The sequence below is a fragment of the Microbacterium sp. CFSPD4_SD4 genome (assembly GCF_057364585.1).
The window spans coordinates 1-56306 of the sequence record NZ_JBNFOC010000008.1 but is presented as its reverse complement, the minus strand read 5'-3'; the positions used below and the strand labels follow the sequence as shown (position 1 = coordinate 56306).

The 56306-nt window shown below is 71.7% G+C and carries 53 protein-coding genes (1 of these 53 running past the window's edge); 27 read left to right on the top strand and 26 right to left on the bottom strand.

All coding sequences use genetic code 11. The annotated features are described in order from the left end of the window. Positions 1 to 841: the 5' portion of a uroporphyrinogen decarboxylase gene (gene hemE, locus AC2W7E_RS12450; protein WP_315106504.1), read on the bottom strand. Its footprint begins 182 nt before the window's first position; 841 of the gene's 1023 nt are visible here — the first part of the coding sequence; the start codon lies at positions 839 to 841; its stop codon lies beyond the left edge, outside the window. Positions 842 to 913: 72 nt separating this feature from the next. Here hemE and AC2W7E_RS12445 point away from each other — a divergent pair, with 72 nt between their 5' ends. Genes AC2W7E_RS12445 through AC2W7E_RS12435 form a run of 3 tightly spaced genes read left to right on the top strand, consistent with a single transcriptional unit; the run spans position 914 to position 3289 of the window. Then, a complete protein-coding gene (locus tag AC2W7E_RS12445; protein WP_366215678.1) occupies positions 914 to 2230 on the top strand; it encodes a glutamyl-tRNA reductase in 1317 nt (438 codons plus the stop codon). 25 nt (positions 2231 to 2255) lie between these two features. Beyond that, positions 2256 to 2864, top strand: coding sequence for an HhH-GPD-type base excision DNA repair protein (locus AC2W7E_RS12440; RefSeq protein WP_485989243.1), 609 nt, complete (start codon positions 2256 to 2258; stop codon positions 2862 to 2864). Then, positions 2864 to 3289 (top strand): DUF1801 domain-containing protein, encoded by a 426-nt coding sequence (locus AC2W7E_RS12435; protein ID WP_303709909.1) that lies wholly within the window; start codon positions 2864 to 2866, stop codon positions 3287 to 3289. The genes AC2W7E_RS12440 and AC2W7E_RS12435 overlap by 1 nt, the downstream gene beginning before the upstream one ends. A gap of 93 nt (positions 3290 to 3382) precedes the next feature. Here the strand turns inward: AC2W7E_RS12435 and AC2W7E_RS12430 are convergent, their stop codons facing one another. The 3 genes from AC2W7E_RS12430 to AC2W7E_RS12420 form a co-directional block, all read right to left on the bottom strand. Next, entirely contained in the window at positions 3383 to 5062 is a 1680-nt protein-coding gene (locus AC2W7E_RS12430) for an ABC-F family ATP-binding cassette domain-containing protein (RefSeq protein WP_485989242.1), read from the bottom strand. A gap of 278 nt (positions 5063 to 5340) precedes the next feature. Beyond that, positions 5341 to 6024 (bottom strand): hypothetical protein, encoded by a 684-nt coding sequence (locus AC2W7E_RS12425; RefSeq protein WP_025104882.1) that lies wholly within the window; start codon positions 6022 to 6024, stop codon positions 5341 to 5343. Between the two features lie 46 nt (positions 6025 to 6070). Next, positions 6071 to 7456, bottom strand: a complete 1386-nt coding sequence (locus AC2W7E_RS12420; protein WP_025104883.1) for a glycine--tRNA ligase — start codon at positions 7454 to 7456, stop codon at positions 6071 to 6073. Positions 7457 to 7572: 116 nt separating this feature from the next. Between AC2W7E_RS12420 and AC2W7E_RS12415 the strand changes: the two genes are divergently transcribed. Continuing rightward, positions 7573 to 9042: a peptide MFS transporter gene (locus AC2W7E_RS12415; RefSeq protein WP_025104884.1), complete on the top strand. Its 1470-nt coding sequence runs from the start codon at positions 7573 to 7575 to the stop codon at positions 9040 to 9042. 12 nt (positions 9043 to 9054) lie between these two features. Here AC2W7E_RS12415 and AC2W7E_RS12410 read toward each other — a convergent pair whose 3' ends face one another. Next, the gene (locus AC2W7E_RS12410) at positions 9055 to 9744 is read right to left on the bottom strand and encodes a GNAT family N-acetyltransferase (RefSeq protein WP_025104885.1); all 690 of its coding nucleotides are present in this window, start codon (positions 9742 to 9744) and stop codon (positions 9055 to 9057) included. 48 nt (positions 9745 to 9792) lie between these two features. Next, positions 9793 to 10413 (bottom strand): hypothetical protein, encoded by a 621-nt coding sequence (locus tag AC2W7E_RS12405; RefSeq protein ID WP_126894237.1) that lies wholly within the window; start codon positions 10411 to 10413, stop codon positions 9793 to 9795. A 56-nt stretch (positions 10414 to 10469) separates the two neighbouring features. Here AC2W7E_RS12405 and AC2W7E_RS12400 point away from each other — a divergent pair, with 56 nt between their 5' ends. Then, positions 10470 to 11909 carry an MFS transporter gene (locus AC2W7E_RS12400; protein ID WP_485989241.1) on the top strand — a complete coding sequence of 480 codons (1440 nt, stop codon included), beginning with the start codon at positions 10470 to 10472 and terminating at the stop codon, positions 11907 to 11909. 90 nt (positions 11910 to 11999) lie between these two features. Here the strand turns inward: AC2W7E_RS12400 and AC2W7E_RS12395 are convergent, their stop codons facing one another. From AC2W7E_RS12395 to AC2W7E_RS12380, 4 genes are all read right to left on the bottom strand, one after another. Beyond that, positions 12000 to 12398, bottom strand: a complete 399-nt coding sequence (locus tag AC2W7E_RS12395) for a hypothetical protein (protein ID WP_485989240.1) — start codon at positions 12396 to 12398, stop codon at positions 12000 to 12002. Positions 12399 to 12628: 230 nt separating this feature from the next. Continuing rightward, positions 12629 to 13594: a serine hydrolase gene (locus tag AC2W7E_RS12390; protein ID WP_303709183.1), complete on the bottom strand. Its 966-nt coding sequence runs from the start codon at positions 13592 to 13594 to the stop codon at positions 12629 to 12631. A gap of 111 nt (positions 13595 to 13705) precedes the next feature. Continuing rightward, positions 13706 to 15691: a M13 family metallopeptidase gene (locus AC2W7E_RS12385; RefSeq protein ID WP_485989239.1), complete on the bottom strand. Its 1986-nt coding sequence runs from the start codon at positions 15689 to 15691 to the stop codon at positions 13706 to 13708. A 45-nt stretch (positions 15692 to 15736) separates the two neighbouring features. Beyond that, entirely contained in the window at positions 15737 to 16282 is a 546-nt protein-coding gene (locus tag AC2W7E_RS12380) for a DnaJ family domain-containing protein (RefSeq protein WP_485989238.1), read from the bottom strand. Between the two features lie 94 nt (positions 16283 to 16376). On the opposite strand from AC2W7E_RS12380, the gene AC2W7E_RS12375 reads away from it, so the two are divergent. After that, positions 16377 to 17699 carry an MATE family efflux transporter gene (locus tag AC2W7E_RS12375; RefSeq protein WP_485989237.1) on the top strand — a complete coding sequence of 441 codons (1323 nt, stop codon included), beginning with the start codon at positions 16377 to 16379 and terminating at the stop codon, positions 17697 to 17699. A gap of 119 nt (positions 17700 to 17818) precedes the next feature. Further along, a complete protein-coding gene (locus AC2W7E_RS12370; protein WP_485989236.1) occupies positions 17819 to 18136 on the top strand; it encodes a hypothetical protein in 318 nt (105 codons plus the stop codon). Positions 18137 to 18163: 27 nt separating this feature from the next. Here the strand turns inward: AC2W7E_RS12370 and AC2W7E_RS12365 are convergent, their stop codons facing one another. Beyond that, positions 18164 to 18829: a TrmH family RNA methyltransferase gene (locus AC2W7E_RS12365; RefSeq protein ID WP_085605620.1), complete on the bottom strand. Its 666-nt coding sequence runs from the start codon at positions 18827 to 18829 to the stop codon at positions 18164 to 18166. 128 nt (positions 18830 to 18957) lie between these two features. On the opposite strand from AC2W7E_RS12365, the gene AC2W7E_RS12360 reads away from it, so the two are divergent. The 6 genes from AC2W7E_RS12360 (at position 18958) to AC2W7E_RS12335 (ending at position 22875) form a co-directional block, all read left to right on the top strand. Continuing rightward, on the top strand, positions 18958 to 20241 hold the full coding sequence (locus AC2W7E_RS12360; RefSeq protein ID WP_485989235.1) for an Nramp family divalent metal transporter: 1284 nt from the start codon (positions 18958 to 18960) through the stop codon (positions 20239 to 20241). A 20-nt stretch (positions 20242 to 20261) separates the two neighbouring features. Then, entirely contained in the window at positions 20262 to 20561 is a 300-nt protein-coding gene (locus tag AC2W7E_RS12355) for a hypothetical protein (RefSeq protein WP_371513437.1), read from the top strand. A gap of 44 nt (positions 20562 to 20605) precedes the next feature. Next, the gene (locus tag AC2W7E_RS12350) at positions 20606 to 21238 is read left to right on the top strand and encodes a metal-dependent transcriptional regulator (RefSeq protein ID WP_485989234.1); all 633 of its coding nucleotides are present in this window, start codon (positions 20606 to 20608) and stop codon (positions 21236 to 21238) included. A 95-nt stretch (positions 21239 to 21333) separates the two neighbouring features. Continuing rightward, the gene (locus tag AC2W7E_RS12345) at positions 21334 to 22143 is read left to right on the top strand and encodes an HAD-IIA family hydrolase (RefSeq protein WP_025104898.1); all 810 of its coding nucleotides are present in this window, start codon (positions 21334 to 21336) and stop codon (positions 22141 to 22143) included. A gap of 1 nt (position 22144) precedes the next feature. Then, entirely contained in the window at positions 22145 to 22714 is a 570-nt protein-coding gene (locus tag AC2W7E_RS12340) for a YdeI/OmpD-associated family protein (protein ID WP_126894244.1), read from the top strand. Further along, a complete protein-coding gene (locus AC2W7E_RS12335; RefSeq protein WP_164498178.1) occupies positions 22711 to 22875 on the top strand; it encodes a hypothetical protein in 165 nt (54 codons plus the stop codon). Before AC2W7E_RS12340 ends, AC2W7E_RS12335 begins: the two co-directional genes overlap by 4 nt. A 24-nt stretch (positions 22876 to 22899) precedes the next feature. On the opposite strand, the gene AC2W7E_RS12330 is transcribed toward AC2W7E_RS12335, so the two are convergent. From AC2W7E_RS12330 to AC2W7E_RS12295, 8 genes are all read right to left on the bottom strand, one after another. Further along, positions 22900 to 24531 carry an ABC transporter ATP-binding protein gene (locus AC2W7E_RS12330; RefSeq protein WP_485989233.1) on the bottom strand — a complete coding sequence of 544 codons (1632 nt, stop codon included), beginning with the start codon at positions 24529 to 24531 and terminating at the stop codon, positions 22900 to 22902. Further along, positions 24528 to 25610: a serine hydrolase domain-containing protein gene (locus AC2W7E_RS12325; RefSeq protein ID WP_485989232.1), complete on the bottom strand. Its 1083-nt coding sequence runs from the start codon at positions 25608 to 25610 to the stop codon at positions 24528 to 24530. Before AC2W7E_RS12325 ends, AC2W7E_RS12330 begins: the two co-directional genes overlap by 4 nt. Then, positions 25607 to 26734, bottom strand: a complete 1128-nt coding sequence (locus AC2W7E_RS12320) for an enolase C-terminal domain-like protein (RefSeq protein ID WP_485989231.1) — start codon at positions 26732 to 26734, stop codon at positions 25607 to 25609. Before AC2W7E_RS12320 ends, AC2W7E_RS12325 begins: the two co-directional genes overlap by 4 nt. Next, positions 26731 to 27921 carry an anhydro-N-acetylmuramic acid kinase gene (locus AC2W7E_RS12315; RefSeq protein WP_485989230.1) on the bottom strand — a complete coding sequence of 397 codons (1191 nt, stop codon included), beginning with the start codon at positions 27919 to 27921 and terminating at the stop codon, positions 26731 to 26733. The genes AC2W7E_RS12320 and AC2W7E_RS12315 overlap by 4 nt, the downstream gene beginning before the upstream one ends. After that, a complete protein-coding gene (gene murQ, locus AC2W7E_RS12310) occupies positions 27921 to 28826 on the bottom strand; it encodes an N-acetylmuramic acid 6-phosphate etherase (protein ID WP_485989229.1) in 906 nt (301 codons plus the stop codon). The genes AC2W7E_RS12315 and murQ overlap by 1 nt, the downstream gene beginning before the upstream one ends. Then, positions 28823 to 29710 (bottom strand): ABC transporter permease, encoded by an 888-nt coding sequence (locus AC2W7E_RS12305; protein WP_085605636.1) that lies wholly within the window; start codon positions 29708 to 29710, stop codon positions 28823 to 28825. Before AC2W7E_RS12305 ends, murQ begins: the two co-directional genes overlap by 4 nt. Next, complete coding sequence (locus AC2W7E_RS12300) at positions 29707 to 30678, bottom strand: ABC transporter permease (protein ID WP_085605638.1); 972 nt, start codon at positions 30676 to 30678, stop codon at positions 29707 to 29709. Before AC2W7E_RS12300 ends, AC2W7E_RS12305 begins: the two co-directional genes overlap by 4 nt. A 67-nt stretch (positions 30679 to 30745) precedes the next feature. Then, positions 30746 to 32296, bottom strand: a complete 1551-nt coding sequence (locus AC2W7E_RS12295) for an ABC transporter substrate-binding protein (protein WP_025104907.1) — start codon at positions 32294 to 32296, stop codon at positions 30746 to 30748. Between the two features lie 165 nt (positions 32297 to 32461). Between AC2W7E_RS12295 and AC2W7E_RS12290 the strand changes: the two genes are divergently transcribed. The 3 genes from AC2W7E_RS12290 (at position 32462) to AC2W7E_RS12280 (ending at position 34999) form a co-directional block, all read left to right on the top strand. Continuing rightward, on the top strand, positions 32462 to 33364 hold the full coding sequence (locus tag AC2W7E_RS12290; RefSeq protein ID WP_485989228.1) for a MurR/RpiR family transcriptional regulator: 903 nt from the start codon (positions 32462 to 32464) through the stop codon (positions 33362 to 33364). A gap of 1 nt (position 33365) precedes the next feature. Beyond that, positions 33366 to 34508 carry an MFS transporter gene (locus tag AC2W7E_RS12285; protein ID WP_366215694.1) on the top strand — a complete coding sequence of 381 codons (1143 nt, stop codon included), beginning with the start codon at positions 33366 to 33368 and terminating at the stop codon, positions 34506 to 34508. 122 nt (positions 34509 to 34630) lie between these two features. After that, positions 34631 to 34999 (top strand): hypothetical protein, encoded by a 369-nt coding sequence (locus AC2W7E_RS12280; protein ID WP_085605644.1) that lies wholly within the window; start codon positions 34631 to 34633, stop codon positions 34997 to 34999. An 8-nt stretch (positions 35000 to 35007) separates the two neighbouring features. Here AC2W7E_RS12280 and AC2W7E_RS12275 read toward each other — a convergent pair whose 3' ends face one another. Both AC2W7E_RS12275 and pyrE read right to left on the bottom strand, forming a co-directional pair. Beyond that, positions 35008 to 35910 carry an ROK family protein gene (locus tag AC2W7E_RS12275; protein WP_485989227.1) on the bottom strand — a complete coding sequence of 301 codons (903 nt, stop codon included), beginning with the start codon at positions 35908 to 35910 and terminating at the stop codon, positions 35008 to 35010. Next, on the bottom strand, positions 35907 to 36467 hold the full coding sequence (gene pyrE, locus AC2W7E_RS12270) for an orotate phosphoribosyltransferase (protein ID WP_025104912.1): 561 nt from the start codon (positions 36465 to 36467) through the stop codon (positions 35907 to 35909). The genes AC2W7E_RS12275 and pyrE overlap by 4 nt, the downstream gene beginning before the upstream one ends. Before the next feature lie 37 nt (positions 36468 to 36504). On the opposite strand from pyrE, the gene AC2W7E_RS12265 reads away from it, so the two are divergent. Together AC2W7E_RS12265 and AC2W7E_RS12260 are read left to right on the top strand one after the other, a co-directional pair. Then, a complete protein-coding gene (locus tag AC2W7E_RS12265; protein ID WP_085605648.1) occupies positions 36505 to 37350 on the top strand; it encodes an exodeoxyribonuclease III in 846 nt (281 codons plus the stop codon). Between the two features lie 28 nt (positions 37351 to 37378). Further along, on the top strand, positions 37379 to 38185 hold the full coding sequence (locus AC2W7E_RS12260; RefSeq protein ID WP_126894465.1) for a Cof-type HAD-IIB family hydrolase: 807 nt from the start codon (positions 37379 to 37381) through the stop codon (positions 38183 to 38185). 15 nt (positions 38186 to 38200) lie between these two features. Here AC2W7E_RS12260 and AC2W7E_RS12255 read toward each other — a convergent pair whose 3' ends face one another. Beyond that, positions 38201 to 39388: an MFS transporter gene (locus tag AC2W7E_RS12255; RefSeq protein WP_485989226.1), complete on the bottom strand. Its 1188-nt coding sequence runs from the start codon at positions 39386 to 39388 to the stop codon at positions 38201 to 38203. 78 nt (positions 39389 to 39466) lie between these two features. Between AC2W7E_RS12255 and AC2W7E_RS12250 the strand changes: the two genes are divergently transcribed. The 5 genes from AC2W7E_RS12250 to AC2W7E_RS12230 all read left to right on the top strand — a co-directional run bounded on the left by AC2W7E_RS12250 (position 39467) and on the right by AC2W7E_RS12230 (position 44696). Next, positions 39467 to 40720 (top strand): sensor histidine kinase, encoded by a 1254-nt coding sequence (locus AC2W7E_RS12250; protein ID WP_126894462.1) that lies wholly within the window; start codon positions 39467 to 39469, stop codon positions 40718 to 40720. Further along, positions 40717 to 41406: a response regulator gene (locus tag AC2W7E_RS12245; protein WP_485989225.1), complete on the top strand. Its 690-nt coding sequence runs from the start codon at positions 40717 to 40719 to the stop codon at positions 41404 to 41406. Before AC2W7E_RS12250 ends, AC2W7E_RS12245 begins: the two co-directional genes overlap by 4 nt. A 38-nt stretch (positions 41407 to 41444) precedes the next feature. After that, positions 41445 to 42626, top strand: a complete 1182-nt coding sequence (locus tag AC2W7E_RS12240; protein WP_485989224.1) for a benzoate/H(+) symporter BenE family transporter — start codon at positions 41445 to 41447, stop codon at positions 42624 to 42626. 106 nt (positions 42627 to 42732) lie between these two features. Continuing rightward, positions 42733 to 43617 carry an ABC transporter ATP-binding protein gene (locus tag AC2W7E_RS12235; protein ID WP_485989272.1) on the top strand — a complete coding sequence of 295 codons (885 nt, stop codon included), beginning with the start codon at positions 42733 to 42735 and terminating at the stop codon, positions 43615 to 43617. Next, a complete protein-coding gene (locus tag AC2W7E_RS12230; RefSeq protein ID WP_366215700.1) occupies positions 43614 to 44696 on the top strand; it encodes an ABC transporter permease in 1083 nt (360 codons plus the stop codon). Before AC2W7E_RS12235 ends, AC2W7E_RS12230 begins: the two co-directional genes overlap by 4 nt. A gap of 84 nt (positions 44697 to 44780) precedes the next feature. Here AC2W7E_RS12230 and AC2W7E_RS12225 read toward each other — a convergent pair whose 3' ends face one another. Further along, positions 44781 to 48299, bottom strand: a complete 3519-nt coding sequence (locus AC2W7E_RS12225) for a bifunctional proline dehydrogenase/L-glutamate gamma-semialdehyde dehydrogenase (RefSeq protein ID WP_485989222.1) — start codon at positions 48297 to 48299, stop codon at positions 44781 to 44783. Positions 48300 to 48436: 137 nt separating this feature from the next. On the opposite strand from AC2W7E_RS12225, the gene AC2W7E_RS12220 reads away from it, so the two are divergent. Continuing rightward, positions 48437 to 49345 carry a LysR substrate-binding domain-containing protein gene (locus AC2W7E_RS12220; RefSeq protein WP_315108432.1) on the top strand — a complete coding sequence of 303 codons (909 nt, stop codon included), beginning with the start codon at positions 48437 to 48439 and terminating at the stop codon, positions 49343 to 49345. A 102-nt stretch (positions 49346 to 49447) separates the two neighbouring features. Further along, a complete protein-coding gene (locus AC2W7E_RS12215) occupies positions 49448 to 50035 on the top strand; it encodes a nitroreductase family protein (RefSeq protein WP_085605667.1) in 588 nt (195 codons plus the stop codon). 67 nt (positions 50036 to 50102) lie between these two features. Here the strand turns inward: AC2W7E_RS12215 and AC2W7E_RS12210 are convergent, their stop codons facing one another. After that, on the bottom strand, positions 50103 to 52313 hold the full coding sequence (locus tag AC2W7E_RS12210; RefSeq protein WP_315108429.1) for an ATP-dependent Clp protease ATP-binding subunit: 2211 nt from the start codon (positions 52311 to 52313) through the stop codon (positions 50103 to 50105). A gap of 85 nt (positions 52314 to 52398) precedes the next feature. Further along, on the bottom strand, positions 52399 to 53595 hold the full coding sequence (gene coaBC / locus AC2W7E_RS12205) for a bifunctional phosphopantothenoylcysteine decarboxylase/phosphopantothenate--cysteine ligase CoaBC (RefSeq protein WP_485989221.1): 1197 nt from the start codon (positions 53593 to 53595) through the stop codon (positions 52399 to 52401). Positions 53596 to 53682: 87 nt separating this feature from the next. Between coaBC and AC2W7E_RS12200 the strand changes: the two genes are divergently transcribed. Then, positions 53683 to 54381, top strand: a complete 699-nt coding sequence (locus AC2W7E_RS12200; RefSeq protein ID WP_485989220.1) for an NRDE family protein — start codon at positions 53683 to 53685, stop codon at positions 54379 to 54381. 612 nt (positions 54382 to 54993) lie between these two features. Here the strand turns inward: AC2W7E_RS12200 and AC2W7E_RS12195 are convergent. Further along, positions 54994 to 55962: a GlxA family transcriptional regulator gene (locus AC2W7E_RS12195; RefSeq protein WP_062636112.1), complete on the bottom strand. Its 969-nt coding sequence runs from the start codon at positions 55960 to 55962 to the stop codon at positions 54994 to 54996. Between the two features lie 86 nt (positions 55963 to 56048). Here AC2W7E_RS12195 and AC2W7E_RS12190 point away from each other — a divergent pair, with 86 nt between their 5' ends. Next, a complete protein-coding gene (locus AC2W7E_RS12190) occupies positions 56049 to 56210 on the top strand; it encodes a hypothetical protein (protein WP_249520702.1) in 162 nt (53 codons plus the stop codon). Positions 56211 to 56306 lie beyond the last annotated feature (96 nt).

The window sequence follows — 56306 nt, the reverse complement described above, 5'->3', positions numbered from 1 at the left end:
GCACCGACACGTCGGGACCGAGGATCGCGGCGGCCTCGTCGAGGGGCAGCCGCCAGTCGACCCCCACGCCGTCCGCGACGCCGTCGAGCCGCATATCGCCGAGGAAGGGCCCGGTGCCGACGCCGAAGTGGATGGTCGGGACGCCGATGCCGTCCAGAGCCGTGCGGGAGTGCGGTGCCACGAAGGTGCGGTAGTCGGCGGGGCTGAGGGAGCCCGCCCAACTGTCGAAGAGCTGCACGACCGCGGCGCCGGCATCGCGCTGCGTCTCCAGGAACCGCCGCGAGATCTGCGCCAGCCAGCCCGCGAGACGGTGCCAGGCCTCGGGCTCCGCGTGCATCATGCCGCGGGCGCGCAGGTGCTCCTTGGACGGACCGCCCTCGACGAGGTACGCGGCGAGGGTGAAGGGCGCCCCCGCGAAGCCGATGACCGGAGTGTCGCCGAGCTCCGCGACGACGATGCCGACGGCCTCCGCGATGGCGCTGCCGTCCAGGCTCTCCGGGTCGATGGCCGTGATGCGGTCGACGTCCGCGACCGTCCGCACCGGGTTCGCGAAGACGGGGCCACGGCCGGGCTCGATCTCGACCTCCACGCCGGCGAGACGCAGCGGGATGACGATGTCGCTGAAGAACACCGCCGCGTCGACGCCGTGCCGTCGCACCGGCTGGAGGGTGATCTCGGCGGCGAGGTCGGGGGTGAGGCAGGCGTCGAGCATCCTCGTGCCGACCCGCAGCTCCCGGTACTCGGGCAGGGAGCGGCCGGCCTGGCGCATGAACCAGACCGGAGCGGTGGCGGGGCGGTCGCCGGTGAGGGCGCGCAGCAGCGGGGCGTCGGAGAGTGCCATGCCCCCATCCTCCCATCCGGCGTATAGGGAGCAGCCGAGTCCCGGGTTCGGATGCTCGGGTACAATCGAAGGGTGCTGCTGTGTGTGACGGCGAGTCACAAGACCGCCTCCTTCGAACTGCTCGAACGCCTGAGCCGCACCCCCGACGACGTCGCTCCCACCATCGTGGGCATGGCGCCGTGCGTGCAGGGTGCCGTGGTCCTGGCGACGTGCAACCGCTTCGAGGCGTACGTGGAGATGGACGAGCCGGTGACCGCGGCCGGCGCCATCGGCGTGGAAGCCGTCATCGAGGCGGTCGAGTCCGCGACCGGAATCCCCGCTGCCGATCTCGACGGCGCCTACGCCGTGCACTCCGGTCGCCGCGTTGCCGAGCACCTCTTCTCCGTCGCCTCCGGCCTCGAGTCGGTCGTCTCCGGTGAGGGCGAGATCGCCGGCCAGGTGCGCCGCGCCCTCAAGTCCGCCCGGAAGGACGGCACCACCTCCCCCGAGCTCGAGCGGCTGTTCCAGCGCGCGAGCCAGGCGCAGCGCAAGGTCAAGAACGTCACCGCTCTGGGCCGCGCCGGTCGCTCGCTCGTGCGTCTCGCACTGGAGCTCGCTGATAGCCGCATCGCCGACTGGTCCGCCGAGCGCGTGCTGCTGGTCGGCACGGGCGCCTACGCGGCCGTCACCCTCGCGACCCTGCGCGAGCGCGGCGCCGTCGACATCTCCGTCTACTCTCCCTCCGGCCGCGCCGAGATCTTCGCAGCCAAGCACGACATCCGCCCGGTGCCGGCCGAGGAGTACGCGCGCACGGCGGCGCACTCCACGTTGCTGATCACCTGCACCACCGCGACCGAGCCCGTGCTCGGCCCGGAGCACCTGCAGCTGCCGGTCGGCCTCGCCGCCGCGGGCTGCCCCGTCGCCGCGACCAGCGGCACCACCGGGGTCCCGAGCCGGCTGGTGGTCGACCTCGGCATGCCGCGGAACGTCGACCCGGCCGTGGCTGCGCTGGAGGGCGTCGCGCTGCTCGACCTGGAGACCATCCGCCTGCACGCCCCGCTGGAGGAGCTGCAGGCGACGGATGCCGCCCGGAGCGTCGTCCGCGAAGCCGCGGAGACCTTCCACGTGGTCGGTGCCCGCCAGAGCGTGACCCCGTCGGTCGTCGCCTTCCGCTCGCACATCTTCGAGCTGCTGGAGCGCGAGATCGACCGCGCCCGTGCCCGTGGCGACGAGGACGGCAAGGTCGAGCAGGCGCTGCGGCACCTCTCGGGCGTGCTGCTGCACACGCCGACCGTGCGGGCTCATGAGCTCGCCGCCGCCGGTCGCGCGGACGAGTTCGCCGCCGCGCTCGCGACGCTGTACGGGATCACCCCTGCCGCGGACGCGGTCGAGGACGCCGCCACAGCCTGATCCGGCGGGGTGGGAGACTGGAGGCATGGCCCTTCACATCACCGGAGACACCGCCGCCGACGCCCTGCTGACCGAGAACCCGACGGCTCTGCTGATCGGCATGCTGCTGGACCAGCAGATCCCCATGGAGACCGCGTTCACCGGCCCGCTCAAGATCGAGCAGCGGACGGGAGCCGCGGATGCTGCGGCGATCGCGGGCATGGCACCCGAGGAGTTCCTGGAGGCCTTCCGCCAGACCCCCGCAGTGCACCGGTTCCCCGGCTCCATGGCGACGCGGGTGCAGACCCTGTGCCAGGCGCTCGTCGACGACTGGGACGGGGATGCCGCCTCCATCTGGACGCGCCCGTCGACCGACTCGAGCCCTTCGACAGGCTCAGGGGCCCCGCCGAGCGGCGCCGAGGTACTCAAGCGGCTCAAGGCCCTTCCCGGCTTCGGCGAGCAGAAGGCGAAGATCTTCCTCGCCCTCCTCGGCAAGCAGTACGGGTTCACCGGCGAGGGCTGGCGGGAGGCTTCGGCGCCCTACGGCGAGGACGGGTCGTACCGCAGCGTCGCCGACATCGTGTCGCCGGAGTCGCTGACGAAGGTGCGCGAGTACAAGAAGGCGATGAAGGCCGCGGCGAAGGCGGCGAAGTAGTGCAGCCGACCGGGGACGACGTCGCGGGGCTGATCGCCCGCTCCTCCCCGGCCGTGCGTCGCCGTGATGCGGAGACCCTGACCGCTCTCCTGCAGGACATCACCGGGCGCGAGCCGCAGACCTGGGGGTCGATCATCGGGTTCGGCTCCTGCCACTACCGCTACCCCACCGGGACGGAGGGCGACAGCGGCATTCTGAGCTTCGCCCCCCGGAAGGCCGCGACCACGATCTACCTCCTCGACGGGGTGGACGCCCACGCGGAGGCTCTCGGCGCGCTCGGCCCGCACACGACGGGGGTGGGCTGCCTCTACCTCAAGGACCTCGACGAGGTCGACCTCGTCGTGCTGCGCGGAATCCTCGAGCGTTCGCGCGCCTGGGTGGAGTCCGGCGGCGATGCGCACATGCAGCTGACCGTCACGTCGTAGCTCCCCCTCTCCTGCCGCCGAGACCCCGGGTTCCCGCCGAAACCCCGACGTGCGGACGTGCGGAGTCCGGGGTCTCGGCGGGAAGGCGGGGCCTCAGGTGGTGGCCACCCCCTCTTCAACCTGCACGCGCCGTGCGTCCGCCGCGTGACGACGCCACCGCCGGTCGTGCGTCACCGTGACGACGGCGGCGGGGTGGCCCGCGAGAGCGTGCTCGAGCTGCTCCACGAGCTCAGGATCGAGATGGTTCGTCGGCTCATCGAGCAGCAGCAGATCGAACGGCGACGACAGGGCGACCGCGAGATCCAGCCGCCGACGCTGCCCGACGGAGAGAGCCCGCACGTCGCGGTCCACCTCCGACCCGCGGAAGAGCTCATGAGCCAGGAGAGCGTCGTGCGCATCCGCCGGCGGCGTCCCGGTCCGAGCCGCGAAGACCTCGACAGCGGAACCCCGCGGGCGCGTGTCGACCTCCTGCCGGAGGAACGCGATCCGCAGCCCGTCCCCGCGGACGAGCGTCCCGGATGCGGGGAGGAGCTCGCCGGCGAGGAGACGGAGGAGTGTCGTCTTCCCGGCTCCGTTCGGCCCGGTCACGAGCCACCGCGAACCGGCCTCGATCGTCCACTGCGACACGGCGAGCCGTCGTCCCGGTTCGCGGAGGGAGACGGCATCGAGCGTCAGGAGCGGGTCGTCGAGCGGTGCGCGATCCTCTGCCGCGACCGTGAACCGCAGGGGCTCGGGCGGCGCCGGGCACGGGTTCTCCCGCAGCCGCGACAATCTCTCCTTCGCCATGCGGATGCGCCCGACGGCACCGTGGTCGCGGCTCCGCGCCCGGAACGCGCCGTGACCGAAGCCGTCGAGCTCGAGCTTGCGCGGGATCGCCTGCAGCCGGAACGCGTTGGCGGCGAGCAGGGCCTCGGTGCGGGCGACCTCGGCCTTCCACTCCTCGTGGCGCGCGACCGCCGCCCGGCGTTCGGCCTCGCGCGCCCGCAGGAACCCGGCGTAACCATCGCCGTAGCGCCGGATCCGACCGTCCTCCACCTGCACGACAGCGGTCGCGAAACGGTCCAGGAAGTCACGGTCGTGCGTCACGACCACCAGCGCTCCCCGATGCGCCGCGAGACGGTCCTCGAGCCAGGTCAGCGCCCGGTCATCGAGGTCGTTCGTGGGCTCGTCGAGGAGCAGCAGCTCGGCTCCGGAAGAGAGCGCAACCGCGAGAGCGAGCCGCGCCCGCTCTCCGCCCGATAGCGTGGCCACCGATCGCCCGCGGTCCAGCCCGCCCAGCCCGAGCTGTTCGAGGGCGGTGTCGATGCGACGGTCGACCTCGTATCCGCCGCGGGACTCGAAACGGTCCTGCAACAGGGCCACGGCGGCCATCTGCTGCGCACGCTCGGAAGGGGTCGCGGCGGCGAGGAGGTCGTACGCACGGGCGAGGTCGTGCTCCAGCGCGCGGAGGTCGCCGAGGAGCTCGTCGATGGCGTCGGCCACCGTCGCTCCGTCCGCGAACACCGGGTTCTGCCGAGCATGCGCGATCCCGCCGGGAAGGTCGAGCCGCACCTCCCCGGACGTCGGCGCGAGAACACCGGCGAGCAGATCGAGCAGCGTCGACTTCCCGGCGCCGTTGTCGCCGATGACGGCGAGGCGGTCGGCGGGGCCGACGACGAGGTCGATCCGGTCCAGCACGAGTCGGTCGGCGAATCGGACGGAGGCGGCCTGTAGCGCGCACTCGCGATGAGCGCGGGCCGAGGAGTCGGAAGGGGTCGAGAGTACAGGGAACATGAGGGATCCTCTCCAGTGGCGCACGCGCACCGCCGGGATCTGCGTCGATGACGCGGGGAACAGGAACCTCGACCGCACCCGGAGTCGGGCGCGTTCGCTCAGGACCCACCGCGGAGAAGAGCTCTCGACGCGGCGTCCCGATCTAGCGAATCAGAGTACCCACGAGGAGCGACCATAGCAGGGTCACTCCACGCCCGCCAGACCCCGCCTTCCCGGCGAGACCCCGACGTACCCCCGCCCGCGTCCCGGGGTCTCGGCGAGAACCCGGGGTCTCGGCGTCAACGGCGAGGGCGGGAGGAGAGGCGGGAGTGGGCGGCGGGGAGGGCGAAGAGGAGGACGATCGCGAGGACGATGCCGCGGACGATCCAGAGGCCGGGCTCCCAGATCACCTCGTAGTTCCCGGGGAGGCCGAGGAACGCGGCGATGATCGATCCCCACGACGCGCGGCCGCTGCTGTCGGTGTCGATCGAGAGTCCGCCCACGATGCTCAGCACGCCGAGGCTCAGCAGCACGATCGGCATGATGAGGGCGCCGGGCTTCGCCTCCCCGCGCGCGATCAGTCGGATCACCGTCACGAGCGAGACGAGCGGGAACACGAAGAAGAACCAGACGAGGGCGCCGAGCAGCAGCCCCACGACGATGAAGACCGGCACCCAGAGGAGCATCCAGGGGCCTTCGTCGGCGACGAAGTAGTCCGGGTCGCGGAGGATCGCGACGACGAAGCCCGCCAGGGTCCCCAGCGGGAGCACCGCCAGCACCCACCAGAACACGGCCTTCGGGACGCGTTTCCGGTCCCCCAGCCGCGTCATCACGATCTGGATGATGACCGCGGCGGCGAGCGCCGGGAGGCCGAACATCGCGATGATGGGCCCGGCGCCGTCGTTCTCCCGCAGGTCGAGCACCGTGAGGATCATCCACGACACGGCGAGCGCCCCGAGCACGATGGCCGCGACCGGACGCACGGGCGAGGCTTCTCCCCGTGCGCCGGCTCCCCCCGGTGCCGTCACGTCAGGCGCCGCGGAGGCGCTCCGCCAGGTAGGCGTGCAGCTCGTCGATGGGGACGCGCTCCTGCGCCATCGTGTCGCGGTCGCGCACGGTCACGGCACGGTCGTCGAGCGAGTCGAAGTCGACCGTGACGCAGAACGGCGTGCCGATCTCGTCCTGGCGGCGGTAGCGACGACCGATCGCACCGGCGTCGTCGAAGTCGACGGCCCACGAACCGCGGAGTGTGTCGGCCACCTCGCGGGCGAGCGGCGACAGGTTCTCGTTGCGCGACAGCGGGAGCACCGCCGCCTTGACCGGGGCCAGGCGCGGGTCGAGCTTGAGCACGGTGCGGGTGTCGGTGCCGCCCTTGGCGTTGGGCACCTGCTCCTCGACGTACGCGTCGACGAGGAAGGCCATCATCGCGCGGGTGAGTCCGAACGACGGCTCGATCACGTACGGCGTGTAGCGCTCGCCCGTGGCCTGGTCGAAGTACGTCAGGCTCTGGCCGGAGGCCTCGCTGTGGCTGGAGAGGTCGTAGTCGGTGCGGTTGGCGACGCCCATGAGCTCGCCCCACTCCTTTCCCGCGAAGCCGAAGCGGTACTCGACGTCGATGGTGCCGGCCGAGTAGTGCGCGCGGTCCTCCTCCGGCACGTCGAACTGCCGCATGTTCTCCGGGTCGATGCCGAGGTCGATGAACCAGTTCCAGCACGCCTCGACCCAGTGGTCGAACCACTGCGGCGCCTCGGCGGGCGGCGTGAAGAACTCGATCTCCATCTGCTCGAACTCGCGGGTGCGGAAGATGAAGTTGCCGGGGGTGATCTCGTTGCGGAACGCCTTGCCGACCTGGCCGATGCCGAACGGCGGCTTCTTGCGGCTCGCGGTGAGCACGTTCGAGAAGTTCACGAAGATGCCCTGTGCGGTCTCGGGGCGCAGGTAGTAGAGGCCGGACTCGTCGTCGACGACGCCGAGGTAGGTCTTCACCAGACCGGAGAAGGCCTTCGGCTCGGTGTACTGCCCCTTGGTGCCGCAGTTCGGGCAGGGGATGTCGGCGAGACCGTTCTCGGCCTTGCGACCCTTGCGCGCCTCGAAGTCCTCGATGAGGTTGTCGGCACGGAAGCGCTTGTGACACTGCAGGCACTCGACGAGCGGGTCGGTGAAGGTCGCGACGTGACCCGAGGCCTCCCACACGCGCTTCGGCAGGATGATGCTGGAGTCGAGACCGACCATGTCGCCGCGGCCGCGCACGAAGGTCTGCCACCACTGCCGCCGGATGTTCTCCTTCAGCTCGGTGCCGAGGGGTCCGTAGTCCCAGGCCGACCGGGAACCGCCGTAGATCTCACCCGCCTGGAACACGAAACCGCGGTGGCGGGCGAGGGCGATGACCTTATCGAGGCGGGACTGTTCGGCCACGGTGGCTCCAATGGTCGGATGCGGAGAATGCCCGTGAGCACGGGCACCCCCATTCTATCCGGGGCGGGAGCGCAACCCCTGGCTGCGGGACCCGCGGGAGGAGTACCGTCCCACGCATGAGCACCACCGCGCAGCCGCCCGCCTCCCGCGACGAGGACACCCGCTTCTTCGGACAGCCGTGGTCGCTCGTGCACATCTTCGGCGTGGAGATGTGGGAGCGCTTCAGCTTCTACGGCATGCAGGGCATCCTGCTCATCTACCTGTACTTCTCGGTGGCCGATGGCGGTCTCGGCCTTCCGGAGGCGGTGGCGGGCGGGATCGTCGGCGCGTACGGCGGCTCGGTGTACCTGTCCACCATCCTCGGGGCCTGGCTCGCCGATCGGCTGTTCGGCTCCGAGCGGGTGCTGTTCGTCAGCGCCATCGTCATCGTCTCGGGCCACCTCGCCCTCGCCCTCCTGCCGGGATTCGTCGGCGTGGGGGTCGGACTCGTGCTCGTGGCCCTCGGCTCGGGAGGCCTGAAGGCGAACGCGACGTCGGTCGTGGGGACGCTGTACCGTCCGGACGACGTGCGGCGCGACGCCGGGTTCTCGCTGTTCTACCTCGGCATCAACCTGGGCGCGTTCCTCGGTCCGATCCTCACCGGGCTGCTGCAGTCGACCCTGGGCTTCCACTGGGGATTCGGCCTCGCCGCCCTCGGCATGACCCTGGGTCTCGTGCAGTACTCGTTCGGCCGCCGCGGCCTGCCCGCCTCCGCGCGCGCGGTGCCGAACCCGCTCCCCCGCTCGCGCTATCCGCTGGTCGCCGGCATCGCCGTCGGCGCGGTCGTCGTCATCGCGGTGCTCGTGCTGACCGGGGTCATCCAGGCCGACAACCTCGCCACCATCGTGATCGTGGTCACGGTGGTCGCCGCCGTCGCCTACTTCGCGGTGATCCTCGGCAGTCGCCGTATCGACGCCACCGAGCGCTCGCGTGTCTGGGGCTTCCTGCCGCTGTTCCTCACCAGCGTCGCGTTCTGGTCGCTGTACCAGCAGCAGTTCACGGTGCTGACGATCTACTCCGACAAGCGCCTCGACCGCGATCTGTTCGGGTGGGAGATGCCGGTGTCGTGGGTGCAGTCGATCAACCCGGTGTTCATCATCATCCTGTCCGGGGTCTTCGCGGCCATCTGGACGAAGCTGGGGACGCGTCAGCCGTCGACCCCCGTCAAGTTCGGGCTGGCCGCGATCATCATGGGCTCCGCGTTCCTGCTGTTCCTGCCGTTCTCCGGCGGCGGTGCGAACTCGACGCCGCTGCTCGCGATCGTCGGCATCCTCTTCGTGTTCACGGTCGCCGAGCTGTTGCTCTCGCCCGTGGGGCTGTCGGTGACGACGAAGCTCGCCCCGGCCGTGTTCCACACGCAGATGGTCGCGCTGTTCTTCCTGTCGATCGCCCTCGGCACCGCCATCTCGGGCGAGCTCGTGAAGTTCTACGATCCGGAGAACGAGGTGCCGTACTTCTCGATCCTCGGCGGCATCGCGATCCTCGTCGGCATCGGACTGCTGCTGAGCGTGAAGCCGGTGCTGCGGCTCATGCGGGGCGTGCGGTGACGGCCCCGGCGATCACGCGGTGAAGAGGTAGCCCCGGCCGGTCTCGAAGCCCGCGATGTGGAGGCCGCTGCCGAGCAGCCCCTCCATCTGCGCGCGCAGCCGCAGCCGCCACTCGTGCGCGGCCGCCGGGTCGGACTCCCGCATGCCCTCGATGTCGTCCGGGATCTCCAGCGTCTCGACGACGGCGTCCTCCGCCGGGGGCTTGGCGATGTCCGCGAGCGCCCATTCGACGTCGAGGCGGTCGCTCTCGTCGCCCGCGTCGCCGCCGCCGAAGATGCCGTACCGGTTCACCGAGTAGCCCGTGGCGCGCGCGCCGAGGACGGTGAGGAAGAAGTGCGCGTTCCGGGCGACCAGCGGGTCGAAGGTCCAGGTGATGCGGCCGACGTCGCGGGAGAACGCCCACTGCCGCTGGTGCTCCTTGAGCTCACGGCCCCATCCGCGCCCCCGGTACTCGGGCAGCAGAGCCGTGATGTGCGAGTGCATGGCGCGACGGGCCGGTTCGCCGAAGAAGGCGATCGAGGCGCCGACCATGCGCTCCTCGTCGCCCTCGCCGTCGAAGAAGCCGACGACGTAGTTGCCCGACTGCTGCAGGGCACGGAGGGTCCCGGCGTCCACCACGCGCTGCGGGCCCCGGATGGAGTCGAGCAGGCTCTGGGCGTCGAGGATGAGTTCAACGGTGTCGAGATCGCGGATGGTTCGCACGATCCCAGTCTGCCCCTCCTCCGCCCGTTCGCGGAAACCGACTCCGGCTCACCGGTACGGGAAGGCCTCGCCCCCACCCGCGGCGAGCGCCTCCGCGACGATGCGGAGGTGTTCCTCGGCCATGTCCGCCGGCAGCGGCGGCAGGATCCCGTCCCAGAACGCGAGCACCGCGCCGCGGCCCTGCATCATCCCGGCCGGACGACCCAGCGCCCACAAGTGCATGTGCGCGGAGCCGTCGTTCCAGCGCCCGAAGTGACAGCGGGCGACGCCGGGGATGCTCTTCACCGCCTCGGACACGCGCTGCATCAGCGGCCCGAGGGCGGCGAGCACGTCCTGCGGCGCGTTCTCCAGGAGCCAGTGCTCGCGCGGTGCGACGCCGCCGATGAAGGGCAGACCGCCGACGTCCCACCCGGCGCGCACCTGCCAGAGGTCGTCGTGCCAGATGGTGTGCACGCTCGGACCGCAGTGGCCGCACGCGGCCGGATCGTGCTCGCCGGCGCGGGGCTTCTCCGGCACGAGCATCGGCTCGAGCGGCCGCATCGTGACGCTCTCGAACGCCCAGGGCAGCCCCTCCGCGAGCGCCGAGGCGTCGAGCACCTCGCCGATCGGGAGCCGGCGGTGGTACGCGGAGTCGGCGGGGTGCTGCGCGGGCGCGGAGTCGTCGGTCATCCGGCCATGCAACCACATCGGCCCCTCCCCTCCGGGAACGCCGATAGCCTGAGCCGGTGGGTGCGAACGACGACAGAGCCAGGAAACGCCTCTCCCGTACCCCTCCGCGGTGGGCGATCATCGCGGTGCTGGCGTTCGCGGGCCTGTGCTCCTCGTTCATGTTCACCCTCGTCGTGCCGCTGCAGGCCGAGCTGCCGCAGCTGCTGAACTCCTCGCGCGAGGACACCACCTGGGTGGTGACGATCACCCTGCTCGTGGCCGCCGTCGCGACCCCGATCTCCGGCCGTCTCGGCGACATGTACGGCAAACGCCGGGTGGTCATCGCGCTCCTCGCGATCCTCATCGTGGGATCGGTCATCGCCGCGCTCTCCGGATCGATCGTCGGCGTCATCATCGGCCGCGCCCTCCAGGGGGCCGTGACCGGCGTCGTGCCCCTCGGCATCGCCATCATGCGCGACGTGCTGCCGCCCGAGCGCCTCGGCACCGCGGTGGCCCTGATGAGCGCCACCATGGGCGTCGGCGGGGCGATCGGCATGCCCGTCGCCGCGCTGCTCGCCGAGAACGCCGACTGGCACATGCTGTTCTGGCTCGCCGCCGCCCTCGGAGTCCTCGGGCTGCTGCTGGTGCTCGCCGTGGTGCCGGAGGACGTGCTCCGCTCCCCCGGGCGCCTCGACGTGCTCGGGGCCATCGGACTCGCCATCGGCCTCACCGGTCTGCTGCTGTTCGTATCGCGCGGCGCCGAGTGGGGCTGGACGGCGCCGCTCACCCTCGTCTGCGTGATCGGCGGCGTGGCGGTGCTGCTGCTGTGGGGCTGGTACCAGCTGCGCACGGACGATCCGCTGCTCGACCTCCGGGTCGCGGCCCGGCCCGCCGTGCTCTTCACGAACATCGCCGCCATCGGCATGGGCTTCGCCCTGTTCGCCTCGAACGTCACATTCCCGCAGATGCTGGAGATGCCGACGGTGGGCGGCGCCGGCTTCGGGCTCGACATGGTGGCCGCGTCGCTCGTGATCATGCCGGCGGGTCTGGTCATGATGGTGATCTCGCCGCTGTCCGGGTGGCTGGAGCGCACCGTGGGGCCGCGCCCGCTCTTCACCGTCGGGGCCGTCGCGATCGTGCTCGCCTACGTCTTCGTGCTGCTGTGGTCGACCGAGGTGTGGCACATCTTCGTCGCCAACATCTTCATCGGCGTCGGCATCGGGTTCACCTTCGCCGCGATGCCCATGATCATCATGCGCTCCGTGCCCGCGAACGAGACCGGGGCGTCGAACGGCCTCAACGCGCTGTTCCGCTCCGTGGGCACCTCGACGGCCTCGGCCGTGATGGGCGGGGTGCTCGCGGCGATGAGCGTGGACGTCGGCGGGGTGGCCGTGCCGACGCGGGCCGCGTTCGAGGTCTGCTTCTGGCTCGCGATCGCCGCCGGCATCCTGGCCGTGGTCCTGTCCCTGTTCATTCCGCGACGGCGCGCCGAGGAGCCGCACCCCTCCCTGCGCTGACCCGTTCGGCGGTCGTGGATTTGCATCGAGATCGCAGAGATTCCCGCAGAACGTGCGACCTACGGCGGATCTGCGACCTGCGGCGGAGGGTCAGCGGGAGATCGTGCGCGGATCCGGGTCGTCGGCGCGCGGTGGCCGCAGCCGGGCGGGAAGCGGCCACCGCAGGATGAACTGTGCGGTCGCGGGACGGGTCATGTCCCCGAAGTCGTCGACCTTCACGACGATGCGCCCCGGCGTGCCCTCTTCGTCCGGCGTCACTTCGAGGATGCGCACCCGCAGCGGGCGCTCGTCCGCTCCCTCGAGCATCCACGGATCGGCGAGCCAGGCGATGCCGTGGTCCTCCAGCGCGGCCTCCGCGTCGAGCCACTCGCCAGGGCCGGAGACTCTCCGCCCGAGGACATCGACGGCGATCCAGTCCTCGCCCTCCGGATGGATCCAGCCCAGCAGCTCGCCGTCGTCGCGGCGGTGCGGGGTCCAGGCATGAGGCATGCCCCGATGCTAGCCGCCCGTGGCCTCGACCAGGCGCTCGCGCGACATCAGGCCGGGTGCGCCCCCGTCGCCTGACGCCACGCGGATGCCTGCGTTCGCGCGTGGGATTCCGGGGACGTGGGAACAGGAGCACACGCGAGGTCAGGCGACCGCGGGAGGTCAGGCTCATTGCCACCCTGGACGCCTGATGCCACGCGGAGGCCTGCGTTCACGCGCGGGGTCAGGCGGGGTCAGTGCGTGTACTCCATGAGCTCGACGCCGAGCACGCGGAAGGCGTCGTGCGCGCGGAGACGGTGGCTGATCGACAGGTCGTCGAAGCACACGATCATCGAGTAGGCGACACCGGCCCGCGGCCCCGCGAGAACCCCCGCCTCGGCGCGCACTCCCCGGTCGCGGCCGGTCTTGTTCACGAACAGCAGGCCGTGCGCGTCGTGCTCGTGCGCGAAGGGGTCGAGCCCGGTCGAGGCGGCCACGAGGCTGAGGTCCTGGTTGAGGCTGAGCCACTCCGACACCTGGGCGCTGACGGCGGCATCCACGACCTGGGAGTTCACGAGCGCGGAGAACAGCCCGGCCAGCTCGCGCGCCGACCCCACCGCGACCTGCGGGGCGTCGTCCGGACCGCGGCGGTCGCGGAAGCGGTCGAGCAGGGCGGTGCGACGCAGCCCCAGCCCCTCGATGCGCTCCCGCACCCGGTCGTGCCCCACCTTCTCCAGCAGGATGTTCACGGCGATCGGGTCGCCGGCCGTCGCGGCGAGCACGGCGAGGTCTTCCAGCGGCAGCGCCGGGGCCCGCAGGTGCCGCCACAGCCCGGAGCTCTCCACGGCCTCGACGCTCGTGCGCTCCACGATCTCGAGCGGGTCGAGGGCACCGGACTCGAACGCCGCGGCCACCTCGATGAGCAGCGGGACCACCCCGAGGCCGGCGACGGGCATGGTCACGTGGTCGTCTCCCGCCAGCACGTGCACATGGGAGTCGAGGTCGACCACATGCACCGACACCTGCGCCCCGGAGCTCGCGAGGCCTTCGAGGGCCTTCAGCGTCGACGTGAACGACCGCCGGCCGACGGCCACGCGGCGCGGCAGCCGACGGGCTCCCGGCCGCTGCGAACGGCGACCGCTGGACGACTCGGGCGCGCTCCCGGACGCTCCGGGAGCCGAGGGGTTCCGGAACGCGTCACCAGGGTCGGTCGCGCCCACGCGTGGTCCTTCAGGAGGGGGAGGGATACTGCACATCCGGGAAGGGGCGCCCGGCGGCAGGGCTATCGTAACCCCACCGCCGGAGCGTGCCTCACAGAGTCCGGAGGTTCGTCACCAGATGGTCACACGGGACGACTCCGGCAGCCAGAGGGCATCCTTCTCGGTGACGCCGAAGGCGTCGTAGAACGCATCGATGTTGCGGACGATCTGGTTGCACCGGAACTCGTTGGGCGAGTGCGGGTCGATCGTCAGCAGGCGCAGCGTCTCGGCCTCGCGGCTCTTCTGCTGCCAGACCTGTGCCCAGGACAGGAGCAGCCGCTGCACACCGGTGTAGCCGTCGATGACCGGCCCTTCGACGGGCTCCGGCACCGACGGATCGGCCCGCAGCGACAGCTCGTACGCCTTCAGCGCGATCCCGAGGCCGCCCAGATCGCCGATGTTCTCACCGATGGTGAGGGCGCCGTTCACGTGATGCTCGGCGTCCAGTCCCTCCGGCACGAGGGCGTCGTACTGCGCGATGAGCGCCTTCGTGCGCTCCTCGAAGGCCGCGCGATCGGCGTCGGTCCACCAGTCCTGCAGGCGCCCCTCGCCGTCGTATCGGCTGCCCTGGTCGTCGAAGCCATGGCCGATCTCATGCCCGATGACCGCGCCGATCCCGCCGTAGTTCGCGGCCGCGTCCCGCCCGGCGTCGAAGAACGGGTACTGGAGGATGGCCGCCGGGAAGACGATCTCGTTCATCGAGGGGTTGTAGTACGCGTTCACCATCTGCGGCGGCATGTGCCACTCGGTGCGGTCGATCGGCTTCCCGACCTTGTCGATGTTGCGGTCGTGCTCGAAGATCGCCGCGCGGCGCACGTTGCCGAGGAGATCGGCCCGGTCGATCACGAGGGCCGAGTAGTCACGCCACACCTCGGGGTGCCCGATCTTCGGGGTGAACGCGTCCAGCTTCGCCAGCGCCCGCTGCCGGGTCTCCGCGGTCATCCACTCCAGGGTCTCGATGCTCTGCCGATAGGCCTCGACGAGGTTCGCGACAAGCTCGTCCATGGCCGCCTCCGCCGTCGGCGGGTAGTGCCGCTCGACGTAGACCTTGCCGATCGCCTCGCCCAGGGCCCCTTCGGCGACGGAGACGCCGCGCTTCCAGCGCTCGCGGATCGTGGGGACGCCGGTGAGCTGGGTGCCGTAGAACGAGAAGTTCTCCTGCACGAGTTCGTCGGTGAGGTAGGGCGCCGCCGCGTGCACGACCTTCGCACGCAGCCAGGCTTTCCAGTCGTCCAGCCGCTCGGGAGTGAGCAGAGCGCCCAGCCCCTCGAAGAAGCTCGGCTGCGCGACGACGACCTCGTCGAACGCCTGCGGGTTCGTCGGCGTCACGGCTTCGCGCCACGGAGTGAGGTCGACGCCGGCGAGCTCCTGCAGCTCGTCCCACGTCCTGAGGTTGTAGGTCGCCACCGCGTCACGGCTGCGCACGTTGTCCCAGTGGTGCCCGGCGAGCTCGGTCTCCAGCGCGATGGAGCGCTCGGCCTGCGCCGCGGCGTCGGCGACGCCGGCGAGAGTGAGCAGGCGCTCGAGGTGCTCCCGGTACGCCGCGCGGGTGTCCGCGAAGGTGTCGAGACGGAAGTAGCTCTCGTCCGGCAGCGAGAGCCCGGCCTGCACGAGCACCGGCAGGTAGCGCTCCGGGTTCCCGGGGTCGCCGTCGACGTAGAGGCCGATCACCGCCGCCCGGCCCTCCCGGTCGTAGGTGCCCACGGTGCGCAGGAAGGCCGGGATGCCGTCGATCGCGTCGATCTCGGCGAACGTCTCGGCCAGCGGGGTCACGCCGGCGGCGGCGATGCGGTCGGTGTCCATGAAGCTCGCGAAGAGGTCGCCGATCTTGCGGGCGAGGGTGCCCTCCTCCGCCTCCTGCGACTCCTCGACGATCGCGCGGACGTCCTTCTCGGCCTGTTCGGCCAGCAGATGGAAGGAGCCCCAGCGCGCCTTGTCTCCGGGGATCTCGGTGCGAGCGATCCAGGCGCCGTTCACGTGACGATACAGATCGTCCTGCGGGCGGATGTCGGGGCTGAGGTCGTCGAGCGCGAGGCCCGCGGGAAGCACGTCGGTCATGCGCTCCAGCCTATGGCCGGGGTCCCCCACGGTGTCCAGAAGACCTCAGTCCCGGCGTCGGCGCCCGAAGCGTCGGCGCCGGGGCGACGTCTCGGGCAGCGGTGTCCGCGCGGCCCGGCGTTCCGCCCACGCGACGACCTCGGCGTCGACATCGCGCAGCGGGGTCACGACGGGAGGTCCACCCTGGAGCTGGCGTCGGGCCTCGCGCACACGCCGGTTGAAGTCCTCGAGCACCTCGCGCACGTCGGACTCGCGACCGAGGAGGTCGAGCTGCCCGTCGAGCTCGCGGTCCTCCGTGCGCAGGAGGATGGCGGGAGGGCCGAGCCCGGTCAGGCCCTCGGTCTCGATCTTGCGACGGATCCACCAGTCCGGGTCGTGGTGGTCGCCGAGCCCTTCGAGCGGCTTCCCGGCTCCCGGCAGATCGTCGAAGTCGCCGCGACGGATGGCGACCTGGATGGCGGATTCGACGAAGGCGGCTCCATCGACCGCCGCCGCCGCGGACGGGGTGCCGGTTTCGCTGTCGTCTTCAACACTGCCGCCCTGCTGCTGCCGCGCTCGATAGCGCGCGGCCGCCTCCCGGGGATCCGTCATGGTGCGCCTCCGTCCGCTCGGAGCTCCTCCTTCACCCTACGTCCGGTCGAGGCCGGCGGTCTCGGGCGTCGACGACAGGTCATAGGCTCGGAGGATGGCCGCCCGCACCTCCCTGAACCGCGAGATCCTGCGCCTGGCGGTCCCCGCGCTCGGTGCGCTCATCGCGGAGCCGGCCTTCCTCATCGTCGACGCCGCCCTCGTCGGCCATCTCGGCACCGTCCCCCTCGCCGGGCTCGGCATCGCCGGAGCCGTGCTGCAGACGATCGTCGGCCTCATGGTGTTCCTCGCGTACTCCACGACCCCCGCGGTCGCGCGTCGGTTCGGGGCCGGGCGTCCGGGAGAGGCGGTCTCGGTCGGGATCAACGGCATGTGGCTCGCGCTCGGCCTTGGTGCCGTGCTCGCCGTCGTCGGCGCCGTCTCGTCGCCCTGGCTCGTCTCCCTGTTCGGCGCGAGCGCGGAGGTCGCGGCACAGGCGAACGAGTACCTCGTGATCTCAATGTGGGGGCTCCCGGCGATGCTCATCGTGTTCGCCGCCACCGGGCTGCTGCGCGGGATGCAGGACACCATGACCCCACTGTGGATCGCGGGGCTCGGCTTCGCGGCGAACGCCCTGCTGAACTGGCTCTTCATCTACGGCCTCGGCTGGGGCATCGCCGGCTCCGCGGCAGGTACGGTGACGGCGCAATGGGGCATGGTCGCGGCGTACGCGCTCGTGGTCCGGCGGCTGGCGACCCGGCACAGCGCCTCGTTGCGCGCCCAGCGGGAGGGCCTGCGCCACACCGCGACGTCGGGCGGCTGGCTGTTCCTCCGCACCGTGAGCCTGCGCGTCGCCCTGCTCGCGACCGTGGCCGTGGCGACCGGGATCGGCACCGAGGAGCTCGCCGGCTGGCAGATCGTGTTCACCATCTTCTCGGCGGCGGCCTTCGCCCTCGACGCGCTCGCGATCGCCGCGCAGGCGCTGATCGGCAAGGAGCTGGGTGCCGGTGACGAGGAGCAGGTGCGCCGAGTGCTGGCGCGGACGGTCGCGTGGGGAGCGTGGTTCGGCGTCGTGGTCGGCGCCGTCATCGCCGCCCTCTCCGGGGTGCTCGGCATCGTCTTCACCGGCGATCAGGGCGTGGCAGAGGCGGTGCAGCCGGCCCTGATCGTGCTCGCGGTGGCGCAGCCGATCGCGGGCGTGGTGTTCGTGCTCGACGGAGTGCTCATGGGAGCGAACGACGCCCGGTACCTGGCGATCGCGGGCGGTCTGAACCTCGTGCCGTTCCTGCCCACCCTGGCGATCATCGCCGCGACGGGGGTCGACGGCACCGCCGGCCTCGTGTGGCTCGCCGTCGCGTTCTTCGGGGTGTACCTGCTCGCACGGCTGGGGACGCTGGGGTGGCGAGTGCGCTCCGGGCGATGGCTCGCCGCGCCGGCGTAGCTCCTCCACAGGCGACCCGAAGAACGACTTATCCCCCGCCGCCGGGCACAGCGGAATACAGCGCCCCGCCACTCTGTCGCTCCGGTCCAGCATGGAGCGACACTGAAGGGATGCTGGGGATGAACGACGCACAGGTATGGACGACGATCGGGGTTCTCGCCTCGGGCATGTACGCCACGATCACGCTCATGGCGACGATGTTCGTGAGGATCATCAAGACGGAGATCGGCACGGTCCGCACGGAGATCGGCGGGATCCACACCGAGATCGGTGGGATCAAGGGCGAGATCGGCGGGATCAAGGGCGAGATCGTCGGCGTGAAAGCCGAGATCGGGGATCTCCGGAAGGAGGTGCACGGTCTGAGCCGGCGCATGGACGGCCTCGACCGCGACGTCAGCGCGATCTCGCGGCACCTCTTCGGCATCGATCCGGCCTGACGGAGCACGTACGACCGCTCCTCGTGCTCACTCCGCGTGGCGACGACACCACTCGTACATGATGACGGCGGCGGCGGCACTCGCGTTGATCGAGCGGGTCGAGCCGTACTGCGTGATCTCGATGTGACCGGAGGCGGCAGCCAGTGCCTCCGGCGACAGGCCCGGCCCCTCCTGACCGAAGAGGAGCACGCACGAGCGCGGCAGGTCGGCGCGGTCCACCGGCACGGCCCCGTCGACGTTGTCGATCGCGATGACGGGCAGACCCTCTGCGGCCGCCCAGGCGGCGAAGGTCGCGATGTCCTCGTGGTGCACGACGTGCTGGTAGCGGTCGGTCACCATGGCGCCGCGCTTGTTCCAGCGACGGCGGCCGATGATGTGCACCGTATCGGCGAGGAACGCGTTGGCGCTGCGCACGATGGAACCGATGTTCATGTCGTGCTGCCAGTTCTCGATCGCGACGTGGAACGGATGACGCCGCGTATCGAGATCAGCGACGATCGCCTCCATGCGCCAGTAGCGATAGCGGTCGATGACGTTTCGCGTGTCGCCGTGCGCGAGGAGCTCGGGATCGTACTGCTCTCCCTCGGGCCAGGCCGACGGCCCTCCGGGCCAGGGGCCGACGCCGTATCCGGGCTGCGCCGAGGACCCCCCGGGGGCGGTCGGTTCCGTGCTCTCGGGGCGCTGCGCTTCCATCCCGCCAGGCTATCGCCGCCTCCGCCTGGTCGCCGTCGGGCGGAGGAGCCGGCACCCCGTCGTCGAAGGGGCCCCGGCCATCGCGACACGATATTTAGGTGCGCCGAAAAATACGCTACGGTTTCGGTGTGCCTAAAAGTCCCGCCGCCTCCGTGATCCCCGCCCGCACCGCTTCGCCGCGCCTGCTGTGGCTGCTGGGACCGGCGCTGGTGGCGGGTGTGGCCTATCTCGACCCGGGCAACGTCGCCAGCAACATGACGGCGGGGGCGCAGTACGGCTATCTGCTCGTGTGGGTGGTCGTCGCCGGCAACGTGATGGCCTGGCTGATCCAGTACCTGTCCGCGAAGCTCGGCGTCGTCACCGGCCAGAGCCTCCCGGAGGTGCTGGGCCAGCGGCTGCGCCGGCCCTGGGCCCGCCGCGCCTACTGGCTGCAGGCGGAGCTGGTCGCGATGGCGACGGACCTCGCCGAGGTCATCGGCGGCGCCGTCGCCCTGAACCTGCTCTTCGGCGTGCCGTTGCTGTGGGGCGGCCTCATCACCGGGGCCGTGTCCATGGTCCTGCTCGCGGTGCAGAACCGTCGCGGCGCCCGACCGTTCGAGTTCGTGATCATCGGCCTCATGTTCGTGATCACGATCGGCTTCATGGCCGGCCTGTTCCTCGCGCCACCCGACTCGGGCGGCGTCGTGAGCGGCCTCGTGCCGCGCTTCGAGGACACGGGGTCCGTGCTCCTCGCCGCCTCGATCCTCGGCGCGACGATCATGCCGCACGCGATCTACGCGCACTCCTCCCTGGCCCGCGACCGGTTCGGGGCGACGAGTGCCGAGACGACCGAGGAGGCGGCCCGGATCGAGACCTCGCGGATCCGCCGCCTGCTCACGGCGACGCGCTGGGATGTGACGATCGCGATGGTCATCGCGGGCTCCGTGAACCTCGGCATCCTCCTGCTCGCGGCGGCGAACCTCGCGGGCGTCGCGGGCACCGACTCGCTGGAGGGGGCGCACGCCGCCCTGGCCGCAGGCCTCGGCCCGGTCGTGGCGACCTTCTTCGCCGTGGGACTGCTCGCCTCGGGTCTCGCCTCGACCTCCGTCGGCGCGTACGCGGGCGCCGAGATCATGCACGGCCTCCTGCACGTGCGCATCCCCCTGCTGGCCCGCCGGCTGGTGACGCTCATCCCCGCGCTGGTGATCCTCGGCATCGGGGTGGACCCCACGCTCGCCCTCGTCCTCAGCCAGGTCGTGCTGTCGTTCGGCATCCCGTTCGCGCTGATCCCGCTCGTCGCCCTCACCGCGCAGCGCCGCACGCTCGGCGCCTGGGTCAACCGGGTGTGGACGACGGTCGCCGGCGTCGTGGCCTCCGTGCTCCTCATCGCCCTGAACGGCGCCCTGCTCTGGCTGGTGCTGACGGGGGCATGACGCCGGATAGGCTCGACATCATGTCTGCAGACTCCGCCCGTCGCACCGTCCGCCTCCTCACCTGGAGCGGCTTCGCGACCGGGGTCATCGGCGGTCTGCTCATCGCGTTCCCGAAGGTCATCGGCCCCGCCAGCCCGTGGGTGCAGCTCGCGCTCGGCGTCGCGACCCTGATCTTCGCCTTCCGTGCCCGCAAGGTGGGCATCGCCGAGGTGGAGGGCTTCGACGGGCGCCTCTCGCTCGCCGCCGCCCTCCTGGGGTTCCTCGTGCTCTTCTTCGCGGGGCAGGCGACCGTGATCCTGCTCGGCTCCGCGGGCGCCTGACTCAGGCCGCGAGGCCGGCCGACCCGGACACGTAGAGTGGTGGGGTGGCATCCCCGGCAGCTGACGACTACCTGAAGACCGTCTACGCGCACACCGAGTGGCAGGATGCGCCGATCACCCCCTCGGTCCTGGCGGCCAAGCTCGGCATCGCCCCGTCGTCGGTCACGGAGATGGTGAAGAAGCTCGCCGCGGCGGGACTCGTGTCGCACGTGCCCTACGGAGCGGTCCGGCTGACGGACGCGGGGACCACCCGGGCCCTCGCGATGGTCCGCCGCCACCGCCTCATCGAGACCTGGCTCGTGCAGGAGTTCGGGTACGGATGGGATGAGGTGCACGACGAGGCCGAGGTCTTGGAGCACACCATCAGCGACCGGCTGCTCGAGGGCATCGACGAGCGCCTGGGGCGGCCGCGCTTCGACCCTCACGGAGACGCCATCCCGGACGCGGAGGGCCACATCGAACGGGAGCCCTTCGTCCTGCTCGCCGACGCCCCGGACGGACACACCGGCCGCGTGCTGCGCGTCGACGACCGCGACCCGGAGCTCCTGCGGACCCTCGACTCCCACGGGGTCGTCGTCGGGACGACCGTGACGGTGACCTCGTCCGGCATCGCCCTCGACGGCACCGAGCCGCCGCTGCCCCCCGCCGCCCGCGACGTGGTGTGGTTGTCGGCCTGACCCCGGCTTCGAATCGCGCACTTTGCGGCAGATCGGCCGGGGATGGGGCCAATCAGGCGATTCGAAAGGAAAGGTGGGGCCTCTAGGCTGAGCACATGGCACACCGTGACGACATCGAATGCTGGCTCACCGACATGGACGGCGTGCTCGTCCATGAGAACGACGCCATCCCCGGGGCCTCCGAACTCCTCGCCGGATGGGAGCGCAACGAGATCCCGTACCTCGTGCTCACGAACAACTCCATCTTCACCGCCCGCGACCTCTCGGCCCGCCTCCGTGCGAGCGGCCTGATCGTGCCGGAGGAGCGCATCTGGACCTCGGCGCTCGCGACCGCCGACTTCCTCGCGCAGCAGCTCCCGGGCGGCTCCGCCTTCGTCATCGGCGAGGCCGGCATCCTCACCGCGCTGCACGAGGCCGGCTTCATCATGACCGAGACGAACCCCGACTTCGTCGTCGTCGGCGAGACCCGCAACTACTCGTTCGAGGCCATCACGAAGGCCATCCGCCACATCATCAACGGCTCGCGCTTCATCGTGACCAACCCGGACGCCACCGGCCCGAGCGCCGACGGGGTGCTGCCGGCCACGGGTGCGATCGCCGCCCTCATCACCAAGGCCACCGGCAAGGAGCCCTACGTCGTCGGCAAGCCCAATCCGATGATGTTCCGTTCGGCCCTGAACAAGATCGGCGCGCACTCGAAGAAGACCGGCATGATCGGCGACCGGATGGACACGGACATCGTCGCCGGCATCGAGGCGGGTCTGCACACGGTGCTCGTACTCACAGGCATCAGCGACCAGCGGATCATCGAGCAGTACCCCTTCCGCCCGGACGAGATCGTCGACTCGGTCGCCGACCTGCTGCCGACCATCACCGACTCGATCCCCACCCTCGACGAGGACTGACGTGGGCGCCCTCGACGACGGCGAGCGGGTCACGGCGGCGGACGCCGCGGCCTGGCGCGCCTGGCTCGAGGCGAACCACGAACGCACGGCCGGAGTGTGGCTGCTGAGCGTGCGCGGGCGATCCGCCACCGGCGTCGGCTACGAGGACGCCGTCCGGCAGGCGCTGTGCTTCGGGTGGATCGACGGCCCGGTGCGCACGTTCGACGACGAGACCGGTGGCCAGTGGTTCTCCCCTCGACGCCCGGGGAGCGGCTGGGCGGCGACGAACAAGGCCCGCATCGCGGAGCTGGAGGCCGCGGGGCTCCTCGCCCCGGCCGGCATCCGCGCGCTGGAGACGGCGAAGGCGAACGGCTCCTGGACCGTGCTCGACGGTCCCGAGGCCGGCATCGAGCCGCCGGAGCTCACCGCCGCGCTCGACGCGGTGCCCGCGGCGAGGGGGAACTGGGATGCGTTCCCGAAGTCGGTGAAGAAGTTCGGCCTCACGCACATCGCGATGGCCAAGCGGCCGGAGACCAGGGCCGCGCGCATCGCGAAGATCGTGGCGGATGCCGCGGAGGGGAAGCGCCCATGAACCAGAGCGACCTGCTGTTCCTCGTCCTGTTCCTCATCATGCTCACGTCGCTGGTCGTGTTCGTGGTGCAGTTCGTGCGCTCCCGCCGCCGCGGCGGCGAGGACGACGGCCGTGCCGGCTGGTGGGAGGGCCCCTGGGACGACGACGACCGCCGGCGCTGAGCCGACGGCCGCCGCCCCGAGGCCTCAGGAGGCGAGCGACGCTCCGGGGATCGCGGCGAGCAGCTCCCGGGTGTACGGATGCTGCGGCGTGTCGAAGATGCTCTCCGGGGTGCCGCTCTCGACCACGACGCCGCGCTGCATCACGTGCACCTCGTCGGAGATCATGCGCACGACGGCCAGATCGTGGCTGATGAAGAGGTAGCTGAGCCCGAGGCGCTTCTGCAGGTCGGCGAGGAGATCGAGGATCTGCGCCTGCACCAGCACGTCGAGCGCGGAGACCGCCTCGTCCAGCACGACGAGCTCGGGCTCCAGGGCCAGGGCGCGGGCGATCGCGATGCGCTGCCGCTGTCCGCCGGAGAGCTCGTGCGGCAGCCGCTCGGCCATGGCCGCGGGCAGGGCGACCTGCTCCAGGAGCTCCAGGACGCGGGCGTGCCGGGAAGCGGCGGTGCCGATCCGGTGCACGCGCAGCGGCTCGGCGATCGACTGCTCCACGGTGTACCGGGGGTCGAGCGAGGCGTAGGGGTTCTGGAAGACGGGCTGCACGCGGCGGCGCAGCGCGAACAGTTCCTTGCGGCGGAGGGTCGTGAGATCGGTGCCGTCGAAGAGGATGGCCCCGGAGGTCGCGTCCTCCAGTCCCAGCACCATGTTCGCCGTCGTGGACTTGCCCGAGCCCGACTCTCCCACGATGGACACGGTCGTGCCGCGGCGGATCGAGAAGCTCACGCCGTCGACCGCCGTGAAGGTCTGCGGCTCCCCGGCCTTCGCGTTCCGGAGCGGGAACTCCTTGCGCAGGTCCCGGATCTCGACGAAGGGCACGGCGTCGGCCGCGACCTCGCGCGCAGGCAGGGCGTCGCGGCGGGACGCGAGGCTCGGCGCGGCCGCGAGCAGCTGCCGGGTGTACTCGTGCTGCGGGTTCCCGAGCACCTCCGCCGATGTCCCCTCCTCGACGACGTGGCCACGGAACATCACGACGATGCGGTCGGCGCGCTCGGCGGCGAGGGCGAGGTCGTGGGTGATGAGGAACACCGCGGTGCCCAGCTCGTCGGTCAGCTGGTCGAGCTGGTCGAGGATCCGCCGCTGCACGGTGACGTCGAGCGCCGAGGTGGGCTCGTCGGCGATGAGCAGCCGCGGCTTGCAGGCGAGCCCCATCGCGATGAGCACACGCTGCCGCATGCCCCCGGAGAACTCGTGCGGGTACTGGGTCGCCCGACGGGCGGCATCGGGGATCCCGACCATCTCCAGCAGCTCGACGACACGGGCCTTCGTCGCGTCTCCGCTGGTGTGCCCGTGGACTTCGAGGGCCTCGCCGATCTGCTCACCCACGCGCAGGAGGGGGTTGAGGTTCGACATCGGATCCTGCGGCACGAGGCCGATGCCGGCCCCGCGGAGCGACACCATCGCGTTCTCGGGGAGGTCGGTGAGCTCGCGGCCGTCGAAGCGGATGCTGCCCGCCGTGATGACGCCGTTCTCCGGCAGCAGGCGGTTGACCGCGGCCGCCGTGGTGGACTTCCCGGAGCCGGACTCGCCGACCACGGCGACCGTCTCCCCGGCGGCGATGTCGATCGAGATGTCGCTGATGGCGGTGACCAGCTCGGAGCCGGTCCGGAAGGCGACCGCGAGGCCGTCGATGCTCAGCACGGGCGGAGTGGTGCTCATGGGGTACTCGTTCCTTCGGGGTCCAGGAGTGCGGGCAGCGCTGCGCGCCACAGGGTCTCGGTGGGGGCGATCTCGTCGGCGAACAGCCGGTTCGCGAGGAGGACGACGGCGGTTCCGGTGGTGGGGACCACGCCCAGCGCGCATCCGGTGTAGCCGGGATGCCAGAGCACCCGGGTCGAGCGCCCGTCCGCCGTCACGGTGTCGCTGCGCCAGCCGAGGGCCTGCCCGGGGTCGGGGCCGTCGCGGAACAGCTCGGCCACGAGCGCCGGATCCCACAGCTCGGGGTGCGACTCGGGGGCGGCGAGCGCGACGCCGAGGGTCAGCAGCTCGTCGACCGTGCCGAACAGGCCGGCGTGCCCGGAGACGCCGTGCAGGGCGTGGAAGCAGTTGCCGTCGTTGGCGACCCCGGTGATCTCCCCCTCACGCCAGGGGAAGTGCCGGCGAGAGGTGAGGATCGGGTAGGGGGTGCCGGTGGCGACCATCCGTCGCTCGGCGGCATCGCCGTCGCCCGTGGACGACGCGACCGGACCGGGGACGGGCCCGTAGCCCGTGCGCGTGAGACCGAGGGGCCCGGTCACGAGCTCGCGCACGGCGGCGTCGAGGGGGAGGCCGGTCGCGGCGGCGATGATCCGTCCGAGGATCAGGAAGCCCAGGTCGGAATAGTGCCGTCCTTCGTCCACGCCGTAGCGGAGCGGGAGAGTGTCGGCGGCGGCCGCGCCGTCGGCGTTCGTACCGTCGAGGTAGAGCGGCTGCCACTCCCAGAGCCCCGCCCGGTGCAGGAGCAGGTGCCGCACGGTCGTCCCGGGGGCGCAGGCGGTTCCGGGGACGAAGCGGTCCACCGGATCGTCGAACCGGAGGTCGCCCCGGGAGACCAGCCGGAGGATCGCGGTGGTGGTCGCGGCGACCTTGGTGACCGAGGCGAGGTCGAACGCCGTGTCCGTCGTGACCGGCGTCCCCGCGAGATCGGCGAGGCCGCCGGCGGTCGTGTCCCGGCTCGTGCGGGTGGCGACCCCGGCGACGGCTCCGCGCGGCGTGGTCGGCCCGGCGAGGACTGCGGCGATCGCCTCGGCGGCGCTCATACGAGAGCTCCGGTCCGGGAGCGGTCGAGCAGCACCTCGGCATCGGGGGCGATCGCGGTGATCCCCAGTCCCGCCGCCGCGGCGAGGGTGAGCCACTCCGCGTCGGCGGTCAGCCCTCCGGTCACCGGCGACCGGCGCAACCACGACGCCGCGTCGAGGTCGTGCACGACGTCCGGAGCGATGGCGGCGGCGAGGTGCGCGGCGGCGGCCACCCCGACGTGCGACTCCATCATGCAGCCGACGACGACGCCGAGTCCGGCGGAGCGGGCGGCCTGCACGCACGCGAGCGCCTCGCGGAGCCCGCCGGTCTTGGCGAGCTTGACGTTCACGAGCCCGGCGGCTGCGCGCGCGGCGATGTCGCGGACATCCTGCGCGGTGCGGACCGACTCGTCCGCCATGATCGGCGTGTCGACGGCGGCGGTCACCACGGCCAGCGCATCGAGGTCGCGCGCGGCGACGGGCTGCTCGACGAGTTCGAGTCCGAGACCGGCGTCCTCCGCCGCCCGGATGACGCGGATCGCGGTCTCGGCGTCCCACGCCTGGTTCGCGTCCACGCGCAGGGTGATGTCGGCACCGACGGCGGAGCGGACGGCCAGGAGACCCGCGACCGTGTCGTATTCGCGGGACGCCTTGATCTTGAGGCAGCGGAATCCCGCCGCCGCATGCTCGACGGCGGTCGCGGCCAGTGCGGCCGGCTCCGCCACCGACAGCGTCATGTCGGTACGGATGCGCGCGGGCGCGTCTGCGTGCGGGGCGAGCGTCTGCGCGAGCGGCTCGTCCCGGTGCTGCGCGGCGAGATCGGCGACCCCGCAGACCACCGCACTGCGAGCAGCGGCGTTGCCCCAGGCCGCCGCGGCGAGGGCGTCCGGCAGCCCGGGGTCGTCGACGGAGCGCCCGAGCACGGCGTCGGCGAAGGGACCGGCGACCACGGCCGTCACGCTCTCCGGGCTCTCCCCCGTGACACGCCAGCTCGTCGCGGCCTCCCCGTATCCGCGGCGGCCGTCGGCGTCGGTCACCTCCACGAGCACGACATCGAGGTGGTCCGTGCGACGGACGGCCGTGACGAAGGGACGCGCCAGGGGCGAAGGCACCCGCAGCACGCGCATCCGCTCGACGACGGTCACGATCCCGCCGCCTCCGTGAGGGCGAGGGAGTCGATGGCCGCCACCGGCTCTGGCATCTGCAGCGGACCGGCGCCGGGCGTGATCGTGCCGAGGATGCGCGGCTCGCGCGCCCCGGTCCCGCCGGGGACGATGGCGGGGACGCCGTGCAGGGTCGACCAGCCGATGAGCGCGAGGAGGATGGCCTCCTTGCTGTCGGCGGGGGCGCCGAGCTCGTCGGCCAGGACGACCTCGGTCTGCGGCAGCGCGGTCCGCAGCCCGTCCAGGATCAGCGGGTTGCGGCAGCCGCCGCCGGACACCGCGAGGAAGCCGATCCCGGCGGCCTCGACGTCGCGGGCGACCGTGCGGACCGTGAGCTCGGTGAGCGTGCGCACGACGTCGGCGACCGCGATCTCACGTCCCTGCGCCGCGAGGTGCTCCTGCACGTAGGCGAGGTGGAAGTGCTCCTTGCCCGTGCTCTTCGGCGGGGTGAGGGCGTAGTACGGGTCCGCGAGCATGGCGTCCAGCAGCGCCTGGTCGATCCGTCCGGTCCGGGCGATCGCCGCATCGTCGTCATATCCGAGCGGGTTGAGGTCGTGCGCGACGATGACCGCGTCGACCAGGGCGTTCGCGGGGCCGATGTCGTAGGCGACGAGGCCGTCCGGGCGGACGACGGTCATGTTGGAGATGCCGCCGAGATTGAGCGCCGCCGAGACGCCGGCCCGGCCACGGAGCAGCAGCTCGTCGAGGAACGACACGAGCGGAGCGCCGTGGCCGCCCGCCGTGATGTCGCGGATACGGATGTCGGAGACGACGGGCACACCGGTCTTCTCGGCGATCCAGGCGGGCTGCCCGATCTGGAGGGTGCCGAGGGCGTGGGCGCCGTCGACCCAGTGGTACACGGTCTGGCCGTGCGAGCACACCGCATCGACGCCGCCGACCTCGGCCGCGACCTCGGCCGCGACATCGGCGAACGCCTGCCCGATGAGGGTGTCGAGCTCGGCCACCTCGGCCAGGGTGGTCTGCGCCGGAGGGAGCGCGGCGATGAGGCGTGCCCGCAGCGCGGGATCGTAGGGGACGCTGGTGGACGCGAGCACCGTGCCCCGGAGGTCGACGCCGTGCGCCGTGAATCCCCCGTTGGTGGCGAAGTCGACGACGGCGGCGTCGATCCCGTCGTGCGAGGTGCCGGAGATCAGTCCCAGGACGCGCATCAGTTCTCCTCCAGTGCGGTGCGCAGACGGCCGTCGGCCGCCGCGAGTCGGTCGGTGGCCGCGGCGAGGTCCTCCCCGCGGCGGATCATGATCGTGGCGAGCTTCACGTCCCACCCTGCGCTCTCCAGCGCGGCGGCCGCCGTGTCGCGCTCGACGTCGGCGATCGTCCGCACCATGCGGATCGCGCGCTCGCGGAGCTTGTGGTTCGTGGCCTTCACGTCGACCATCAGGTTGCCGTAGGCCTTGCCGTTCCGGACCATCGCGATGGTCGAGAACATGTTCAGGACGAGCTTCTGCGCCGTGCCGGACTTGAGGCGCGTGGAGCCGGCGAGCACCTCGGGGCCGACCTCGACCTCGATGCCGTGCTCGGCGACCGCGCTCAGCGCGGTGCCGGTGTTGCAGGACAGGCCGACGCTGAGCGCCCCGCGTTCCCGCGCCCGTCGGACGGCGGCGACCACGTACGGCGTGCGGCCGCTGGAGGCGATGCCGATCACGGTGTCGAGCGGGCCGATGTCCGCGGCGTCGATGGCCGCGGCACCCGCCTCCGCGTCGTCCTCCGCGCCTTCGACGGGGTTCACGATCGCGCCGGGACCGCCGGCCATGATCGCGAACACCAGCTCCGGCGGGGTGCTGAACGTGGGCGGGCACTCGGAGGCGTCGAGCACGCCGATGCGTCCGGGGGTGCCCGCGCCGACGTACACCAGACGTCCGCCCTGCGCCATGCGTGCGGCCGTCTGCTCGATCGCCGGGACGATCTGCGGGAGGGCGCGCTGCACGGCCGCGGGCACGGTGGCGTCGGCCTCGTTCATGGTCTGCGCGAGCTCGGCCACGCTCATCTGATCGAGGCGGGCGTACCGGGGGTCGCTCGCCTCGGTGGCGAGGGCGCCGAGGTCTTCCGCGATCATCGCTTGCCCCGGTTCCGCGGGTCGAGGCTGTCGCGCAGCCCGTCGCCCAGCAGGTTCAGGCCGACGACGAGGAGCACGACGACCACGCCGGGGGCGATCATCGTCCACGGGGCGATGGTCACGAGGGTCCGCGCCTCGAAGATCATGGAGCCGAGCGAGGGCGCCGGCGGCGGAGTCCCGAGTCCGAGGAAGCTCAGCGACGCCTCCGTGAGCACCGCCCAGGAGAGGGAGAGCGTGACCTGCACGATGATGATCGAGGTGATGTTCGGCAGAACGTGGCGGAACATGGTCGCCATGCGGCTCTGCCCCGTGCTCTTGGCCGCCTTGACGTACTCCACCTCGCGCAGCGACAGCACGGGGCCGCGGGTCACGCGGATGAAGATCGGCACGTAGACGATCGCGATGGCCACGGCGATCGTGAACCAGTTGCGGTCGAACACCGAGGCGAGCGACAGGGCGAGCAGTAGCGGCGGGAACGCGAACAGCACGTTGGTGACCGCGGTGATCGCCCCGTCGGAGAAGCCGCGGTAGAAACCGGCGATGAGTCCGCAGACCGTGCCGACCACGGTCGCGAACGCCACGGCGACCACGGAGATGAGCGCCGAGTTGGCGACACCGGCTGCCACCCGCGAGAACACGTCGCGGCCGAACTGGTCGGTGCCGAACCAGTGCACCGCGGACGGCGGCTGCAGCCGGGACGGCGGGTCCTGCGCGAGCGGGTCGAACGGCAGCAGGCCGAACGCCGAGACGAGGCTCAGCACCGCGAGCAGGACGACGATGATGAGGCCGGCGAGACCACTGCGGCTGCGCAGCAGGAGACGCACGCGCTCCATGGTGCGCCCGCCGCCGGGAGCGAGGGCCGGGGTCTGAGAGATGTCGGTCATGCGGCACGCACCCGGGGATCGATGACCCGGTAGAGCAGGTCGGTGAGCAGGTTGACGATGACGAAGGCGAGCGCGATCACCAGGACGGTGCTCTGCACGAGCGCGTACTCCTTCTGCTGGATGCCGAGCAGCACCTGGCGGCCGATGCCGGGGAGCGAGAAGATCTGCTCCACCACGACCGCGCCGCCCAGCAGGTAGCCGAACTGCAGACCGGTCATGGTGACGATGGGGACCAGCGCGTTGCCCAGCACATGGCGCACCTGGAGGCGGCGGGGCGGCACGCCCTTGGCTTTCGCGGTGCGGATGAAGTCGTTGGCACGGATCTCGAGGACCGCGGTGCGCGTGGTGCGCATGATCGGCGCGGCGATGCCGAAGCCGAGCACGATCGACGGCAGGAGCATCTGCTGGAGGTTCAGAGCGGGGTCGTCGAAGAGCCGCGCGTAGCCCTGGCCGTTCGGGTTGAAGCCGAGGGACTGCGCGAGGATCGCCAGCAGCGCCGTGCCGAGCAGGAACGCGGGGATCGAGAGGCCGGCGAGGCCGACGACCTGACCGACGCCGTCACGGAGCGAGTCGGGCTTCGAGGCGGACAGCATGCCGAGCGGGATGCCGATGGCGAGCGCGATGACGATCGAGAAGATCGCGAGCTCGAAGGTGACCGGCAGCGCGGCGGCGGTGAGCTCGAGCACGCTGGTCTGCGCCCGGGAGGAGAAGCCGAGGTTGCCGGTGAAGATGTTGCCGAGCCAGGAGAAGAACTGCACGACGAGCGGCTGGTCGAGACCGTAGTACGCCTCGAGCGCGGCACGCTGCGCCGGAGTGAGCGCGGCCGCCTCGGTGCCGAGGCCGGAGCTGATCTGGTCGCCGGGGATGGCGCGCAGCATCAGGAAGACGAAGACGGCGACGCCGAAGAGGGTGCCGAGGGCTGCGAGGATGCGTCGCAGCACGCTGTTGCGGAGGAGCTGTCTGAACATGCGCGTGGGAGAGGTGCCTGTCGTCGGGGAGCCGAGGGGGCGCGGACGTCCGCGCCCCCTCGTTCCACTACTGGATGGAGGTGGTCCGCAGGTACTGCAGCGAGCCGTTCGCCATCGGGGTGAAGCCGTCGACGGTCGAGGCCGTCGCGGTGTAGGTGTAGCTGGTGAACAGCCAGATCCAGGCGGCGTTGTCCTCGAGGTTCTCGGAGACCTGCGCGTAGATGTCCTTGCGCTTCTCCGGGTCGGCCGTCTCGCGTCCCTCGGCGAAGAGCGCGTCGAGCTCGGGCGAGGAGTACCCCGCGACCTGGTTCAGGTTGCCGGTGCTGGTGAAGTAACGGCCGTACATGCCGTCCGGGTCCGGGCGTCCGCCGTTGAGGGCGACCGCGGCGTCGAAGTCGGCCGCGATCCAGCGGTCCACGAACGCGCCGGACTCGAGCACCTCGAGGTCGAGCGTGATGTTCGCGTCGGCGAGCTGCGCCTTGAGGTTCTGCGCCTCGTTGACGGAGGTGGCGTACTCGCCCTGGGACACGATCGTCTTGACGGTGACGCCGTCCTCCTTGCCGGCCTTCTTCAGGTACTCGGCCGCCTTGTCGAGGTCACGCTCGGGGCACGGGCGCGCGTCGGGGTCGGACTTGAACGCGGGAGAGGTGATCGGACCGGTGACCTCGCCCTCGCCGAGCGCGGCGGTGTCGAGCACCTCCTGACGGTCGATCGCGCACTGCATCGCGAGCCGCACGTTCACGTCGGCGAGGTCGCCGCGCTGCGCGTTCAGCTGCAGGGCGTGGTAGCTGAGCTGCGGGGTGGTGGCGACCTCGACGTTCGCGCCCTCGGCCGTCTGCGCGACGAGCGGGTCGTCGAACACGGCCAGCTGCACGTTGCCGGACTGCATCGCCGAGACGATGGACGACTCGTCGGGGATCACGCGGAACTCGACGGTGTCGAGCAGCGCGGTGTCGCCCCAGTAGTCCTCGTTCTTGGCGAGGGTGAGCGACTGGCTCGCCTTCCGGTCCTCCAGCACGAACGGGCCGGTGCCGTTCGGGGTGGTGTTGAGCGCCTCCTCGGTGTCGTCCGACGAGAGCATCGCCATGTTGATGACGGCGAGGTTCGCGGGCAGCGCGGCATCGGGGGCACTGAGGGTGAGGGTGACGGTGCTCTCGTCGGTGGCCTCGACGGCGGCGACCGAGGCGAGGGAGCTCGCGGCCACGGCAGCGGTCGCCTCATCGGCGATCGCGTCCAGCGAGTACTTCACGTCGGCGGAGTCGAAGGCGCTGCCGTCCGCGAACGTGACGCCCTCGCGGAGGTGGAGGGTGACCGTGAGGCCGTCCTCGGAGACGTCCCAGGACTCGGCGAGACCGGGGACGACGTTGAGCTCCTCGTCGAACTCGGTCAGCGTGCCGTACAGGTTCTGCAGGACGTTGACCGCCTGGAACTGGGTGGCCTTCCACGGGAAGAGGGTGTCGGGATCGCTCGTGACGCCGATGACCAGGTCGCCGCCGGCGGATCCGGATCCGGTGTCGGACGGGTTCGACGCCGGTGCGGAACACCCGGTGATGACGAGCGCCGCGGCGAGGCCCGTGGCGGTGAGGGCGCCGAGAGACGCCCACCGTGCTGTGCTCATTGCTGTTTCCTCCTGGCTGGGACCGCGTCGCCCTGGCTCGGATCAGGCGGTGCTGCCTGATGCCCCGCGAACATCGTCGGTCTGGGTAAGTACCAAAAGTACACGAAAGCATCTACGCATGTAACAGAAGTTCCTCTAGTGTTATGAACACCGATCGGAGACCCCATGCCCCACGATGCCGCTCGCGACGACGCCGGCACCCATCTCGTGCTCGTGCGGATGCGCGCCCTGCGCCCAGAACTCCGTCCGAGCGAGCAGCGCATCGCCGACCTGTTCCTCGCCGACCCCGCCGGAACCGCCGGGCTCTCCGTCGCCGAGCTCGCGCAGCGCTGCGACACCTCGACCACGTCCGTCGTGCGGTTCTGCAAGCGTCTCGGGTACGAGCATGTGCGCGAGCTGCGCAACCACGTGCTGCGGGAGGTCGAACGCGAGACCTTCGACACCGCCGCGCTCCCCGCCGTGTCCGGCGACATCGACCGCAATGACACCCTCGCCGACATCGTCGCGAAGGTGTCGCTCGCCGAGACGCTCTCCCTCGCCGACACCGCCAAGGTGCTCGACACCGACGCGCTCCGCGCCACGGTCGAGGCGATCGCCTCCTCCACCCGGGTGGACATCTTCGGCGTGGGGGCGAGCTCCATCGTCGGGCTCGACCTCCAGCGCAAGCTCACCCGGATCGGGCGGACGGCGTTGGAGTGGTCCGACCCGCACGCCGCCTGGACCTCGGCCGCCACCCTCGGGCCGGGGAACGTCGCGATCGCCGTCTCGCACACGGGCGCCACGACCGACACCATCGAGTTCCTCCTGCTCGCCCGGCAGGCGGGCGCGACGACCATCGCCATCACCAACCATGCCGGCTCCCCGCTCGCCGGTCAGGCCGACATCGTGCTGACCACCGCCGCGCGCGAGACGGGCTTCCGCTCCGGGGCCCTGGGCAGCCGGATCGCCCAGCTCATGGTCGTCGACTGCATCTTCATCGGGGTCGCGCAGTCCAACTACGATCGCTCGATGGAGGCCCTCCGCGACACCTTCGCCGCCGTGCATCACGTGCGCGCGGGCGGTGCCTGAGATGAGCGCGAGCCGACTCCGCGTCGGGCTGTTCACGGCGTTCGGCGGCCTCGGCGTGACCGCGGCGTTCGTCCCGGCCGTCCTTCCGTCCGCAGAGCACGCGACGGATGCCGACCTGAGTGCCGCCGTGCCCGTCCTCTTCGCGGGACTCCTCGTGGGCGTGCTGCTGTCGGGCCCGCTCCTGGTGCGCCGACCGCCCCGGACGACGCTCGTGCTGGGCAGCCTCCTCCAGGCGGCCGCCATCGTCGGTGTCGCCCTCGCGACGGATCCGGGCGTCTTCATCGCGGCCGCCGCGCTCGCGGGGCTCGGGTTCGGTCTCGTCGAGGCCGCGGGCTCCGTGGCAGCCAAGGCCGCCAGCACGGGGAGCGCGACCGGGGTGCTGAGCGCCCTGATGGGCACGGTCGCCGTGTGCGCCGCCGTCACACCGCTCGTGGTCGCGCTCGGGGCCGGCGCCCGTCCGGCCCTGGCGCTGCTCGCGACCGTACCCCTGGCGACCGTCGCGGTGCTCGCCGGCGCCAGCACTCTCGCCCGTGCGACCGAGGCCCCGGCGCGACGGGACGCACGCTCCCTGCTCGTCCTCCTCCCCTTCGCGCTGGCTCTGCCGCTCTACGTCGGCGTGGAGACCGTCCTGTCGGGCTGGTCGGCCGTGATCCCGGAGCGGGCGCTCGCGATCGAGCCCGCCACCGCCGCCCTCGGCACCTCCGCCTTCTGGGCGCTGATGGCCGTCGGCCGCTTCGGCGCCGCCGCTCTCCGGCGCGCGGCGGTTCCGCCGCTCGCGCTGCTGGCGACCGCCACTGGTGCTGCCGCCCTCCTCCTGGTGCTCGCCGGGGTGCTCCTCGGCGAGCAGCCGGTCGCGGCGCTGCTCATCCTGGCCGTCGTGGTGGTCCTGCTGGCCCCGAGCTACGGCCTCATCCTCGGACTCGCGCTCGACCGACTCGATCCGGCCCGCAGCGCCGCCGTCACCGGGGCGCTCGTGGCCTGCGGCGCGGTCGGCGGCACGTTCGTGCCCACGCTCGTCCTGCTGATCGGACGCGACCCGGCGTCGGGCGTCACGTTCCTCGTGTCCGCCGTCCTGTGCGCGGTCATCCCCGTGCTGATGCTCGTGGCGTCGCGCTCCGGGCGCGCCGTCCCGGCGTTGCGGTGACCGACTCTTCCTCCCCCATCGAGCCTGCACGCGACCTCTTCACAGATGCCGGAATTCCGACCGGCGCCCGCACGGCGACCACGTATCGTCGAAGCCACACCCGCACTGAGGAAGGGAGCACCGTGTCCGCGGACACCCTCACGATCATCGTCAGCGCGATCGGCGTCGTGCTCACCCTCGGCGCGAGCCTGTTCGCGGCAGGGGCGTGGATGATCCGTCGCATCGACGAGCGTCTCGGCACCGTCGACCACCGGCTCTCCACACGCATCGACTCCGTCGAAGAGAAGCTCACCACACGCATCGACACCGTCGAAGAGAAGCTCACCGCACGCATCGACACCGTCGAAGAGAAGCTCGGCGCACGCATCGACACCGTCGAAGAGAAGCTCACCGCACGCATCGATGCGGTGGCGGCGGACGTCACGGATCTGAAGATCGCCGTCGCCCGGCTCGAAGGGCCCCCGCGACACCTGCTCGTGTCAGGGGGCTGACACTCCCGTCAGCGCAGGACGAGGGCGGCGGCGCCGATCAGCGGCCCCTCGTCGCCCAGGCCCGAGCGGACGACGCGGGTGCGACGGGAGTACTCGTGCACGGCGCTGGCGGTGAGAGCCTGCTGGACGAGGTCGATGTAGTCCGCCGACACCCGCGAGAAGCCGCCGCCGATGGCGACGACGTCGAGGTCGACGAGGGTGGCGGCATCGGCCAGTGCCTCCCCGACGGCGCGGGCCGAGCGCTCGATTGCCGCGCGGGCGACGGCGACACCGGCCGCGGCGTCCCGGGCCAGGTCCTCCCCGGTCGCGCCGGACCAGCCCTGCTCCCGCGCCCAGGCGGCACTGGCAGGTCCGGAGGCGATCTCCTCAAGAGTGAGCCCGCCCTCGCGGCGCACCTGCCCGAGGTGCCCGGCGTTGCCGCTCGCCCCGGGCACATACGCACCGCCCACGACGAAACCGCCGCCGACGCCCGTGGACACGACGATCGACAGGGAGGCTCCCGCCTGCTGCGTCGCCCCCAGCCACGACTCCGCGAGCGCGAGCGCGCCGCCGTCGTGACCCAGGACCGCCGGGACGTCCCGTCCGAGTGCGGTCGAGGCCGCACGGCCGACCGCGTCGACGAGGCCGAACCCCCGCGCGAGGGGCATGTTCACCGGCAGGATCTCACCGCGGGTCCGATCCACGGGACCCGCGCTGCCGATCCCGGCGCCGACGAGCTCCGCATCGGCGGGCAGGGCCGCGAGCGCATGCCGCACGATCGCGTCGACCGCCGCCGTCAACGACGCGGACGTCGCCTCGCGGCCGGTGGGCTGCCGGCTGCGGCTGCCGGGGACGAGCGTGCCGTCGTCGGCGACGAGGGCGGCCTCCATCTTCGTGCCGCCCACGTCGACGGCCAGCGCATAGCGGCTCACTGCGGGTCGAGTCCGAGGTCGTCGAGGTCGAAGGCCGCGCGCCACTCCAGGCCCTCGGCCTCGATGGCGGCCTGCGCGCCGGTCTTGCGGTCGACGATCACCGCGACCGCGACGACCTCCGCACCTTCCTTGCGCAGCGCCTCGACCGCCTTGAGCGCGGACTGCCCGGTGGTCGAGGTGTCCTCCAGCACGACCACGCGCTTGCCCTTCACGTCGGCGCCCTCGATCTGGCGACCGCGGCCGTGGTCCTTCGGCTCCTTCCGCACGACGAACGCGTCGAGCGGACGGTCGGTGCCGACCGAGGCATGCAGGACGGCGTTCGCGATCGGGTCGGCGCCGAGCGTCAGACCGCCGACGGCGACGACGTCGAGATCGGCGATCAGGTCGAGCATGATGCGGCCTATGGCCGGAGCGGCGCGGTGGTCGAGGGTGAGCTTGCGCATGTCGACGTAGTACGTCGCCTTCTTGCCGCTGGAGAGGGTGAAATCGCCGTGGAACACCGCCTCGTCCGTGATGAGGGCGAGGAGGGTCTGGCGGTCTGCGTCGAGTGCGGTCACGGCATCCAGTGTAGGAGGCACACCCTAGGCTGGACGCATGCGCTTGGCCACCTGGAACGTCAACTCCATCCGCACCCGCGTCACCCGCACCGTCGAGTTCGCCGTCCGTGAAGACATCGACGTGCTCGCGATGCAGGAGGTGAAGTGCAAGCCGGAGCAGTTCCCGTATGCACCGTTCGAGGAGGCCGGCTACCACGTCGAGGTGCACGGCCTGAATCAGTGGAACGGCGTCGCCATCGCCAGCCGGCTGCCGATCACCGACGTCCGCACCGCCTTCGACGGCATGCCCGGGTTCGCGAAGGGCCACGAGGGCCCCGATGCCCCGCAGGAGGCGCGTGCTCTGGGCGTCATGGTCGACGGCGTGCGCGTCTGGAGCCTGTACGTGCCCAACGGCCGCTCGCTCGACGACCCGCACTACGTCTACAAGCTGCACTGGCTCGAGCAGCTCAAGCAGTCCACGGCGGCCGAGCTGTCGGCGAATCCCGACCTTCCGCTCGCCCTCGTCGGCGACTTCAACATCATCCCGTTCGACCATGACAACGGCGACCCCGACATCGTGGTCGGCCGCTCCACCCACGTCTCCCCCGCCGAGCGCGACGCGTTCTTCGCGCTGACCGACGCGGGCGTGACCGACGTCGTGCGCCCGCTGCTCCCCGAGGGTTACACCTACTGGGACTACCAGCGGCTGAAGTTCCCGCGCAACGAGGGCATCCGGATCGACTTCATCCTCGGCTCGAAGACGTTCGCCGATGCCGTCACCGGGGCGTCGATCCACCGCAACGAGCGCAAGGGCGAGCAGCCCAGCGACCACGTGCCCGTGGTGGTCGATCTGGACTTCGGCGGCGACGACGCCGACGACGACCTGCCGATGATCTTCTCCTGACCTTTCGACAGGCTCAGGGACCTACCCCGTGCGGCTGATCGCGACCGACCTCGACGGCACCCTGCTCGACAGCTCGTCCGCGGTGTCGCCGCGCACCCGTGCCGCGCTCGACGCCGCGCGGGACGCGGGCGTCGCGGTGGTGCCCGTCACCGCCCGCCAGCCGATCGGCCTGCGCGTGATCGCCGCCGACGCCGGCTTCGACGGGTGGGCGCTGTGCGGCAACGGCGCGTACGCGACACATCTCACCGAGGGCCGCATGCTGTTCGCCGAGGAGCTGCCGCCCGCGACGCTGCGCACTCTCGCCGACGCGCTGCGCGCCAGCGTCCCCGGCCTCCTCTTCGCGAGCGTGCGGGAGGGCGGCGAGACATTCGTCGCACAGCACGGGTACGCGGCGATCGCGCAGCTGTCCGATCACAAGCGTGACCCCGCGACGATGGGCGGCGTGCCGCTGGACGAGGTGCTGGCCGCGCCGACGCTCAAGCTCGTGATCCGGCACCCCGAGCTCGCGCCCGCCGCACTCTTCGAGACCCTGCGGTCCCTCGGGCTCACCGGCTTCGAGGCCACGCTGTCCGGCGCCCCGTTCGTCGAGGTCATGGCGCAGGGCGTCACGAAGGCCACGGGACTCGCGCGCCTCTGCACGCACCTCGGCATCGATCGCTCCGATGTCGTGGCGTTCGGAGACGCCCTCAACGACGTCGAGATGCTCCGCTGGGCCGGTCACGGCGTGGCCATGGCACACGCGGAACCGGTCGTGCAGGAGGCCGCGGACGAGACCACCGCGACCAACGACGACGACGGCGTGGCCCGCGTGATCGAGCGCCTGCTCGGCCCCTGAACCGGGCCACCGCGGTCAGTCGGCCCCGTTCGGACGCGCCTCGGCACTCGGCGGTCGCAGGCCGAGGAGAGCCAGGGCACCCGCCCCCGCCGTGAGCACCGCGATGACGCCGATCCCGACCGCCGGCACCGTCACCGTCGCCACGGCCCCCGCGACGAGCGGACCGCCCGCGTCGCCCAGCTCTCGGCCCAGCTCCGCGCTGCCCATCGTGCGCCCCATCCGTTCGGCGGGCGTCGACGCTGCGAGGTGCGAGAACGCCACCGGCGTCGCCAGCCCCACCCCCGCGCCGACCAGCACGCCCGAGAGGGCCAGGACGACCGGGGTTACCCACAAGGCCGAGAGTCCGATGCCGACGCCGATGAGAAGCAGCCCGCCGACCGCGCCGAGGCGGACCGAGAGCCGGCCGCGGTCGTGCGCCGATCCGACCAGCGGCTGCACGATGCTCGACACGACCGCCAGCACCGTGACGATCGCCATGCTGCCCACAGTGCCGAGTCCGGCCTCCCGGCCGAGCAGCGGGAGGAAGCCGACGGCCACGGCGAGCGCGCCGGTCGTGGCCGCCAACACCAGGGTCGGGACGAGGAACCCCGGGGCGAGGAGCTCCCGGCCGAGGTCGACGAGGGTCACCCGTTTCCGGGGCAGCACCGGCACGGCGGGGACGGCGACGAGCACCCATCCGGCCGCGGCCAGCCCGAGCACGGCGAGTGCCCAGAACAGCGCCGGGATCCCGCCCGCCACCACGAGCACCGCACCGAGCAGGGGGCCGAGCGCATATCCGAGACTCTTCCAGGAGCCGTAGCGCCCGAAGTAGCGGCCACGCGACGCCTCGTCCGTCAACCGCGCCACTGCAGCGGACGACGCCGGGGAGAACGCCGAGGCCGCCGCCCCCTGCCCGAAGCGCGCGATCACCAGGCCGATCATGCCGGGAGCCAGTGCTCCGACCACCGAGAACGCCGCGAAGGCCAGCAGCCCGCCGACGATCACCGGGCGCACCCCGACCCGGTCGCTGAGCGCCCCGAAGAGCGGCTTGAGCAGCACCTCGGCGAGGTCGTACAGCGCGAGCGTGAAGCCGAAGGCCAGCAGCGTCCAGCCGATGTCCTCGGTCTCGGCGCCCAGGGCGGCAGCGATGCCGTGCGCGCCGAACGCGGTGGTGAACCCGGCGAGATAGAGCGGTGCAAGCCGCGGGCGCGTCGAGGAGGTCACACTCGATCCTGGCAGGTCCCCGCCCGCCTCCGTCGCGCGGGGGATGCCGCGCGACGACCCCCGCCCTACGGTGGAGGGATGGCCTTCACCCGGACGCCGACCCTGCGCGACCAGCGCGGCGACCTCCTCCTCGCGCTCGTCCTCTTCGTCGGCGCGATCCTCAGCGCGGCGCTCTCCTCCATCGCCCAGGTCTACGGCGACGAACAGGCTCCGCTATGGACCGCCCTCGTCTACGCCGTCGTGGTGGCGGCGCCGCTCGGTTTCCGCCGGCGCTGGCCCGGCACCGTGGCCGTCGTGGTGTCGCTGGCCTACTTCACCGCGGTGACGATCCGGGTACCGGAGATCTACGTCGGCAACATCGCGATGTTCATCGCGCTCTACACGGTCGGCGCCTGGATGAACGACCGCCGGAAGGCCCTGGTCGTCCGTGTCGCGATCATCGTCGGCATGTTCGTGTGGCTCCTCATCACCATGTACCGCGACGCCATCAGCGAGGCGGACAAGGCGGACGTCGTCGCCGGTGCCATGTCGCCCTATGTGGCCTTCATGCTCATCCAGATCCTCCTCAACGTCCTGTACTTCGGCGGCGCCTACTACTTCGGCGAGCGCTCCTGGGCGGCGGCGGAGCAGCGCACCGTGCTGGAGGAGCGCACCCGAGAGCTGGAGCGCGAGCGCGAGGTCACCGCGGCGCAGGCGGTGGCCCTCGACCGGGTGCGGATCGCCCGAGAGCTGCACGACGTCGTCGCCCACCATGTATCGGTGATGGGCGTGCAGGCGGGTGCCGCGCGCCTCGTGCTCGAGAGCGATCCGGCGCAGTCGGCGCGCATCCTCTCCGGGATCGAGTCCTCCGCGCGGGACGCGATCCAGGAGCTGCGCCAGCTGCTGGAGACCCTGCGCACTCCCGGCGGCGACACGACCGAGCCGGCATCGACCGTCTCCCTCGACGACATCGCCGCCCTGGCGGAGGCATCGACCGAGGCCGGCCTCCCCACCGCGTACGCCGTGATCGGCGATCCGGTGCCGGTGCCCTCGCTCGTCGCGGTGAACCTGTACCGGATCGCGCAGGAGTCGCTGACCAACGCCCGTCGGCACGCCGGGCCAGGGGCGACTGCGGACGTGCGCGTGCGCTACGACGAGGACGGCGTAGAGGTCGAGGTCGTGAACACCGGTCGTGCCATCGCCCAGCTGCGTCCCGGCCTCGGCCAGCTCGGGATGCGGGAGCGCGCGGCGGCCTCCGGCGGCACGTTCGAGATCGCTCCGCGCGCGCCCGGCGGGGTGCGGGTGCGAGCGCGGGTGCCGCTTGCCGCACCCGTGACGGAGGCCGCACGGTGACCGCGCCGATCCGGGTGCTCCTCGTCGACGACCACGCCCTCCTCCGCGCCGGCTTCCGCACGATCCTCGACACCCAGCCCGACATCACCGTCGTCGGCGAGGCCTCGACCGGGGCGGAGGCCATCGCGCAGGCCGCCGACCTGCGCCCTGACGTGATCACGATGGACGTGCAGATGCCGGACATGGACGGGATCGAGGCGACGCGCCGCCTCGTGGCCGACCCCTCGGTGAGTGCCGCGATCGCGATCGTGACGACGTTCGATCGCGACGACTACCTCTATCAGGCGCTCGAAGCCGGCGCGAGCGGATTCCTCCTCAAGAACGCGGGTGCCGAGGATCTCATCTCCGCGGTGCGCGCTCTCGCGGCCGGGGACGGCATGCTGGCACCCGAGGTGACGCGCCGCGTCCTCACCCGCTTCGCCGGAGCGAATCCGGAGACCGGCGCCGCTCCCGCCCGCGCGGTGACGAAGACGCCCGCGACCCCCGTCCTCGCGGAACCGCTGACCGAGCGGGAGACAGAGGTGCTGACCCTGCTCGCCGATGCCCGCAGCAACGCCGAGATCGCCCGCGCCCTGTTCATCGGGGAGGCCACCGTGAAGACCCACGTCTCCCGGATCCTGCAGAAGCTCGGCGCCAGGGACCGCGTGCAGGCCGTCGTGCTCGCGCATCGGATGGGGCTGGCCTGACCGGAGGTGGACCGCTCCCCCGCGATACTCTCGGAGCCATGCCCGCCGCCGCCCCCGTGTCCCGTCCGATCGTCGCCGGGATCGTCACGGCGCTCGTGGGGTTCACGAGCTCGTTCGCGGTGGTGCTCACGGGCCTCGATGCCGTCGGCGCGTCGGCGGCGCAGGCGGCCAGCGGACTCCTCGCCGTGAGCCTCGCGATGGGGCTCGCCTGCATCGTGCTGGCCTGGCGCTACCGGATGCCGATCACGGCCGCGTGGTCCACTCCCGGTGCCGCCCTGCTCGTGGCGACCGGCAGCGTCGAGGGCGGCTGGCCGGCCGCGGTCGGGGCCTTCCTCGTGACCGCGGCCCTCATCCTCCTCACGGCGCTCTGGCCCGCGCTCGGAGCCCTGATCGCGCGGATCCCTCCGTCGATCGCGCAGGCCATGCTGGCGGGGGTGCTGCTGCCGCTCTGCCTCGCGCCGATCACGGGGGTCGTCGCGAACCCCTGGGGCGTGGTCCCGGTGGTGCTGACCTGGCTGGTCTTCGCCCGACTGGCTCCCCGGTGGGCCGTGCCGCTGGCGTTCGTCGCCGCGGCCGCGGTCGTCGCCGTGTCGCTGGTCTCCGCGGGGACCCGGGTCGACCCGGCCGTCCTCCTGCCACAGTTCGAGCTGACGATGCCGGCCTTCACGGTCGGGGCCCTGGTCGGCATAGCCCTGCCGCTGTTCATCGTGACCATGGCGTCGCAGAACGTGCCGGGTATCGCGATCATGCGCAGCTTCGGCTACGAGGTCCCGTGGCGTCCGGCGATGCTCGTGACCGGTCTCGGCACGGCCCTCGGCGCTCCGGCCGGCGGGCACGCGATCAACCTCGCCGCCATCAGTGCGGCCCTCGCCGCGTCCCCCGACGCCGATCCCGACCCCGACCGGCGCTGGCTCGCCGGGGTCTCCACGGGGGCGTCCTATCTCGTGCTGGGGGCGTTCTCCGCCGCCTTCGCGACCCTCGTCGTGCTCGCCCCGACGGCGGTCATCCCGGCGGTCGCGGGACTCGCGCTGTTCGGCGCCTTCGGCGCGGCCGTCCAGCAGGCGATCGACGACCCCGGCGAGCGCCTCCCCGCGGTCGTCACGTTCCTCGTCGCCGCCTCCGGCATCGCCGTGCTCGGGGTGAGCGCGGCATTCTGGGCGCTGGTCGCCGGCCTGCTCGTGCGCACGGTGCTGCACGCCGGCCGTCCGTCCCGCGGCTGATCCGTGGCCGTCCCCCCTGCGGGGGATGCCCCGCCCCGCCCGTGCTCAATAGCGTGAAGGTCATGCGGATCACCTTCGGACGGAGCACCACGACATGACCACAGGACTGCTGGAACTCTCCGGCATCACCAAGAGCTACGGCAGCCGCCGGGTGCTGGACGACGTGTCGTTCACGGTCGCGCCGGGCCGGCTCACCGGCTTCGTCGGCGGCAACGGCGCCGGCAAGACCACGACCATGCGCATCGTCCTCGGGCTGCTGTCGTCGGACGGCGGACGAGTCGACCTCGACGGGGCGCCCCTCACCACCGCCGACCGCCGTCGCTTCGGCTACATGCCCGAGGAGCGCGGCCTGTACCCGAAGATGAAGGTCCTGGAGCAGATCGTCTACCTCGCGCGCCTCCACGGGTTCGGCAAGCCGGACGCGACGGAGCGGGCGACCGCGCTGCTCACGGAGCTCGGACTCGGCGAGCGCCTCGACGACACGATCGAGTCGCTGTCGCTGGGCAACCAGCAGCGGGCGCAGATCGCCGCGTCGCTCGTGCACGACCCCGAGGTGCTGATCCTCGACGAGCCCTTCTCCGGCCTGGACCCCCTCGCGGTGGACGTCGTCGCCGGGGTCCTGCAGGCCAGCGCGGCCCGCGGCACGTCGATCCTCTTCTCCTCCCACCAACTCGACGTGGTCGAGCGCCTCTGCGACGACCTCGTCATCCTCGCCGGGGGCACCATCCGTGCCGCCGGGTCCCGGGACGGGCTCCGCGCCGAGCACGCCCGCGACCGGTACGAGCTCATCTCCGCGGGCGACGCCGGGTGGCTGCGCACCGAACCCGGGGTCACGGTCGTCGACTTCGAGGGCGGCTACGCGCTCTTCGATGCGGACGGCCCCGACACCGCCCAGCGCGTGCTGCAGTCGGCGGTCGCGCGCGGCGACGTCGCGAGCTTCGCGCCCAAGCACCCCTCCCTCGCCCAGATCTTCAAGGAGGTCATCCAGTGAACGCCTCGACCCCAGCGCGGAACGGGATCTGGCTGGTCGCCGAGCGGGAGATCGGCTCCAAGCTCCGCAGCAAGGCGTTCCTGATCTCGACCGGCATCCTGCTCGTCCTCGCCCTCGCCGGCGTGCTGTTCGGCGGCTTCGCGAGTCAGAACACCGACGCCATGCCCGTCGCGGTGACCGCGGAGACCACAGGCGCCGTGTCCGCGCTGCCCGACGTTGAGGTGACCGAGGTCGCCTCCCGCGCCGAGGCCGAGGAGCTGGTCCGCGACGGCGACGTCGACGCGGCGGTGCTCCCGGGCGACAACCCCGCCGGATACACGATCGTCGCTCTGGAGGATGCGCCCGGATCGCTCGTGTCCGCGCTGTCGCTCTCGCCCGAAGTCGTGATCCTCGAGCCGGTCACCACCAACCCGCTGCTGCGCTACTTCATCGCGATCGCATTCGGGCTCGTCTTCATGATGGCCGCGGCCACGTTCGGCGGCACCATCGCGCAGAGCGTGGTCGAGGAGAAGCAGACCAGGGTCGTGGAGGTGCTGCTGTCGGCGATCCCGGCGCGCACGCTGCTCGCTGGCAAGGTGATCGGCAACACGGTGCTCGCGATGGGACAGATCCTCGCCCTCGCGGCCGTCGCCACGATCGGCCTCATCGTGACGGGTCAGCGGGAGGTGCTGACCACCCTCGGCGCCCCCATCATCTGGTTCGCGGTGTTCTTCCTGTTCGGGTTCATCCTGCTCGCGGCGATGTTCGCGGCGGCGGCCTCCATGGTGTCCCGCCAGGAGGACATCGGCTCGACGACGACCCCCATCACGATGCTCATCATGGCGCCGTACGTGCTGGTGATCGTGTTCAACGACAACCCGCTGGTACTGACGATCATGTCGTACGTGCCGTTCTCGGCTCCGGTCGGCATGCCCATGCGCTTGTTCGTCGGCGAGGCGCAGTGGTGGGAGCCGCTCCTGAGCCTCGCGATCCTCCTGGCGAGCTGCGTCGCGGCGATCGTCGTCGGCGCGAAGATCTACGAGAACTCCCTGCTCCGGATGGGCTCGCGCGTGAAGCTCGCCGAGGCTCTGCGCGGCTGATCCCGAGACCCCGCTTTCGCGCCGAGACCCCCAGCTGCACGCGCGTGCAGCAGGGGGTCTCGACGTGTACCCGGGGTCTCGGCGTCAGAGGAGGCCGTCGGAGAGGGTGGTGGGGTTGCCGAAGCGGTGGTTGGTGATCGACACGGCCTGCTCGTGCAGGAACGGGAGCATCTCGACCCGGCCCGCTCCGGTCACGGCGTGCGACCACACCGCGACGTCGGGGCTGCCGTCGAGGGCCGTGTGCAGCGCGGCGGCATCGCCACCGACGAGCCGCACCCGCTGCCACGACCGGGCGCCCTTCGCGTAGCGCTTGGTCCACGCGGCATCCGACTCGGTCTTCACGGCCACGCCCTGGGTCTTGAGCGCCTTCTCCACGCGGGACGGCAGCCACGCCGCCGACACGGTGAACGGGCTGCCGCTGCGCAGGGCCGCGGCGAGCACGCGGACTCCCTCGGCCAACGGCGCGTCCTCGGCGATGCGCACGTCGACCGCCACCGGACGGTACCGGAACACGTTGCGCTCGACCCCGAGTCCGGACTTGTCGCTCACGGCGCCGAACTCGTCGATCCATGCCCGCTCATCGGCGGCCGCGGCGCGGTGCAGCCACTCGATGCCCACGGGGTCGAGCTCGGGCGCGGCCGCCTCCAGCAGACCGGTCACGGCGGGGGTCACCGCCGCCCCCGGAGCCGCGGCGGGCAGCTCGCCCGCACGCCACTCGCCGAGACCGAAGAGGTAGTTGGGGCCGCCGGCCTTGGCTCCGGCGCCCACGGCCGAGCGCTTCCAGCCGCCGAACGGCTGACGCTGCACGATGGCGCCGGTGATGCCCCGGTTCACGTACAGGTTGCCGGCCTCGACGCGGTCCAGCCAGGTCGCGACCTCGGCGGAGTCCAGCGAGTGCAGCCCCGCGGTGAGGCCGTAGTCGACGGCGTTCTGCAGCCGGATGGCCTCGTCGAGGTCCTTCGCGTGCATGATGCCGAGCACGGGTCCGAAGAACTCGGTCCGGTGGAAGTACGAGCCCTCGCGCACGCCGGTCTTCACCCCCGGCGTCCACTGCTTCCCCTCGTCGTCGAGCTTCCGGGGCTCCACGAGCCAGCGCTCGCCCTTGTCGAGCGTGGTGAGCGCGGTGAGGAGCTTGCCGTTCGCGGGCTCGATGATCGGCCCCATCTGCGTGGCGGGGTCATCGGGCAGCCCGACGCGCATCGAGGTGACCGCGTCCACGAGCTGCCGCTCGAAGCGCTTCGAGTCGGCCACCGACCCGACGAGGATCGCCAGCGACGCGGCCGAGCACTTCTGCCCGGCGTGGCCGAACGCGCTGCGGGCGACGTCGGCGGCCGCGAGGTCGAGGTCGGCCGACGGCGTCACGATGATGGCGTTCTTGCCGCTCGTCTCGGCGAGCAGCGGCAGGTCGGCACGGAAGGAGCGGAAGAGCTGCGCGGTCTCGTAGGCCCCGGTGAGGATGACCCGGTCGACCTGGGGGCTCGCGACCAGTCGGGTGCCGAGGTCGCGGGAGGCGAGGTCGACGAGGGCGAGCAGATCGCGCGGGACGCCCGCGGCCCACAGCGCCTCGACCATCACGGCACCGCACCGCTGGGTGAGCTTCGCGGGCTTGATGATCACGCCGGATCCGGAGGCGAGGCCGGCGAGCACACCGCCGGCGGGGATCGCCACGGGGAAGTTCCACGGCGGCGTGACCACGGTCACCTTCGACGGCACGAACTCGGCACCGGGGATGGCCTCGAGATCCTTCGCCCGCTCGGCGTAGTAGTGCGCGAAGTCGATCGCCTCGCTGACCTCGGGGTCGGCCTCCGCGATGGTCTTGCCGGCCTCGTGCGCCATGATCTCCAGCAGCTCGCCGCGGCGGGCGGCGAGCTCGTCGCCCGCGCGGTGCAGGACGGCGGCGCGCTCGGCGGCGGGGAGCGCCGCCCACCTCTCGGCGGCGGACGTGGCGGCGGCGAACACGGCGTCCAGCTCGGCGTCGGTCTCGATGCGGGCGGCCGCGATCGCGTCCCGGCCGAGCGTCGACGACACCGAGCGCTGCAGGATCTCCCGGCCCCAGGCACGGTTCGCGGCGAGCGCCGGATCGGTGTCGGGCTCGTTCGCGAAGCCGTCCGTGGTGCCCTCAGGGCGCGGGGCCGTGCGGTCCTGCGTGCGGTTCGGGGCGGGTACCGACGGGTCGGCGACGAGCGCGGCGAGAGAGCGCTCGAAGCGCTCCCGCTCGCGGGTGAGCAGGGTCGGGTTCGACGCCAGCTCGAACACGGCGGACATGAAGTTCTCGGGGCTCGCGTTCTCCTCGAGGCGCCGCACGAGGTACGCGATCGCGACATCGAACTCCGCCGGGTTCACGACCGGCGTGTAGAGCAGGAGGCGGCCGACGTCCTTGCGGACGGCCTCGGCCTGCCCGGTCGCCATGCCGAGCAGCATCTCGTACTCCACGAGGGCGCCCTTCAGCCCCTGGGTCCCTGAGGCCGCGCCCCCCTGGGTCCCTGAGCCTGTCGAAGGGTCGGTCACGCCACGGGCCTTCGCGAGCAGCCAGGTGTAGGCGATGTCGAAGAGGTTGTGACCGGCGACGCCGATGCGCACGGCGTCGAGCCGCTCGGGCGTCATCGCCCAGTCGAGCACACGCTTGTAGTTCGTGTCGGAGTCCTGCTTGGTGCCGTAGGTCGCGAGCGGCCAGCCGTGCACCTTCGCGTCGACCTCCTCCATCGCGAGGTTCGCGCCCTTGACCACGCGCACCTTGATCGGCGCTCCGCCCTTGGCGCGGCGTGCGGCGGCCCACTCCTGGAGACGCTGCATGGCGCCGAGCGCATCGGGCAGGTAGGCCTGCAGCACGATGCCGGCTTCGAGGTCTTCCAAGCCGGGCTGGTCGAGGATGCTCGTGAAGGCCGCGATCGTGAGGTCGAGATCGCGGTACTCCTCCATGTCGAGGTTGATGAACTTCTGGGTGCCGGTGCGGGCGCCCTTCGCCTCAGCCTTCGCCGCGAGCCGGTACAGCGGGGTGAGCTTCTCGACGACGTCGGCGACGGCCTCGTCGAACGACCACATGGAGAGCTGGCTGACGACGCTCGAGACCTTGATCGAGACGTAGTCGACGTCCGGACGGGCGAGGAAGTCGTACGTGCCCTGCAGTCGGCGGCCCGCCTCGCGCTCGCCGAGCACGGCCTCGCCGAGGAGGTTCAGGTTCAGACGGTTGCCGGTCTTGCGGAGCTTGGCGATCGCGGGGCCGAGCTTGGACGGCGTGGCGTCGAGCACGAGGTGGCCCACCATGGCCCGCAGCACGCGCCGCGAGATCGGGACGACGACGTTCGGGAGCTTCGGCGCCCAGAACCCACCGGCCTTGATGGCGGCACGGAGGTAGCCGGGCAGCAGCGTGGGCGTGATGTCGGAGAGCTCCGCGAGCTTGCGGCCAGCGACCCGAAGATCCTCCGGACGCATGACGCCGTCGACGAAGCCGACCGTGAAGGCGAGGCCGTTCGGATCCTTGAGCACTTCGGACAGGCGCTGCGCGGCGGGCTCGATCGGGTGGGTCTCACTCTCGGCGAGCCAGCGCTGCACGAGCGCGGCGACCTCTTCGGTGCGGGGGGTGGTGTCGTCGATGACGGTCATGAAGCGGGGTACCTTCCTCGGCCTCGCACACCCGGGTGTCGTGTGCGGCTGGATCATTGTCCAGCCGGTCGGTAGGCTCCGTCTATCAACCGATTCGAGTGGATTCTGTTCACTCTTCCCGAACGATCGGAACCGCCGTGCTCGACGTCCATCGCCTGCGTCTGCTCGTGGAGCTGTCGCGTCGCGGGACCCTCTCCGCCGTGGCGGATGCGCTGTCCTACAGCAAGGCCTCCGTGTCCCAGCAGCTCGCCGCGCTGGAGCGTGATGTCGGGGTGCCGCTGCTGCGTCGGGTCGGTCGTGGCGTGCAGTTCACGCCGCAGGGGAACGTCCTGGTGGCCGAGGCCATCGGCATCCTCGATCAGCTCGAGCACGCCCAGGTCGCCGTCGCCGAGTCGCTCACCGAGGTGACCGGCACCGTGCGCCTCGCGGTGTTTCAGTCCACCGCGCACTCCCTGCTGCCCCGCGCGCTCGCAGCCCTCGGCGCGCGCCACCCCGCCCTGCGCGTCGAGGTGACCGAGCGCGACCCCGAGTCCGGGCTGGTCGGCGTCTCCAGCCGCGACTACGACCTCATCCTCGCGGAGCAGTATCCGGGCCACACGCGCCCCATCCACGCCGACCTCGACCGCGTCGTGCTCGCCCACGACGCCATCGCGCTCGCCCGGCGTCCGGGAGCGTCGGAGTCCGCCGATCCCGTCGCGGCCCTGTGGGCGACCCGCGCCGAGCCGTGGGTGCTCGAACCCGCCGGGACCGCCTCCCGCGCGTGGGCCGAGCAGCTCTGCCGCACCGCCGGGTTCGAGCCCGACGTGCGCTTCGAGCTCGCCGACCTCACCGCGCACGTCCGGCTCATCCACGCGGGACTCGCGGTCGGGCTGCTCCCCGAGCTCGTGTGGGCGGGCGACACCCCGACGGTCGACCTCGCACCGCTGCCGCAGGAGCCGCGCCGGGAGATCTTCTCCTCCGCGCGTCGGGTCTCCGCGGACGCCCCGTCGATCCGCGCCGTCCGCGCCGCGCTCGCCGACGCCGCCTCCCACAACCTCCTGGACTGACGCGGCGCACACGGTTCCGGGAATATGCATGCACATGCATCGGTTCATCCCCCGTGTACCCGGACGACGGCGTCCGATCCCCTCCGTCCGAAAGGCACTTCCGTGAGCACTCCCGTCATCGACCGCACCGCCCCGACCGAGCACCCCGTCCTCGACGTCCTCGCCGGCCGCTGGAGCCCCCGCGCCTACGACGCGCAGCACCCGATCGACGAGGCCAAGCTCGCCACCGCCCTCGAGGCCGCCCGCTGGAGCCCCTCCGCCAACAACGTCCAGCCCTGGCGTTTCATCGTCGCCCGCCGCGGCACCGCGCTGCACGCCCAGATCGTCGACGCGCTCATGGGCTTCAACCAGGCCTGGGCCGGCAACGCGGCCGTCCTCGTCGTTGCGATCGCCGAGACCGCGACGGCCGACGGCACGCCGATCAGCCACGCGTTCTACGACCTCGGCCAGGCCGTGGCGCACTTCTCCGTGCAGGCCCACCACGACGGCCTCGTCGTGCACCAGATGAGCGGCTTCGACCCCGAGGTCGTCCGCGAGTTCGCCGACCTGGAGCCCCGCTTCACCCCCGCCACCGTCATCGCCGTCGGCGAGTTCGGCGACATCGAGGCTCTGCCGGAGGTGCTGCAGGAGCGCGAGGTCGCCCCGCGCGTGCGCCGTCCGATCGCGGAGACGGTCGTCCTCAGCGCCTGAGCAGCGACAGACGAAAGGCCCGGTATGCGTCGCGCATACCGGGCCTTTCGTCGTCTGCCGATCCCGATCAGTCGTCGAGCAGCTCGGCCTCGATCACGTCGTCGTCCTCGACCTCCGGCTCGGGGGTCGTCGCGGTGAGCACGAGGCCCGTGCCGTCGGCCGCCACGTCCACCCGGACGGTGTCGCCGTCGTGCACGCCACCCGAGAGGAGGGCGGTCGCCAGCTTGTTCTGCACCTCGGTCTGGATGAGGCGACGCAGCGGGCGGGCGCCGAACACCGGGTCATACCCGCGCTCGGCCAGCCACGACCGCGCCCCGGGAGTGACCGCGAGCGTGAGCCGACGGTCGCGCAGCCGGTCGTGCAGCTGATCGACCGACAGCTCCACGATCTGCGCGAGGTCGTCTTCGGTGAGGGCCTGGAACATCACGATGTCGTCGAGACGGTTGAGGAACTCCGGCCGGAACGCCTGGCGCACGAGGGCCATCACCTGCTCCCGCTTCTCCTGCACGGAGAGCACGGGGTCGATGAGGATCGGCGAGCCCAGGTTGGAGGTCAGGATGAGGATCACGTTCGAGAAGTCGACCGTGCGCCCCTGCCCGTCGGTCAGCCGCCCGTCATCGAGCACCTGCAGCAGCACGTCGAACACCTCGGGGTGCGCCTTCTCGACCTCGTCGAGCAGGATCACGCTGTACGGACGGCGCCGCACGGCCTCGGTGAGCTGACCGCCCTGCTCGTAGCCGACGTACCCGGGAGGGGCCCCGACGAGCCGGGAGACCGAGTGCTTCTCGCCGTACTCCGACATGTCGATGCGCACCATGGCGTGCTCGTCGTCGAAGAGGAACTGCGCGAGCGCCTTGGCCAGCTCGGTCTTGCCGACACCGGTCGGTCCGAGGAACAGGAACGATCCGGTCGGCCGACCGGGATCGCTGATGCCCGCGCGCGAGCGGCGCACCGCGTCGGACACCGCCTTGACGGCGTCCTTCTGGCCGATGAGTCGCTTGCCGAGCTCGTTCTCCAGGTGCAGGAGCTTCTCGCTCTCCCCCTGCAGCAGCCGCCCGACCGGGATGCCGGTCCAGGCCGCGATCACGGCCGCGATGTCCTCCTCGGTGACCTGCTCGTTCACCATGCGCGGTTCGCTCGAGGCGGTGGCCTCGGCCTGCTCGGCTTCGGCGATGTCGCGCTCCAGGCGCTTGATCGTCTCGTACTCGAGCTTCGACGCCTTCGTGTAGTCGGCGTTGCGCATGGCGAGGTCGCGCTGGGTGATCGCGTCGTCGAGCTGCTTCTTCAGCTCCCCGACCCGGTTCAGGCCCTGCCGCTCCCGCGCCCATCGGGCCTCGAGTCCGGCGAGCTCCTTCTCGAGCTCGACGAGGTGCTCGCGGAGGGTTCCGAGGCGCTCCTTGGACGCGGCGTCCTTCTCCCGCTTGAGCGCGAGCTCCTCCAGCTTCAGCCGGTCGACCTGACGCTTGAGCTGGTCGATCTCGACGGGAGAGGAGTCGATCTCCATCTTCAGACGCGACATCGACTCGTCGATCAGGTCGATGGCCTTGTCCGGCAGCTGCCGCGCGGGCAGGTAGCGGTTGGAGAGCGAGGCCGCGGCCACGAGCGCGCTGTCGGAGATGGTCACCCCGTGGTGCGCCTCGTAGCGCCCCTTGAGCCCGCGGAGGATCGCGATCGTGTCCTCGACCGTCGGCTCGCCGACGTACACCTGCTGGAAGCGCCGCTCGAGGGCGGCGTCCTTCTCGATGAACTCGCGGTACTCGTTGAGGGTGGTGGCGCCGATGAGCCGCAGCTCGCCGCGGGCCAGCATCGGCTTGAGCATGTTCGAAGCCGCGACCGACCCCTCGCCCCCGCCCGCGCCCATGAGCACGTGCAGCTCGTCGATGAACGTGATGATCCGGCCGTCCGACTCGGTGATCTCCTTGAGCACCTGCTTCAGGCGCTCCTCGAACTGGCCGCGGTACATGGCGCCCGCGACGAGCGCGGAGATGTCGAGCGAGACGAGCTCCTTGTCCTTGAGGGACTCGGCGACGTCGCCCGCGACGATGCGCTGCGCGAGGCCTTCGACCACCGCGGTCTTGCCGACGCCGGGCTCACCGATCAGCACCGGGTTGTTCTTGGTGCGGCGGGTGAGCACCTGGCTGACGCGCCGGATCTCACTGTCCCGTCCGATGACGGGGTCGAGCTTGCCCTCGCGGGCACGGTCGGTCAGGTTGATGCCGAACTGCTCGAGGGCGGACTGCTGTTCCTGGTTCGGGGATCCGGTCTGCGGGGTGGTCATGCGCTCCTCCTGGAGATGCTCCTTCTGAAAGTTGAGTTTGGTTGACTCAAGTTTAGCATTCGGCGGTGCGCGGCTCCACCACCTCTCACCTCTCGCGGGCGACCTCGTCCCAGACGGCCGCCGCCACCTCGCGCTTGGTCCCGGCCGCGGTCCGTGCCAGGACTCCTCCGCGACCGAGGATGTGCACGGCGTTCTCGCCACGCTCGAAACCCTGCTCCCAGCCGACCTCGTTCACCACCAGGAGGTCGACCCCCTTGCGCTCCTGCTTGCCGCGGGCGCGCGCGAGCAGCTCGGCCTCGTCCTCCGGGGTCTCCGCCGCGAACGCCACGATGAGCTGCCCTTCCCGCCGGGTGTCGACGAGCGCGGCGACGATGTCCTCGTTCTCGACGAGTTCGATCGTGCCGACGCCGCCGCGGTCCTTGGTGAGCTTCCGGGCGGAGACCTCGACCGGGCGGTAGTCGGCCACCGCCGCCGCCATCAGCACGACGTCGGCCGTCGCCGCCTCCTTCACTGCCGCGGACAGCTCGGCAGCCGTGCCGACCCGGACGATCCGGATCTTCGGGTGGCGGGCCTCCGCGAGCACGTCCCCGGCGACGTTCGCCGCGACGAGCGTCACCTCCGCGCCGCGCGCCGCCGCCTCCGCCGCGAGCGCGACTCCCTGGCGCCCGCTGCTCCGGTTGCCGAGGAAGCGCACCGGATCGATGGGCTCCCGGGTGCCACCCGCCGAGACGACGACCCGCACGCCCGCGAGGTCGCCCGGCGTCATCAGCGCCTGGGCTGCGGCAAGGATCTCCTCCGGCTCGACCATGCGACCGGGGCCGCTGTCGCCGCCGGCCAGTTCGCCGTCGGCGGGGCCGACCACGTGCACGCCGCGGTCCCGGAGCGTCGCCATGTTCGCCTGCGTAGCGGGGTTCCGCCACATCTCCGCGTGCATCGCGGGGGCGACGAGCACCGGCGCCTCGGTCGCGAGCAGCGTCGTGCCGAGGAGGTCGTCGGCGAGACCCGCGGCCATCTTCGCGAGGGAGTTCGCCGTGGCCGGGGCGATCACGACGAGGTCCGCCCCCTGCCCCAGGGCGACGTGCCGGACGCGGGCGACGTCCTCGTGCACGCTCGTCGTCACCGGGTGCCGGCTCAGCGCCTCCCAGGTCGGCAGGCCCACGAAGCGCAGCGCATCCTCCGTGGGCACGACGGTCACGTCGTGACCGGCCTTGGTGAGCAGGCGCACGAGGTGCACCGTCTTGTACGCGGCGATGCCGCCCGTGACTCCCACGACGATGTTCACGCCTCGATTCTGCCCCAGGGTGCGGACGCCCGGGCCGTCGCGGGCGGATCCGTCCCCGCCCGCCCCGGCCGACCTAGACTCGGAGGCGTGTGCACGGTGGTGATCGATGTCGAGGCTCTGGGATCCGCGCGGCTGCTGGCCGTCCGCGACGAGGACCCGACCCGGGAGTGGGACGCCCTGGGCGCGTGGTGGCCCGAGGAGTATCCGGGGGTGATCGGCATCCGCGACCGCCGCGCCGGTGGGGCCTGGCTCGCCGTGAACCCCGCCGAACGACGCCTCGCCGTGCTCCTCAACCGCGCCGATGTGCAGGACCTCTCCGCGACCGCGGCCGTCTCCCGCGGCACCCTTCCGCTCGCCGCGGTCACCGGGCGTTCTCCGCAGGGAGCCCCGCCGATGCACGGCTTCAATCTGCTCGAAGTCGGTCCGGAGGGCGCGCGAGTGCTCTCGTGGGACGGTGCCGAGCTGCGGGAGACCCCGATCGAGCCCGGAACCCACATGATCGCCCACGACGACCTCGACGACGAGGAGACCCCGCGCATCGCCGCGTGGCTCCCGGAGTTCCGGGCGCTCGGGCCCGCCGCGGCGAGCGCCGACTGGACGGCCGAGTGGACCGCTCTCCTCGGATCCTCGGCGACCCTGCCCCCGGAAGACGACCGCGCCATCATCCGGGACAACCGCCCGCACGGGTACCCGACGCAGTCCCTCCTCTACGCGGTCGCCACGGTCACGCCCGCCGGGGTCGACGTCCGCGACGTCACCCTCCCCTCTCCCGCCCACTGGCACTGACCCCCCTCTTTCTCCTCCGCCTCCCTCCGCCCCCTCTCGCGCCGCGGGATCAAAACAGCACCCCCGCCCTCCGCCCGCGGCCCCTTTCTGATCCCGCCCGCCCCGCCGCTTCCCGCCCAGGATCGAAAACGCACCCGGTCGTCCATCCTGCGGGGCCTTTCTGATCCCGCCCACCCCGCCGCTTCCCGCCCGGGATCTAAAACGCACCCCACCGCCCATCCCGCGGGACCTTTCTGATCCCGCACCGATGCGGGCGACCGACCCCTCGGTTCGACGAGTTCCGCTGCGGAGCTTGGGGGGCGATGCCGCCGGCGGGGCTGGACCAGAATGCCGCGGCCTGTGGCGAGACCGTTCGGCCTGATGCGGGACGGCAAACGCTCCGGATCCGGTGCGGTGGCGCGCGTTCTTGATCGCGCACGACAGCGGGGGACGGTCGCGAGGCCGACGGGGGGAGCGGGACGGAAAACGCCCCGGACGCGGGGCATTCACGCGCGTTTTCGATCCCGCACGACTGCGGGGGACGGTAGGGGGACCGTGGCGGGATGGAAAGTGGGCCGGATGCGTGGAAACGGGGCACGAAATTGATCCCGCACCGCCGAGGGAAGGGCGGGGTCAGGCGGCGGGGAGGGCGTCGGCGCAGGAGAAGCGGGCGCGGTAGGCGGTGGGAGTCACACCCAGCACGCGGGCGAAGTTCTGCCGGAGGACGGCCGCGGAACCGAAGCCGCAGTCCGTCGCGATGTGTTCGAGCGGGAGGTCGGTGCGTTCGAGGAGACGCTGGGCCTGGATGATCCGCTGCCGGCCGAGCCACGCGGCAGGGGTCGCCCCGTACTCGGCCTTGAAGCGGCGCGCGAAGGTCCGCGGCGACATCAGCGCCCGGGCCGCGAGCTGGTCGACCGTCAGGTCTTCGCGGAGGTTCTCCATCGCCCAGTCGGCCACCACGGCGAGCGAATCCGTGGGCGCAACCGGGATGGGGCGATCGATGAACTGCGCCTGACCCCCGTCCCGTTGCGGCGGCACCACCATCCGACGCGCGATCCGGTTGGTGATCTCCGCCCCGAGCTCCTGTCGCAGCAGGTGCAGGCAGGCGTCGATGCCGGCAGCGGTGCCCGCACTCGTGATGATGCGGCCGTCCTGGACGAAGAGCACGTCCGGATCGATGTCGACGGCGGGGTACATGTCGGCCATCGTGTGGGCGTACATCCAGTGCGTCGTCGCCCGCCGTCCGTCCAGGACCCCGGCCGCGGCGAGGATGAACGAGCCGCTGCAGACGCTCATGACCCACGCTCCGCGCGCCACGGCCTCGCGGGCCAGGTCGACGAGGAGCGGGTCGATGTCACCCCAGACCTCGCGCGGCACCGGGCAGAACACGACGAGGTCGGCCTCCGCGGCGAAGGACAGATCGTGCTCCACATTGATGGAGAAGCCGATCTTGGAGCGCACGACCCCGGGCCGCGGGGCGACGATGCGGAAGTCGAAGTTCGGCACCCCGTCGGCCGACCGGTCGAGGCCGAACGCCTCGCAGGCGACCCCGAACTCGAACGGCGCGAAGCCGTCCTGCACCACGCACGCGACGGTCTTCATCACATCTCCCGGAATGGCAGTTTTCCTACGCACAGTGCCCGATCCGCCACTCGTGGCAGCATCACACCGAGCGTAGCTTTTCTGCCATGCTACTCCTCATCCTCCTCCTCGCCCTCGCCATCTGGGCGCTCGTCGCCACGTTCGTCGAACTGCGTCGGGACGGCTACCGTCGCACCGCCACCGACTGGAGCCGCGTCGCCGGACAGGACGCCCTGTCGCAGGCCGACCCCGGACACGTCTATCGCTGACCTCCCGACCGTCCGCGAGGAGGGCTACGCTCGGGGGCATGAGCGACCCGCAGCAGCCCGCCCCCTCGCGCGACGGCGCCGGCGACCCGGCCGCCC

Bases quoted from the DNA above. Each gene is read 5' to 3' on its own strand.
- AC2W7E_RS12440 (WP_485989243.1), top strand. From the start codon at position 2,256: ATGGCCCTTCACATCACCGGAGACACCGCCGCCGACGCCCTGCTGACC.
- AC2W7E_RS12430 (WP_485989242.1), bottom strand. From the start codon at position 5,062: ATGTTCCCTGTACTCTCGACCCCTTCCGACTCCTCGGCCCGCGCTCAT.
- AC2W7E_RS12415 (WP_025104884.1), top strand. From the start codon at position 7,573: ATGAGCACCACCGCGCAGCCGCCCGCCTCCCGCGACGAGGACACCCGC.
- AC2W7E_RS12405 (WP_126894237.1), bottom strand. From the start codon at position 10,413: ATGACCGACGACTCCGCGCCCGCGCAGCACCCCGCCGACTCCGCGTAC.
- AC2W7E_RS12395 (WP_485989240.1), bottom strand. From the start codon at position 12,398: ATGCCTCATGCCTGGACCCCGCACCGCCGCGACGACGGCGAGCTGCTG.
- AC2W7E_RS12385 (WP_485989239.1), bottom strand. From the start codon at position 15,691: ATGACCGACGTGCTTCCCGCGGGCCTCGCGCTCGACGACCTCAGCCCC.
- AC2W7E_RS12380 (WP_485989238.1), bottom strand. From the start codon at position 16,282: ATGACGGATCCCCGGGAGGCGGCCGCGCGCTATCGAGCGCGGCAGCAG.
- AC2W7E_RS12375 (WP_485989237.1), top strand. From the start codon at position 16,377: ATGGCCGCCCGCACCTCCCTGAACCGCGAGATCCTGCGCCTGGCGGTC.
- AC2W7E_RS12370 (WP_485989236.1), top strand. From the start codon at position 17,819: ATGAACGACGCACAGGTATGGACGACGATCGGGGTTCTCGCCTCGGGC.
- AC2W7E_RS12365 (WP_085605620.1), bottom strand. From the start codon at position 18,829: ATGGAAGCGCAGCGCCCCGAGAGCACGGAACCGACCGCCCCCGGGGGG.
- AC2W7E_RS12355 (WP_371513437.1), top strand. From the start codon at position 20,262: ATGTCTGCAGACTCCGCCCGTCGCACCGTCCGCCTCCTCACCTGGAGC.
- AC2W7E_RS12345 (WP_025104898.1), top strand. From the start codon at position 21,334: ATGGCACACCGTGACGACATCGAATGCTGGCTCACCGACATGGACGGC.
- AC2W7E_RS12335 (WP_164498178.1), top strand. From the start codon at position 22,711: ATGAACCAGAGCGACCTGCTGTTCCTCGTCCTGTTCCTCATCATGCTC.
- AC2W7E_RS12330 (WP_485989233.1), bottom strand. From the start codon at position 24,531: ATGAGCACCACTCCGCCCGTGCTGAGCATCGACGGCCTCGCGGTCGCC.
- AC2W7E_RS12325 (WP_485989232.1), bottom strand. From the start codon at position 25,610: ATGAGCGCCGCCGAGGCGATCGCCGCAGTCCTCGCCGGGCCGACCACG.
- AC2W7E_RS12315 (WP_485989230.1), bottom strand. From the start codon at position 27,921: ATGCGCGTCCTGGGACTGATCTCCGGCACCTCGCACGACGGGATCGAC.
- murQ (WP_485989229.1), bottom strand. From the start codon at position 28,826: ATGATCGCGGAAGACCTCGGCGCCCTCGCCACCGAGGCGAGCGACCCC.
- AC2W7E_RS12305 (WP_085605636.1), bottom strand. From the start codon at position 29,710: ATGACCGACATCTCTCAGACCCCGGCCCTCGCTCCCGGCGGCGGGCGC.
- AC2W7E_RS12300 (WP_085605638.1), bottom strand. From the start codon at position 30,678: ATGTTCAGACAGCTCCTCCGCAACAGCGTGCTGCGACGCATCCTCGCA.
- AC2W7E_RS12295 (WP_025104907.1), bottom strand. From the start codon at position 32,296: ATGAGCACAGCACGGTGGGCGTCTCTCGGCGCCCTCACCGCCACGGGC.
- AC2W7E_RS12290 (WP_485989228.1), top strand. From the start codon at position 32,462: ATGCCCCACGATGCCGCTCGCGACGACGCCGGCACCCATCTCGTGCTC.
- AC2W7E_RS12285 (WP_366215694.1), top strand. From the start codon at position 33,366: ATGAGCGCGAGCCGACTCCGCGTCGGGCTGTTCACGGCGTTCGGCGGC.
- AC2W7E_RS12265 (WP_085605648.1), top strand. From the start codon at position 36,505: ATGCGCTTGGCCACCTGGAACGTCAACTCCATCCGCACCCGCGTCACC.
- AC2W7E_RS12250 (WP_126894462.1), top strand. From the start codon at position 39,467: ATGGCCTTCACCCGGACGCCGACCCTGCGCGACCAGCGCGGCGACCTC.
- AC2W7E_RS12240 (WP_485989224.1), top strand. From the start codon at position 41,445: ATGCCCGCCGCCGCCCCCGTGTCCCGTCCGATCGTCGCCGGGATCGTC.
- AC2W7E_RS12225 (WP_485989222.1), bottom strand. From the start codon at position 48,299: ATGACCGTCATCGACGACACCACCCCCCGCACCGAAGAGGTCGCCGCG.
- AC2W7E_RS12210 (WP_315108429.1), bottom strand. From the start codon at position 52,313: ATGACCACCCCGCAGACCGGATCCCCGAACCAGGAACAGCAGTCCGCC.
- AC2W7E_RS12195 (WP_062636112.1), bottom strand. From the start codon at position 55,962: ATGAAGACCGTCGCGTGCGTGGTGCAGGACGGCTTCGCGCCGTTCGAG.
- AC2W7E_RS12190 (WP_249520702.1), top strand. From the start codon at position 56,049: ATGCTACTCCTCATCCTCCTCCTCGCCCTCGCCATCTGGGCGCTCGTC.